A 55,946-nucleotide genomic window follows, 5' to 3' on the forward strand; every position below is an offset into this window, starting at 1 on the left:
TGGTTTCAGCCGGCTGGCCATGGATCGGCTCGCCGATGGCGCGAATGGCCTGCGCGAAAGCCGCGACATTGTGCTGGCGCGGCACGTAGCCGGCCTCGAAATGCACCTCGGCGACGCGCAGATAGTCGCGCGTGATGAAGCCGTAGAGGATTTCGGCGAGGAACCGGCGCTCCTTCTTGCCGAGCCGTCCGGCAATGCCGAGATCGACGGCGACGATATTGCCATTGGCCTCGACGAACAGATTGCCTGGATGCATGTCGGCATGGAAGAAGCCGTCCCGCAGCGTGTGACGCAGGAACGACTGGATCAGGTTGGTGGCGATCGCCTTCAGATCGTGCCCCGCCGCAGCGAGCCCGGCGATGTCGTTCATCTTGACGCCGTCGACCCATTCCATGGTCAGCACATCGCGCCCGGTGCGCTCCCAGTCGACCGACGGCACGCGGAAGCCCGGATCGTCCTTGGTGTTTTCGCCCAGTTCCGAAAGTGCGGCCGCCTCGAGGCGAAGATCCATCTCGATCTTGGTGGTCTGCGCCAGCGTCTCGGTCACCTCGACCGGCCGCAGCCGGCGCGACGACGGGATGTATTTCTCCTGCAGCCGGGCGGCGAGGAAATAGCTTTCGAGATCCTGGAAGAAGCGGCGGCGCACGCCAGGCCGGATCACCTTCACCGCCACCTTGGTATCGACACCGTCATGCATGGCCTGCGCGGGATGGACCTGGGCGATGGAGGCCGCCGCGACCGGCCCGCCGAACTGCGTATAGAGTTCGCCGATCTTGCGCCCGAGCGAGCCCTCGATCGCCGCCACCGCTTCCGCCTGCGAAAAAGTGTGCATCTTGTCCTGCAGCATGGCGAGGTCGAGCGCCATGTCGTTGCCGACGACATCAGGCCGCGTCGCCAGGAACTGGCCGAGCTTGACGTAGGAGGGTCCGAGCCGGACCACCGCCTTGGCCAGCCGGTCGCTGCGCTCATAAGCGAGTGCGCGGCGGCGGGTGAAGAGCCGGGCCATGCGCCAGCCGAATTTCGGCAGGCCGCCGAGTTCGTCGCCCGGCAGTGCTGCGATCACGCCCTCGCGGACCAGCACCCAGCCGGCCCGCGCGAGCCGAAAGGCGGCGCCGACGCTGCTCATCGCCTACCCTGCTGCTGCAAACTGTGGTGCCTCAAAGCTTCCAGCCCGAATGCAGGGCGGCAATGCCGCCGGAATAGTTGCGGAACGACACGCGCTCGAAGCCCGCGCGGGTGATCATTGCAGCAAAGTTCTGCTGATTGGGAAATTTGCGGATCGATTCGACCAGGTAGGAATAGGGTTCGCCCTCGCCCGTCACCATCTTGCCGATCTGCGGAATGGCGTTGAACGACCAGGCTTCGTAGACCTTGTCCAGCAGCGGCATCTCGACCTCGGAAAACTCCAGGCACAGGAACCGTCCGCCGGGCTTCAGCACGCGAAAGGCTTCCGTCAGCGCGACATCGATGCGCGGCACGTTGCGGATGCCGAATGCGATGGTGTAGGCGTCAAAGGTGCTATCGGTGAAAGGCAGTTCCTCGGCATTGGCCTCGACGAAATCGGTGTTGCCGGACAGGCCCTTTTTCTCCGCGCGGTCACGGCCGACGCTGAGCATCGAGCCGTTGATGTCGAGCACCGTGGCATGCGCGTTGCCTTGGCTGGCGTCTACAATGCGGAAGGCGATGTCGCCGGTGCCGCCCGCCACGTCAAGCACTTTCCAGCCCGGACGTTTCGGCGGATTGAGCCATGTCACCATGGCATCCTTCCACAGCCGGTGCAGCCCGGCCGACATCAGGTCGTTCATCAGGTCGTAGCGGTTCGCCACCTTGTGGAAAACATCGTTGACCAGAGGCTGCTTGTCGCCTGGCCCTACCTTCTTGAAACCATAGGAGGTTTCCATGCCGCCCGCGGCCGTGGTTCTCTCAACTGACATTATTTTGATCCGTCATAAAACCGGCGGGACCATAGCCGATCGATGGTGCGGGCGCTATTGTTTAAGGCGCGGTGTTCGGCCGCGCTTCCAGGTGGTGGGCTTTACGGCCTGGACTGATGAGACGGGATAACTGCATGCCTTTGAAAGCAGAACTGCACTGCCACATCGAGGGGGCAGCGGCGCCCGAACTCGTCATCCGTCAGGCGCAGAAATACGGCAAGGACACCTCGCTTTATATCCAGAACGGCTCCTTCGTCTGGCATGATTTCACCTCGTTCCTGGCGGCTTATGATTTTTCCGCCGACCTGTTCCGCACCGAGGAGGATTATGCCCGCCTCGCCGACCACTATCTGACCAGCCTTGCCCGCGACGGCGCCATCTATTCCGAGGTCTTCACCTCGCCCGACCATGCCGTCAGGGCCGGCCTGTCGCCCAAGGCCTATACCGATGCGCTCGGCGAAGGCATGCTGCGCGCCAAAGCCAAGACCGGCATCGAGGGCCGCATGATCGTCACCGGCGTACGCCATGTCGGCGTCGAGTCGATCGAGCAGGCGGCGCGCTTTGCGGCGCGCTGCGGAAATCCGCTGGTCACCGGCTTCGGCGTCGCCGGCGACGAGCGCATGGGCGAGATGGAGGATTATGTCAGGGCCTTCGAGATCGCCCGCGAAGCCGGCCTTGGCATCACCATCCATGCCGGCGAGTTGACCGGGTGGGAGACGGTGCAGGCCGCACTCGACCACATCCGCCCCTCGCGCATCGGCCATGGCGTGCGCGCCATCGAAAATCCCGACCTGGTGCGCCGCATCGCCGATGAGGGCATCGTGCTCGAATGCTGCCCCGGCTCCAACATCGCGCTCAAAGTCTACGACAGTTTCGCCGATCACCCTTTGCCTGCCCTGCAGGCGGGCGGCTGCAAGGTGACGCTGAACTCCGACGACCCACCCTATTTCTGGACCTCGCTGAAGCGCGAATACGACATCGCCGCCGAGCATTTCTCCATGAATGAAAAAGCTTTGACCGCCGTCACCAGGACGGCGATCGAAGCGGCTTTCGTCGACAGGAAGACGAAAAGCGCGCTGCTTGCCCGGCTCGATGCGAAGAGGTGACTGGTGATTGGTGATTGGTGATTGGTGATTGGTTTGCCGGCGGTTCGGCCTGTCAACGGCAATGATCGATCCATCGGGACTCGCAAACCTGCTCACTATTCACTATTCACTATTCACCATTCACTGGAGCAACCCATGCAGGGCGTCACCGTCGTCGACCACCCGCTTGTCCAGCACAAGCTGACCATCATGCGCAAGAAGGAGACGTCGACCGCCGGCTTCCGGCGACTGCTCCGCGAGATCTCGCTCCTGCTCGGCTACGAGGTCACCCGCAACCTCGAACTGACGACGACGACCATCGAAACGCCGATGGAAACCATGGAAGCGCCGACGCTGGAGGGCAAGAAGCTGGTCTTCGCCTCGGTGCTGCGCGCCGGCAATGGCCTGCTCGAAGGCCTGCTCGACCTGGTCCCGGCGGCCCGCGTCGCGCATGTCGGCCTCTACCGCGATCACGAAACGCTGGAGGCGGTGGAATATTTCTTCAAGGCGCCGAGCGATCTCGCCGACCGGCTGGTGATCGTCGTCGATCCGATGCTGGCGACCGCGAACTCGGCCATCGCGGCCATCGACAAGCTGAAGGAGCGCGGAGCCACCAACATCCGTTTCCTTTGCCTGCTGGCGGCGCCAGAAGGCATCGAGCGCTTCACCAAGGCGCATCCGGATGTCCCGGTCTTTACCGCTTCCATCGACCGCCAGCTCAACGAGAAGGGCTACATCATGCCCGGCCTCGGCGATGCCGGCGACCGCATGTACGGAACCAAATGACGGCGGCTGGCAAGGCCAGCTGGCATCCAGTCGTTTACCGCCCGTTTACGCAAAGCCGCGGTTTCGGGTTGGCGTTAAAGCGGCACACACCATACGTGGGCAAAAATGGGCCTTCACGAAGGTCCATTCATGCTGCGCAAGCTTCTCATTCTGGGCGTGTTCGCCGGAACGTCGGCATCGATCCCGATCGTCTATCAGTCGAACCCGCAGATTCTCGACAACCTGTTGAAGTCGACCGTCGCCGGCAAGCCGCAACCGCAGCCCGAGCTGAGCCTCGCCTCGGTTCCCGACAAGCCGGCCGCACCGCTGCCCACCGGTCGCAAGGTCCTGGTGGCGGCCGACGAGCGCGGCCATTTCACCTCCGCCTTCAAGCTCAACGGCCGCCAGGTCGACGGCATGATCGACACCGGCGCCACTTTGGTCGCCATCAACACCTCGACGGCGCGCCGCATCGGCATCTCGCTCAACCCGTCGGATTTCAGCCATCAGGTCAACACCGCCAATGGCGCGATCAGGGCCGCTGTGGTCAACATCGACCGCCTGCAGATCGGCAAGATCAGCGTCGACAACATCCAGGCCGTGGTCCTCGACGACAAGGCGCTGCGCACCAACCTGATCGGCATGAGCTTTTTGCAGCGGCTGGCAAAATACCAGGTCGAAAACGGCACACTGTTGCTGGTGCAGTAGCGCCTTCCGCTACCCGCGCGGCAGCACGCGCCGGATGACAGTCTTGTCGGCGGCTGGTTTCGACGCCCCGATCGTATAGGCCGAAAGCACGGCGGCTGCGGCCGCTTCGGCCTCCGCTTGCGTGCGGGCGTGGACGAGCGCCAGCGGCTCGCCGGTCCGCACCTCGGCGCCGAGCGGCAGCAGCCTGGTGATGCCGACCGCATGGTCGATCCTGTCGTCCGGCCGCGTACGCCCGCCACCGAGCCCGACCACGGCAAGGCCGATATCGCGGGTGGCAATGCCGGTGGCAAAGCCGTTGCCTGCCGCCTTGACCGCAAACTCCACCGCCGCTTTCGGCAGGTATTTTTCCGGCTTCTCGACGAAATCGGCGGGACCGCCAAGGGCTGCGACCATACGTGCGAAGGCGGCCGCCGCGCGGCCGCCGGCCAGCGTCTCGGCCGCGCGCCTGAGACCGTCCTGATTGGACGACGCCAGCCCTGCCGATTGCAGCATCTCGGCGGCCAGCGCCAGCGTCACATCCTCCAGTCGCTTGTCGCGGAGCCTCCCGGTGAGGAAATCGACGGCGTTGCGCACCTCGACCGCGTTGCCGGCCGCCGACGCCAGCGGCTCGTTCATGCCGGTGACCAGCGCCGAGGCCTTCAGGCCGGCGCCGTTGGCGATCTCGACCAGGCTGTTGGCAAGTGCTGTCGCGTCGCGCGACTTCTCCATGAAGGCGCCATTGCCGACCTTGACGTCGAGCACCAGCGACTGCAGGCCGGCCGCCAGTTTCTTCGACAGGATAGAGGCAGTGATCAGCGGCACCGATTCCACCGTTCCGGTCACATCGCGGATCGCATAGAGGCGACGGTCGGCGGGCGCGAGATCGGCGGTCTGGCCGATGATGGCACAGCCGGTCTCGAGCACGGTCTTGCGGAAGCGCGCGATATCCGGCTGGCTGATATAGCCTGGGATGGCATCCATTTTGTCCAGCGTGCCGCCGGTATGCCCAAGGCCCCTGCCGGAGATCATCGGCACATAGGCGCCGCAAGCGGCGACGATCGGCGCCAGCATTAGCGAGACATTGTCGCCGACGCCGCCGGTCGAATGTTTGTCGGTGACCGGACCCGGCAGGTCCGACCAGTCGAGCACATCGCCGGAATCGCGCATGGCGAGCGTCAGCGCCACCGCCTCGTCGCGGTTCATGCCGTTGAAGAACACCGCCATGGCAAAGGCGCCGACCTGGCCGTCCGAGACGCTGCCCGAAGTTACGCCCGCGACGAAGGCCGAAATCTCCTGCGGGGACAGTTTCTGGCCGTCGCGCTTGCGGCGGATGATTTCCTGCGGAAGCATCAGGCAGCGCCCTTCGGCTCCGGCAACCCATCCTGGAACACATGCGCAAGGATCGTCGCCAGCCGTGCGCCGCCGATCGGCGCCATGTCCTTGGTCTCCTGGTGCGACAGTTCCGCCCCGGTCATCCCGGCGGCGAGATTGGTGATCACCGAACAGGCGGCTACGCGAAGCCCAAGGAAGCGGGCGAGAATGACCTCCGGCACGGTCGACATCCCTACCGCATTGGCGCCCATGACGCGGGCCATGCGGATTTCAGCAGGGGTTTCGAAACACGGACCGGAAAACCACATATAGACGCCCTTGTGCAGCGCCGTCCCTGTCGCCTTCGCCGCCCGTTCGATCGCCGCGCGCAAGCCGGCATCATAGGCTTCGGTCAGGCCGACGAAGCGGCGGTCGCTCGGCTCGCCGATCAGCGGGTTGGAGCCGGAGAAATTGATGTGATCGGTGATCAGCATCACCGATCCAGGCAGCATGTCGGGATCGACCGAGCCGGCGGCATTGGTAAGGATCAGCTTGGTGATGCCGATGCCGGCAAGCACCTCCAGCGCCGGCCGCATCGCCGCAGCAACGCCGTGCTCGTAATAATGGGCGCGGCCGGACAGCATCAGCACCGGCGTGCCGGCGAAAAGCCCCGCGACCACCTCGCCGGCATGGCCAGTCACCCCGCTGCGGGGGAAACCCGGCAGGTCGGCATAAGAGATGCGCACGGCATTTTCGACCTGGTCGACAAGCCCGCCAAGGCCCGACCCCAGCACCATCGCCGTTGTCGGCGCCAACCCGTCCAGCCTTTCAACGAGGTGGTCCAGAGCTTCCTTCATATCAGCCAACTCTCACTTCAAAATGTCGCCACGAAACCCGTAGGGCAGCATGTCGCCCATGGTCACGGTCTCGACCACGCCGGTGTTGTCGCAAAGATAGAGCTTTGTGTCCGGCCGGCAGAATTCCGCCAGCCTTTGCCGGCAGCCGCCACAGGGCGAGCATTTGGCCATGCGCGAGGCAATGACGGCGACCTCGACGATCTTGCCGCCGCCGCCCATGATGTAATGGCCGAGCGCCGTGGTCTCGGCGCACCAGCCTTCCGGATAGGACGCGACCTCGATGTTGGCGCCGGTGAAGACACGGCCGTCTTCGGTGCGCAACGCCGCACCCACCGGAAACTTCGAATAGGGCGCGTAGGCCTTGGCCATGGCCTCCTGCGCGGCTTCGAACAGATCATGCGACATCTAGACGTTCTCTCCGACGATCGTGGTCAAAACCCGGCGCTTTGCGTTTTCCTGGCGCCTTTCGAGCACCAGCCGCATGTTCGACACAGTGCTCCTGGGCGCGCCCGGATCAACGTTCCTTGACATAAGGCACGCCGCCGGCGCGCGGCGGGATCGCCTTGCCGATGAAGCCGGCAAGCAGGATCACGGTCAGCACATAGGGCAGCGCCTGCATGAACTGCACCGGCACCTTGCCGATCAACGGCAATGGCGAACCCTGCAGGCGGATCGCCGCCGCGTCGAGGAAGCCGAACAGAAGACAGGCGAACATGGCGTTCACCGGTCGCCATTTGGCAAAGATCAGCGCCGCCAGCGCAATGTAGCCCTTGCCGGCGGTCATATCCTTCACGAAGCCGCCATTCTGCACCATCGACAGGTAGGCGCCGGCGATGCCGGTGAGGATACCGGTGCAGATCAGCGCCCGGTAGCGCAGCCAGGCGACCGAGATGCCGGCGGTGTCGACGGCGGCCGGGTTCTCGCCGACGGCGCGCAGCCTGAGGCCAAAGCGGGTGCGAAACAGCACCCACCAGGTGAACGGCACCATGGCGAAAGCGAGATAGACCAGGATCGAATGGCCGGACAAAAGCTCGGAATAGATCGGCCCTATAATCGGCACGTCGTGGATGGCGGCAGCACCTGGCAGAGTGATGGCCTCGAAGCGCTCGCCCGGCTGCAGCGCCGGCGTTCGCCCGCCCTGCTGGAACCAGGCTTGGCCCAGAATGATGGTCGAGCCGGCGGCGACGAAGTTGATGGCCACACCGGAGACGATCTGGTTGCCGCGATGGGTGATCGAGGCGAAGCCGTGCACCAGGGCAAAGGCGACCGACATCAGGATCGCCATGCCGAGACCGAGGAAGGCCGAATGGAAGACCGAAGCGGCGGCCGCACCTGCAAAGGCGCCGACCAGCATCTTGCCTTCCAGCCCGATGTCGAAAACGCCTGCGCGTTCCGAATAGAGGCCGGCAAGGCAAGCGAGCAGCAACGGCACCGACAGGCGTATGGTCGAGTCCAGGATCTGCACGATGGCGATGAAGACGTCCATCTCAGGCGCCCTTCCCTTTGACCGCTTCGATGCCCACCGACCTTGGACTGAACGAGGCGAACAGCGCCTGGACGTAGGGCCGGAACATGTGCTCCAGCGCACCGGCAAACAGGATGACCAAACCCTGGATGATGACGATCATGTCGCGGGAAATCGCCGGCATCTCGAAGGCAAGTTCGGCACCGCCCTGGTAGAGCATGCCAAACAGGATCGCCGCCAGCACGATGCCGACCGGATGCAGACGGCCCATCAGCGCCACGGCGATGCCGACGAAGCCGGCGCCGGAGACGAAATCGATCGCCACATTGTGCTGGTCGCCCATCACCGGGTTCAGCGTCATCATGCCGGCCAGCGCGCCCGAAATCATCATCGCTATAATGATGATGCGGGTCTCCGAAATGCCGGCATAGCGCGCCGCTTTCGGGCTGTGCCCGTAGGTGCGCATCTCGTAGCCGAGCTTGGTGCGCCAGATCAGCAGCCAGACCAGGAATGCCATGAGCAGCGCCAGCAGGAAGCAGATGTTGAACGGCGCCGAGCGTATCTTGGCGCCGAACAGTTCGATGATCCAGTTGAGCTTGGGCAGTTCGGCGCCAGCGAGGAAGTTGCGCGTCTGCGGCGCCTGCGACGCCGCCGGCTTTAATGGCCCGACCAGGAGATAGACCATGATCGAGGCCGCGATGAAGTTGAACATGATGGTGGTGATGACGATGTGCGACCCGCGCTTGGCCTGCAGATAGGCCGGGATCAGCGCCCACAGCGCACCGACGGCGGCTCCGGCGACGATCGCCAGCGGAAAGGTCAGCCACCACGGCAGCACAGTGTCGAAGGCGAGGCAGACCACGCCCACGCCAAGGCCGGCAATATAGGCCTGGCCCTCGGTCCCGATGTTGAACAGGCCGCAATGCGCGGCCACCGCCACCGACAGGCCGGTGAAGATGAAGGTGGTGGCATAGAACAGCGTGAAGGCAATGCCGGTTCCCTTGCCGAAAGCGCCCTCGACCAGGATGACGGCGGCACGAAACGGGTTTTCGCCGACCAGCATGACGACGAAACCGGCAACGATGAAGGCCACCGACAGATTGATCAGCGGGATCAGCCCATAATCGGCCCAGGCCGGCAGCTTGGCGTAAGGCGTGCTCACTCTGCCGCCTCCTGGCGATCGACGCCTGCCATCAGCAGGCCAAGCTCGCCTTCGGTCGCCTCGGGGCCACGTTCGCCGACGATGCGCCCGGCAAACATCACCAGGATGCGGTCGGACAGCGAACGGATCTCGTCGAGCTCGACCGACACCACCAGCACCGCCTTGCCCTGGTCGCGCATGGCAATCAGCCGCTTGTGGATGAATTCTATGGCGCCGACATCGACGCCGCGTGTCGGCTGGCCGACGATCAGAACACCGGGGTCCTGCTCCATTTCTCGCGCCAGCACGATCTTCTGCTGGTTGCCGCCGGAGAAATTCGCCGTTTTCAAACGCGGATTGCCGGGCCGGATGTCATATTTCTCGATCTTGTCCTTGGCATCAGCCATGATGGCGTCGATGTTGAGGAACGGCCCTTTCAGGTAGCGCGGGTCGTCATGGTAGCCGAGGATCGAATTCTCGTTCTCCTCGAAGGCCAGCACCAGGCCGACATGATGGCGGTCCTCCGGCACATGGGCGAGCCCACGGTCGCGCAACTCGCCGGGATCGGCGGCCCCGGTCAGGTCGATCGGCTTGCCATCGAGCATCACCGAGCCGGAAACCGCGCGCCTGATGCCGGAAATCGCCTCGAGCAGTTCGGACTGGCCGTTGCCGGCGACACCGGCAATGCCGACGATCTCGCCGGCGCGGATATCGAAGGAGATGTCGTCGACCATGGTGACGCCGCGCTGGTCTTTCACCGTCAGGTTCTTGACCGCGAGCTTGACCGCGCCGGCCTCCGTCTCGCCCTTTTCGACCCGCAGCAGCACGCGCCGCCCGACCATCAGTTCGGCCAGTTCGCCGACTGTCGTCTTGCTGGTCTCGCGCGTCGCCACCATCGTGCCCTGGCGCATGACCGAGACATTGTCGGTGATGGCCATGATCTCGCGCAGCTTGTGGGTGATCAGCACCACCGTTTTGCCCTGGTCCTTCAATTGCCTGAGGATGCGAAACAGATGGTCGGCCTCGGCCGGCGTCAACACGCCCGTCGGCTCGTCGAGAATCAGGATCTCGGCGCCGCGATAAAGCGCCTTCAGGATTTCGACACGCTGCTGCAGGCCGACCGGCAATTCCTCGATGATGGCGTCGGGATCGACTTCCAGCCCGTATTCGCGCTCGAGCCGCTCCAGTTCGGAGCGCGCCTTGGCGATGCTCTTTTTCAACAGCGCATCGCTTTCGGCGCCGAGGATGATGTTTTCCAGCACGGTGAAATTGTCGACCAGCATGAAGTGCTGGTGCACCATGCCGATGCCGAGCGCGATGGCGTCGTTGGAGGTCTTGATCGACGCCGCCTTGCCGCCGACACGGATCTCGCCGCTGTCGGCCTGGTAGAAGCCGTAGAGGATCGACATCAGCGTCGACTTGCCGGCGCCGTTCTCGCCGACGATGCCGTGGATGGTGCCGCGTGCGATCTCCAGATTGATGTCGCGATTGGCGCGAACGGCGCCAAAACTCTTGTTGATGCCGATCAGTTCGATTGCGGCTTGCGCCATGCAGCCTGTCCCACTCTTATTTTTTTATCGCTTGGTCAAAACGCCTAGCATGATGCCCCACCCGTGCCAATTGGCGGCGCAGTGGCCACTCTCGACAAATCCCGGTGCGCTTGTCAATTTCGAACGTGGCCGCAGACCTTCACATTCACTAATATGCAAGGGTCAACAGTCGCATCATCATGCTGCAACTGCGTGCACCAAGACTAGGGAGTTTCGAATGATCATGCCTGTCGACCGGCTGACGACGCTGGAAATCCGCGCCGCTGAACAGGAAAAGACCATCGAGGAACTGTCGGGCCAGATCGCCGAACAGTGGACGGCGATCGAACGCATGCAGCGCAAGCTCGATGCGCTGACCGGGCGCTTCATGGCGCTGGAGGAACAGTCGGCCCCCGACGTGCCGATAACCAAACCGCCGCACTGGTAGCAAGGAGAAGCCGATGGCCGGTGAAAGCGGTCGCGTTGCGCGGGCGGGCGATTATGTGCTTGGCCTGATGAACGATCGCGACCGCGAGCGTGCCGAGCGCGACCTGGAGATCGATCCCGCCTTCCGCGACACGGTGATGCGGCTGGCCGAGCGCATGCATGTCTCCGACCGCATGGGGCGGCCCTCGGGCGACGGCGATCGCTGGCGGCTGATTTCGCAACGCATCGCCGAACTGCCGCAGATGCGTGTGGTCGGCCACGACGAAGCGAAGCCGGTGATCGGCAGACTGGAGCGGAAGCCCTATGGCGTCGGCGTGCATTCGCTCGGTGGCCGACGCGGCTTCGCTATCGCCATTACGCTGATGGTGGTGTTTGCGCTGGGTTATCTCGTCGGTCTGTTGTCGACAGGAAGTGCGCTTCTGCCCTGACCTACGGCCAACCGCATACGGCGCTCCCCTCTCCGTCTCAGCTTCGCCGAGCCCGCAACGCCGGAACTGCCGATCTCCCCCCTTGCGGGGGAGATGGCCGGCAGGCCAGAGGGGGGTGTGAAGGATCGCCAACCTTAATGGCTTCCGTTGGGAATGAACGGTGAATTGGCTGTTAGGCCGAGGGACAGCACCCCCCTCTGCCTTGCCAGGCATCTCCCCCGCAAGGGGGGAGATCGGACGTCGCCGAGATCTTCGCCAATCTTCAACGTCCTTCCAACCCTCCAAAAACAAAACCGCCGGGCTTTCACCCGGCGGTTCGAAACCTAAAGCAATTTCAGGAAAAGTGTGAAGCGGTTTTCCGTCCGGAATTGCGTCAAAACAAAGAAATAACTTGCCGATCAATACGGGCAGGCGTTGTCGGCGGTGTAGTCGTGCACCTGGATCGTGCCGGCGATGATGTCGGCTTTCGCCTTTTCGACCGCCGCCTTCATCTCGTCGGTGACCAGCGCCTTGTTGTTGTCGTCCATGGCGTAGTCGACTCCGCCTTCCTTGAGGCCGAGATTTTGCAGGCCGCCTTTGAAGGTGCCGTTCTTGCCGTCCATGAAGGCGGTGTAGACGGCCACGTCGACACGCTTCAGCATCGAGGTCAGCACCTTGCCGGGCTGCAGGCCGTTCTGGTTGGAATCGACGCCGATGCCGAGCTTGCCGGCATCCGCCGCCGCCTGCAGCACGCCGACGCCGGTGCCGCCGGCCGCGGCATAGACCACGTCGGAGCCCTGGTCGATCTGTGTCTTGGCGATCTCGCCGCCCTTGGCCGGATCGTTCCACGCCGCGGGCGTGTCGCCGGTCATGTTCTGGATGACGTCGGTCGCACCGGCCGCCTTGGCGCCGCCGACATAGCCGCATTCGAACTTGCGGATCAGCGGAATGTCCATGCCGCCGATGAAGGAGACCTTCTTGGACTTCGAGGCCATCGCCGCCATGATGCCGACGAGATAGGAGCCTTCGTTTTCCTTGAACACAAGCGAACGGACATTGGGCATATCGACGGCATCGTCGATGATGGCGAAGTTGAGATCGGGATATTCCTTCGCGACCACCTTCAGCGCATCCTCCCAGGCAAAGCCGGCCATGACGATCGGGTTGCGGCCGTCCTCGGCGAAGCGGCGCAGCGCCTGCTCGCGTTGCGAGGCGTTCGACACTTCGAACTCGACATAGGCGGTGCCGGTCTCGGTCTTGAACTTTTCGGCGCCGTGATAGGCAGCCTCGTTGAAGGATTTGTCGAACTTGCCGCCGAGATCGTAGAGGATGGCCGGCTGGACATCCGCGGCGAAAGCCGGAAGAACCATTGCGGTTGCGGCCAGGAGGCCGAGAACGATACGTTTCATGTGATCCACACCCTGTCGGTTATTTTTTTCCGTTACGCGCCGCCCGCCTGCCCGGTTCTCCGGCAGGCATGCGGCATCAGCCAGGAGTGTACTCCCCTCCCGCTCAAGGCAATCTGGCACGGCCCGAAACAAAATTCACGCGGAATTTTGACCTTTTGGAAAAGCATGCCCCCCGTTGGAAAAACATGCCCAATGCGGTGACAGCTGTGGACGATTGCCGCGTTGTCGTCGCAAGTCCGCTGGGACAACCCATCAGCCCGGCGCGAATTCTCCGCCGCGCCGCCGGCGCCGGTAGCCGATCGCATAGAGGATGAAGGCAAGCACCGCGAACACGGCAAACCCCGGCTGGGCAAGCACCCAGGCGATGCCGCCATCCCATATCGTCGGATTGACCTTGGCGCGCACGAAGGTCTCGAAGGCCGCGCGGGTGTCGGGCGAAACCGCCAGCCAGCTCGAATTCAGCGGCGTCATGACCAATGTGGAAGCCGCCACCGAGCGCGTCGCGTCGAGCACGGCCATGATGACGGCGACCGAGAGTGCGATCATGGCCGCGAGGCGAAACAAAAAACGCAACATCGAAATCTTCCCCGGTCCTCAAGTTCCTCCCGAGGACCTTCCGGTCAAAGGCGAGGAATAGAATGCGCACGCCCCGCGTGCAATCGCCATACGCGAATTTGAAGCCTATCGCCCGCCTATATGGCCACCTTTCGGCTCCGCCGATGGACGAGCCAGACGCCGAGGACGCCGCCGCCAATGGCCCCGACCACCAGCCCGGCAAGGCCGATGAACACCGCGAAGTAGCCGCAGCCGCCTTCGAAACAGCTGATGTCGGTGGCTTCGGCGATCCCCGCGCCAAGCGCGAAGCCGGCGACGGCGCCGACGACGGCGCCGAGGGTGATGCCGGCCAGCGCGGCGACGATCGAACTAAAGGCTGACGGTGCCTGCGCTTCCGGCCTTGCATAAAAGGCCTTGGCCTCGTCGCCGCGGCGCAGCAGGTAAATGCAAAACAGGCCGATGACGATTTCGGTGGCGGCGATCGCAAGCTCCCTGGCGGAGACGGTGAAATCGGGCACGGTCAGCGCATAGACCTGCTCGGCCAGCCGCCAGGCGATAGTGGTGATCTGCCAGATGGTGAAATGACGCGGAAAGCGCGCGGAACGGCTTAAGGCGAGGCCGAGCAGATAAAGCCCCCACACGATGGTGACGATGTCGAAGGCCAGTCCGCCAAGCACGAAATAGAAGACCCTGTCCGGCAGGCCGGAACTCTCGAACAGCCACCGCGCCGAGACCAGCCAGTAGACCGACCATGCCATGACGAAGAGGAGCCAGACCACGGGCACGAAGGACAGCCCGCTGTCCGGAGGCCCTGCGGGCGTCAGCCCGCCTGGCATGCCTCCGGCCGGCGTTCCGCTGGCCGGCTGTTCATTGCTCGATGTCATGTCTGGACGTTGCCCCCGCAAAGCCTCCGCCGCACTCGACAGGTGGCGAGGGGCGAAGTCAAGCGCGGCCGGCCCTGCCGCCTTGCCCGTGCACACCATTCAGAACCGAAGCGCCTTAGAAGCGGAGCCGTTCAAAGCCCCGCGAAACGATGCATGGCCGGCAAAGCGAATAGACTGCCGTTATGGCTTGGCATTCGGCGCCGGATCGACTAGATGAGCCCCGCGCCTGTTTGATTGACGGGCGCCGGGAAGGGCATCCGCTGGTTGGCGGTGTCCATCAAGCGGGTCTTCCCGCAAATCCCAAAGGGATGCATCTCCCCAACCCGCGTGGCAAAACCGGCCGGGCGCGAATGCAAGGACGGAGAGGTGGCCGAGTGGTTGAAGGCGCACGCCTGGAAAGTGTGTTTACGGGAGACCGTAACGCGGGTTCGAATCCCGCTCTCTCCGCCATTTATCGGAAATAAAGGAATAAAATCAACAATTTAGAAAAAACCGCGGTGGTGACCAACATTTCTACCCACAAAGGAATATATTCTTAGATGTCGCACGGCGCATCAAAGGAGGGCATGCCTTAGACCGGGCGTTTTGGCTTCTTATGCTGCCCTGGTTTCGGAGGGGCTTTCTGAGAATTGCGATCGGGTTGAAGTTGGATGGTCAGGTGATCTCGATCGTCTGGTCCGCGACCTAGCCAAGCATCTGCATCAGCGCTGCGGATTGCCTCAATTGCAGATTGCCAATTGGACCGCGCCGCTGCCCAGTCGTGGATAAGCCCGACAACTGTTTTTGTTTGCTTGTCCAAAGAGGACTTGGTGTAGGTTGTCCCTGAGCCGCGCAAGCCACCTTTTTTTGCTGCCATGCGCATCCAGATTGGTACATCCCCGCTATCCAGCTTAATTGCCATGGGCTGACTGTGTACTATTGGAATGCGGGCTTTGGCGTTGGCCTTGGCTGTCGTGTTGACGAGTTTGTCGAAGCGGGCTTCCCGCGCTTCTGAAATAGGACGTCACACGTCACCATCCTCAGATCGCAGCTCTTCAAAAAGAGCATGCACTAAATCCAATTTAGCGCGCATGGCGAGATTGGCTGTGACGGCCATGCCCGTCCTCAGGCTGGTGCATAATAGGTCGTGGATTGCACTGTCGATCTCCCGCTCAGCGCTCCCCACGCGATAATGAAGCGACCGACAGCTCGCTCCACTTTTACGTCGCGTGCGGGCAAATATGGTTCATCACTCATGTCAGAAAACTCCTAAAGACAAAGACCAGGATAAGGGCGATGAGGTATTGCGCCGCTTGTTTGAAGACGCCGCCTTCACCGCACGATAAGAAGTCCCAGCCCAAAGAGAAAGCTGAATCAAAAGACCGGGAGGTGAAGGTAAGGCCGCCCGGTCATTGACTCCGCACCCACTGGCAACACAGGATGAGGATTGCTTGTGGAGGGGAACGGCAATGCTTCGCGCAATCATATTTGCTACCGTGGCTTCATTTATCTTTTGCTCATTCGCAAAAGCGCAGGAAGATGGGCCGACCATTATCCCTGAACGCCTTCAGAAGATTGCGCTAACCACTCCGCTGGCAGACCGTCTACACGTAAAATGGGGCGCTGCATCACCAGAAAATATTGGTCAATACATGGGCCTCCTGGCGGCTGTGAACCAAGTGGCAATTGTAGTTGCCATGAAGAATGGGCGCGAAACTCCCTCGGATGAGGACTATTTCGCTGGTCTTGCCGCGTGGTGTCTGTTCCCGAATAAACCGCCCATAGCAGAGTCATATTGGCCGAAGGCATACGGCGCTTTCGGGAATGATAAGGTGAGGTCGGAAATTCGCGCGGCTGTTGGACCTTTGGTAAGTCAGTTTCCCGCCTTCATCGCAAAAGGCGAGGCCCAACAGGAAATTGATGCGAACTGGCCAAAGGATCCCAAAATGTATTTCAGCGACGTGTTAGATCTTGGAAGTTTAAGCGATGTCAAGTGACAACTTTCCTATCCCTGACATAGGACTTCTAGCGATTTGGCTACTGTTTTTGAATTGGCATTGGATAGGGTACAAAAATAACGACAGCATAGACACAAAGGATGAGAGGGAACTTGGCGCGACTGTAATTATGGGACAACTCGGCGCGATTATTACCGGCTCTTCAGTTATCTTGGCAGGATTGGGGGCATTCGTCGCGTTGTCCAAATCGCCAATCGAAGATGCCGCTAAGTACCACTTGTTCTATGCAACCCTATGGGCGGTATGGGCACTCGGGATATCAGTTTTTACGCTTGGCGTTCTTCCGGCCAGCACTCCTAAGACAAACTTCGTCCAATTGAAAGGCGTCGCTTTCCTGTCGTCCATGTCGTTGTTTTTCTGTCTCGCGGCAAGCGTGCGCTTTCTTTTGGCAGTTTGGGTAATATTATTTCCTTGATCGCTTGCGCGATCGTTTGAATGCCACCGCCTTCTGCTTAGGCGTGATCGGCTTCACCAATCCGCCGATAGGCATGGCGCTTGCCTTCATCGTTGCAAGCAACCGGTCATGGCGCTCGGGGTAGACACCAACTATGCCGCGCTTGAACCAGATAACATCCCCCAATCGCGTTTGAGGCATTGCCTCGGCACCTTCGGAGCGAAAGCCGGGCTAGCGGTGCATTGGAGAGCAAGCCGTACAGGTCTGGTATGGCTTTAGTGCGCGGCACAAAGCCCATACATCCGACTCCCCGCGCAAGTGCCCCAGGTGAGACTCCGCCTCCGATCGCTACTCACTGGGAGTCCCGGAGGAAAACAGAATCCAAGAATCCAAATAAAAAGGCAGTTCAAAGTATGGCTCCACGTTGCGCGACGTTGTGTCGCAGGGAAAACCTAGGGGACAAAAAAGGACAAACGGCCATTTCCGGGATTTTCCACGCGAAATTGTTTGGTATTATTGCATTGTTCATTGGCGATAGTGCCGGACATAGGAGAAAAAAACATGAGCACTGGAAGTAATACTTTCATCCGCCGCCCAGATGTCGAAAGACTCACTGGGCTAAAGACCAGCTCTCTGTACGAACAGATGAAGGAGGGGAATTTTCCCAAGCCGATCAAGATCGGGGCGAAGGCAGTCGCGTGGCGGCTCGCGGACGTGACCGAATGGCAAGAACGCAAGATTGCCCAGCGCGATGCGGCAGCGGCATAAGGAGGAACGCACATGGCCGACGAAACATCTTTCAGCGCCCTCAAGAGGGGCATCGCCGCGGACCCGAAAGCCCCCGCACCCTCGGCGCCGCGTCGTGGCAAATATTATGAGTCCTTTGTCGACTTCATAGCCGACGAGGATTTTTATAAGGGTGCCCACAAGAACGAGATTCCTTATGGCGCGGAGCCTTGGCGCGGTGAGATGCAGGAAGGCAATAGGCGCGATCTGGACCTCCAGCGCGAAACACAAGCCAAGCAGCAGCGGATTAAAGCCGCTGGCGCACCGCACCTCCTTGTCGCCATGGCGGGGGAAGACGGCGAGGTACGAGACTACCTGATCGGGCTGATCGACGGGAACGGCGATGTCTCTGCCAAAGGTTAGTGAGCCGGAGGCGGAGGTTCGTCGCATTCTCCGCAGCCTTCGCTTCTCCCCTAACGGCCAGCACCATTTCGCCGAGCAGATCATGGCGCATATGCGCCCTGACAACGTCAGCGCCGTGATACGGGTACTCGCACTGCTTTGCGAGTACCTGGATGTCGGGGAGGAGTTCGCACGACAGGTACTGGCACACCCGGACCATGGGCTGCGCGAACTCAAGGCGCAGCCTGAGGTGAGGCAGATAAGACTGGTGCTCGAAACTTCTCGGGCTTCGGGCGTGGAGCCGCCTCTCGATCTAATGGTGTGCGTCCGCGATCTATCGGCTCTGGCCAAGCGAGAACTCCGACGACGTGGCCTCGGATACCTCCTTGAGGAGCTTCATTGAGTCAGGGGGCCGCGAGATTCCCCCGCTCGCGGTGGAAATCGTGCTGGCGAGATGAAAGGAGCCCGAACGATGGCAACGATAATCAACCTCAATGAAGTGCGGGCGGCGCGGCAGCTGCCGCCAGACCTGCCGATCGATGAGGCGTTTGTGGAAGTGTGGCAGCCCATCTTCGAGGCGCTGGAACTCGTGGAAACCATTCAGTTGCCGAGGACGGCGCGAGCGCGGGAACTGCTCCTGCGCGGATTGGCGGTGATGCTTGAGAGGGAACAGAGGAGATTGGGCCAGTGCGCGAAGCCATGAAAACGAAGTATTTCGATTGGGAAGTGGTGGGGCCGCTCACGGAGGAGGATCTGGCGGCGCTGACGGCGGAGACCGAGGCGGAATGGAGGGCGTTTGAACGCGGGCAAGAACAGCCGACGGGGCGCGGCAACGGACCTCTGGTAAAGATGTTCGCGGAGCAACTGACCCGGAAGCAGCAGGCGTCCGCAGTCTCTGCCCCAGCCAAGACGGCGGATGCCACATCGGGACTTAGTCGCGTCCGAAATCCCAGCGGCATTGTGGCTTCACTGGACAATGCGGTGATGGCCATTCGGAAACTTGGAGTAATTTTTCAATTCGATGAGTTCCGACAGAAGGTCATATGCGAGGGCATGGAAGGGCGGGTCGGAGTGACGATGGATGACATCGTGCTGCACGTGCGCCGAGCGGTGATAGAGACGCTTGGTTTCGATCCTGAGCCATCGCACACGCGGGACGCGATCCGCCTTCTGGCACAAGAGAATTCCTTCAATCCGGTGCTCGATAGGATCGAGGCGCTTCCGTGGGACGGGGTGCCGAGGATCGATACTTGGTTGAGCGCGTATTTGGGCGCAGATGACAACGAACTTAATCGGGCCTTCGCGCGAGCGGTCTTGATTGCTGCCGTTCGAAGGGCGCGCCGCCCCGGTTGCAAATTTGACTGCGTGCTGGTGCTGGAAGGCCCGCAGGGGCGCGGTAAGTCGAGTGTTCTGAAGATCCTGGCCGGGGGCGAAGATTTCTTCTCGGACGAAATCGCTATTGGTGTGAGTTACAAGGAGCAACAGGAGCTCCTTCAGGGTAAATGGATTGTCGAACTCCCGGAACTGGCGGGTCTGCGGAATGCCGACATCAGGGGAGTGAAACAGTTCGTTTCGAAGACCCATGATCGGGGGCGGCCAGCGTTCGGGCGCTCTGTGGAGGAGATGCCCCGCCGGTGCATTTTCATCGGCACCACCAATGACTCTCAGTATCTCCACGACGCGACCGGAAACCGGAGGTTCTGGCCAGTGGCGGTGGGCAAGATTGATCTGCAAGGCCTGGCTGAAGACATGCCCCAACTTTGGGCAGAGGCCGCGGAGGCAGAACGTGAGGCGCTCGAGCCAATTTCGATCCCGGAAAGGCTTTGGGCAGCGGCGGCGGAACGACAGGCTGAAAGGGTGTCGGGCGATCCGTGGGAAGATTTGCTGCTGAGCGCCCTTCCCTCCCATGCGAAGCTTGCGGAGGGCGAACTGCGGATTTCAACGCAAACTGTCTTTGAGAAGGTCATGAACATTGATATGCGGCAAGCGCGGATGGCCGACTACCGGCGCCTCGGCAATTGCATGCGCAAGCTTGGCTGGAGTGGCCCAAAGGTCCTCCGGCTCGATGGCTCTAATGTAAAGGGCTACTGGAGAGCGCCCCTGACGTTGAGCGATGCTATGGCTCTTGGGTGTGCGCTACCGGTGTTACCGGTCGCTACCGGTAGCGCCATAGACCTTTCCCCCGGATCATCGTTTCCATTCACAACGGTTTTAGACCGGTAGAACCGGTAGAACCGGTAGAACCCATTCAAAATCAACGGTTTAATCGCTACCGCCCCGCTACCGCATCTACCGCTTTAGCGGGCAAAACGAGGAAGAAAATGGCCGAACCTGAAATTAGCAAAGCGCTTCAGAAACTACTCGACATCATGACTTCGCCAGACGTGGCGGTCGAGCGATCGATTGACGCAGCCAAGGCTATCATTGAATATGAAACGGTGCCGGAGGTCTTTGACCTAACGTACCAGTTCTTGATGGGCGTGGCACATGACCCCAAGACAGATGTTGGGCTCCAACTGGAGGCGCTGAAGCTCATTCGAAAGGTCGAGGCCAGGCGCGTGTCACCCGGAACCACGAAGGGCGCGGACCCGATGGAAGGCCTTGGCCTACGGCTGGAGGCGGCAAGGCTGCGGGCGGAGGCGAAGCGAAAGGCGGTGAACTAATGCCCAGCTAAAAGCAGCCGTAATCGAACTTCCCCAATACATGCTGGAAATGCTACCCCATAAGTGAAAACGGGGCAGCAATATGATTGACGATCCAGAACTGATCCGGCGCCGGGGGATGACCTTTGCACAGGCCGAGGGTGCCGAACCCCTGCCATCGCAGATGAAGCAGAAGGAAATCTCACCGGAACTTCGTTCTCGATTGTGGGCGACGATTATTGCAAGCGTGCCATCGGGGCTGAAGAATGCAGTTCGTCCATCACTAGGCAGAGAAGTTTATGGTGAATGGGAAAACATTTTATTCGACATTCACACTTATGTAGACATGAAGCCTGCCGACGAATTTGACGCCGACTATGAAAAAGTGATGGGAAATCTAAAGTATCTAATTTGGGAGACTAACTATATCAGCGTTTTCGGCTTCTTGCAGGAAGTCATCCGTCATCCGAAATGCCCTAGCGAATTCACCTCATCGGTTGAACGAGAATTACGGACCGCCAGAGCGCCCTATCGTATTGTAGCAAAGACGATCATGCCTTTTGCTTCGGAGCAAGAGGCAGCTGCCGTTGCCACCGCAATCGAGACGACCAAGAACGCCAATTTCGCTGGGGCCTATGAGCACCTTAAACAAGCAGCCGAAGCCTGCACCAAAGGCAACTACCCAGACTCAGTACGGGAGAGCATTCATGCCGTGGAGTCGGTCGCTCGAATGCTCGACAAAGATGCCAAGGAACTCTCTAGTGCATTGGCTGCACTCGAGGCGAAGAGCGGTGTTCACGGCGCACTCAAACAGGGTTTTTTGAAGCTGTATGGATATGCCAGTGATGAAAAGGGTATCCGTCACCCGATGTTGGAAAGCGGCGCTCCGAACGTCGACGAAGTCGATGCTGTATTCATGCTGTCGGCCTGCGCATCGTTCGTGTCATACCTAATTGGCAAAGCGAGGGCATCGGGGCTGATCGCATAGCTAACCGAAAAGCGCGAGCGCCTTAGTCATCCCTCCACACCACCCGCCTCTCCCATCTGATCTCCACCGGCCGCCGAAACCGGATCGAGACCAGTTCCTCCCCGACCGGGTGAAAAATGAGGAACATATTCCTTGACGGTCAAGGGTCTCTTGACTCTTTAGTTCTCATTTTGTTCAGTGTGTGGTGAGCGCATTATGGAGGGAAGAATGGCTGCGCCGGAGGATTGGGAGGTCGAAGGGCATGCGATCTCACTTACTGTCGAGATCAACATCGAGCGACCCCTGATGGAAGAGTGCCTAGCCCAGACCGTGCTCTCACTTAGAGAGGTCGCGGACCGGCTTGAGCGAGGCGAAGAGATGGGCGAGATCGCCGACAAAGACGGAAAGCCAATTGGCAATTTCGATAGTCTGCCGGAGATGAGAGACTAACGTTTCGCCACCGATGCTAGCCCGCAGCGGGTGTAGTGTGACCCGCATTGTGAGTGCGCCGCCACAAACCACCAAGCCATCTTACCCGACTGAATCGAAAGATCCTATTTCGCTCGATCATCACGAAAGCTGCACGTGCGCATAGGCCTACCAGCAGGAAATGCAGAAAGAGGGCGAAAAACGTTAGCCAAGCGAGATAGTCATCGTCGCCGCTAGTCACCACAGGAAAATCACCGGTCAGTATCCCATAGGGAGTGATGGCTCTTCCAAATACGACCAGAGACAGTTGGAAGACCGACGGGTAAAGCGCGTACACAATCGCGGTGCATGCAAAGGGCATCAAGGCCCACGCGTATGCAACAATGACACCTGGAAGGTCCGCCGTATCGATAGGAGTCCACACCTTGCCAAACAGGCTGTGGCCCGCCAACCTTCGCAGCTGCCTCCAAAGGTAGTAGGAAACCGCCACTAACCAGAGCGGGACGGCGCGCAAGAAATCTCGGGAACTCAAATTGATCCCGCCCAAAGATGTCTTCTGGCGATCCTGATCATAAATATTAATAATAGATGCACTCAAATCTTTCGTGGAGTAAAATTTACCATCCATCGATGAAAGAAGATCGGCGGAAAGCAATTCGACGGCCCTGCTATCGATTACAAACAATCCTTTGTCATTCGGAAAGTACTTCCTGATCCTTGGCGGGATCATTCGATCCTGATCTGCTCTATCCATGTTAAGTTTCGGGTCGCTTGACCATGGCTCAATTGAAGGAAAAACAGAGAGATCACTGCCCCGTACGCCAAAACTTACCAGATCCTTACCTCCAGGAAATATCAAAGCGTAGAAACGATCACCTGTTCCGTACTGGCAATCGTTGTCGAAAATAACGTATCTGATAGACCTACTATATATTTCACTCCAGTTTCCAAAATAGAGTGGTGCATACGACCAAACGAAGAAATAGTCATCTGGCTGTATGAGAAGGGCATCACAACGCCTTGTTGCTGAATAAGGCATTGGTATATTTTCTACCACCTCTCCGACGCCCGCTTCCCTAGTGCCGAATCTCCTGTCCATTTCCTCTATAGCTTTATCGCTTCGACCATTATCTTCTGGGGTAAATCTGTAATTTATAATTGCGTTATATAACTCGCTGTACTGCTCTCCCAGCTGAGGCGAAAATTTATGCAAATCTTCGCTCGTTGCCTTTCGCGTTTTATAAACACCCAACCCAATGTCCTTTAAGGCGATCAGCATCGATACCGATGACTTCTTCACTTGGTCCTGGTTTCTGTGGATCTCGCCGATAGAAAGATACAGAAAAGCCGCCGTCGCCAGAACGATAGCTAAGAAGGCATGTCGAGCCGCAGTTACATAGCCATCCATTGTACATCCAAGCTCGGCTGGAAAAATCCAGTCTACGCCGCCTCCCGCAGGATACGAAATACTCCCGCCGCCAATCCCCAACTTTGCTGCTCTGCCATGTGCCTTCAGCCCGCGCCTTGTCAGCTTCCGGCTTGGTGCTTGATCCGCTGCACAGTGCCGACGCTAACGCCATACTTGGCTGCAAGGGCGCGAACGCTTCCTTCATCACGAGCGATTGCCTCCTCCGTCGCCTTGGCCACGCGAGGACGGCCTAGCTTCTTGCCCTTCGCCCGCGCCGAATTCAGCCCTGATTTGACGCGCTCGCTTATCATCGCGCGCTCGAACTCCGCGAACACACCCATCATCTGAAACATGGCCTTGCCTGCAGGCGTGGTCGTGTCGACGCCTTGCTGATGAAGGAAAAGGTCAACGCGAAGCGCGTGGAGGTCGGAGAGGAACGCAACGAGGCCCTGAAGTGAGCGGCCCAACCGGTCAACGCTCCACGCCATCACAACGTCGAAGCGCCGGCGGGCAGCATCTTTGCAGAGCGCGTCGAACGCGGGGCGCTTGGCGCTCGCTCCGCTGACGCCGTGATCGCGGAAGACCTGGACAATTTCCCACCCCGTGCGGGTCGCGACTTCCCGCAATTCGCGCTCTTGTCGGTCGGTGGTTTGCTGGTCGGTGGATACGCGGAGGTAGAGTGCGGCGCGCATGGCGTTCGCCCTTTCCATGATGTGGCATAGCGTTCAACCGGACGGCCCGCTTTCACGAGCCGCCCAGCTGAACATTCGTGATGCGCGGGTTAGATGGTTAGCTCGAACTCGGTCGCAGCCTTGGCGGCAAGCGATGCCTGATGGGCAGTCCTAGCCTGAGCGTCGAGGCGGTCGCGTTTAGCGTTGGGAAGACCCGTGAAAAGCCCCATGAGGAACTTGTTCCGGTCCTTCGCGTCGGTCTGCTCATACCGAGCCTTGCTCTCGGGGCTGAGCGCGTTGCGAACCATCTGGCGGATGAACCGAACGTGCGGCTCTTCCGCAGGACCAGCCGTCCTGCCGATCGCGCCCTCGATCAGCCGCTTGCGCTTGGCGTCGAAGGCGGCGCTGGCCGCCTCCTGACTCTTCGCGCCCGCGTATGCGTCCTGCAGAGATTGGAGCGCGAAGCCCATCAGGTATTCAACCGAGGCGTCAGGAAGGGCTTGGCCGTCCAACGTCCATTTGCCCTTTTCGACGGCCAAAGTGGCCTCGCCTAAATGGCCGAACTCGCGATGTGAAAACGTGCGCGTGACTTGCATAGCTATATCTCCGTTAAATGGTGCGGCTGCGCCGCTTTAAGTGACTGAATTTACTTGTAAAATGTCGCTCTACTATGCCCAGCAGTCAAGCGCGATGTGCGAAAAACAAATGGTTTTTGAACGCAAAAATGACAGGCTCAAAAGCCCGGATTTGCGCCCTTCCGGCGCGAGCGTTTCGGAGGGGTTTTTTGAACACGGATCGCGAGGGCTGCGGATCGGATCGGAGGCGTGGATATGGCGTATCGCGGCGTGTTGGCGATCATGGCGGATGGCGCGCGGGGCGACCGCGAACGCCGTGGCCGTGGGCGGGCCGTGTACGCGCGTTCAACGTCATCGGGCATGTCATGGCCGGGCACGGCCCGGCGCGCGTTGTGGGCCATGTGTGGGGCGCACATCGATATGGCTTTTGAGGACCCCCACCCCCCTCATTCTAAATGGAGTAAGAGGGGCTTTCGCTGATGCCACCCCCCGGCCATCCCCACACCAGGTCCCTCGCAAATTTTATATGGATTTTGCGCAGGCCACCGATTTCAGTTATGAGCCAAACTTGAGATAGGCCAATATCGCGCCGAAGATCGCAACAGCAGTTGAAATTGTCCAAGCTATGATCTTATTCGATGTGAAATCTTTGCGTATCCAATTTCTGTGAGGTCTGGTCACGCGATACACATTATCCATATAGTCTAAAGAATCATACCCTCGGGTTTGGATAGAAACATAGTAGTCCTCCTTGGAGTCACTTTCTAGTAGGTAAGTTTTCTCCAATGCACCAACCGATCTTTCCAATGAGAATTCCTCAGCCAAAATTCTCCAAGTATTAGTTCCGGTCACGGTTTTGGGTAGATTAGCCTTCTCGCTCAAAAATGGCATACACAAGAAAAGCAAAAACTCAGCCCGCTCGCGATTGTCAGAGCGAATATCACGGTATTTCTCGACGAATTTCTGCAGAGCTAGGGCATACTCTAGAAATCGAAATCTACGAATGTGCTCTCGGTTTATATCCCGAGCTAGGTCATCACCACCACTAGGATATACAGTTATTACGCCCTGCTTGCTGATCATTGAAAGCACAGATTTCGCGTATTTTACATCCATTTCCTTGTTTTTTTCGAAAATTTTCTGAATTAAATAATCGCTCGCCCGATCAAAATGCTTATTGTTTATCAAAAGCCCAACCAATTCCTCCTTTGTGTTGTCTCGCCAAACCTCGAAATCGCTCTCTCCTACAGGCGCTGACATTAACATTGCGGGCTTTGCTGAGTAAGAATTAGATGTTGGATAACCAGTCAGTTGACCGGTGCTGATAATTCCAATCAAACAGTCCACCACCAGAGGCACCCAAGGGTGGTTTTCAAGTTGGCGATAGGCGAAAAACTCTTCTGTTGATCCTCCTATGTCATCGACCAAACGTACTTCCACGCACAAAGTGCCGGGTCGGTAAAAGCGTAAATTGAAGTTGTACCGTCTCGGCGATGCGCCAGGGGAAGCTTGTATTGTGAGCTGCTGGCTGCGCCCAACAACCTTCCCGCCCGTTTCCCGGTTTATCTTGCGGCCAATTTCCTGCCAAACCTCGATATAAGGTTTGACCACCCACGGGCGATACGCGCGTTCAGACACAACACCGAGAGGCTTGAGGAAGCCTGGATTTGGCTCAACAGAGACTACGTCGCTCTTGAGCAATCGCTCTTCGAGCTCCGGTCCCACCCAGGCCAAAACTATCCACGAATATTCCATCTGAAGGCTCACAAAGGTGTGGGCGGCGGGGGTTGAACCCGCTGCCGTAGCCCCTACCATCAGGCGCCCACTCGAAGGTTTAGGTTCCTAAAAACGGGGTAGAGCATATTCGATCCACGGGCAAGCCTGCTGCGATTACCGCGCAATGGAAGGTGCGTTGGTGAAGCTAGCCCAAGCAGTCATTACCTTGCGCCGTTTTTCCAGCATGTCGCCACGCTGATACGCCGCTTCCGTTTTATCGGACAGAACGTGCGCCAACGCCGCCTCCGCGAGTTCGCGCGGGAAGTTCGAACGCTCGGCTGCCCAGTCGCGGAAAGTCGAGCGGAAGCCGTGGACCGTCAGGCCCTCCATTCCTTCCATGCCCCGGAGGAGTTCCAGCATCGCCATATTGCTGAGCGGCTTCCCGGTTCGGGCGCCGGGAAACAGGTAGGGGCTGTCCGCCTCGCGTGGAACGCTCTTCAAGATCTGGAGCGCGCGATCCGAAAGCGGGACGCGGTGCGGACGGCTTGCCTTCATGCGCACTGCCGGAATCGTCCAGAGCTTGTTGGCGAAATCAATCTCGCCCTCCATCACGCCGATAGCCTCACCTGTGCGCACAGCGGTCAAAATAGTGAACTCAAGCGCACGAGCCGAGATGCTTCCCATTGAACGGAGCTGAGACATGAATGCGGGCAGGTCTGCATACGGCATTGCCGCGTGGTGCTCGACCTTGGCAACTTTCGACCGTGCCGGAAGCAGCTTGTCGAGATGGCCGCGCCACCGTGCTGGGTTGTCACCGCTTCGGTAGTGTCGGGCCTTCGCCCAATCGAGCACCAATTCTACGCGACCTCTAACGCGGGTGGCTGTTTCGGTTTTCGTCGTCCAGATCGGCTCTAGGATTTGCATCACGTGGGCGCTGTCCACCTTTGCCACCGGCAAGTCCCCGATCACAGGCCACGCATAGGTTGTGAGCGTATTGCGCCACTGCTCCGCATGTTTGGCGTTCTTCCACCCAGCGGAGTGCGCCGCGATGTAGCGCTCCGAAGCCTGCTTAAACGTCACGCGCTTGGCATCCTCTGCCCGAAGAGCGGCCTTCTTCTCCTTCCGAACTTCAATGGGGTCTATGCCGTCTGTGACCTTCTGGCGGGCGTCGCGTGCTCGTTCCCGTGCTTCTTTCAGGGAGAAGGTCTGAACGTCGCCAAGCCCCATGTACCGGGCCTTGCCGGCGAGCATGAAGCGGAAGAGCCAGGACTTGGTGACTTCGCCGTCTTGCGCCCCCTTCGCGGTACTTTTCGCCACTTGCAGATAAAGGCCGCCGCCGTCACCGTAGGTGCCAGGCTTGGTTTTCTTCGCTACCTCGACGGCGCTTAACTTGTTGATCGACCTGGCCATCCGCCCGCCCAACACTATTGTTTTGTGGTGGGCAAAATGTACCTACAATTCAACCCACAAACAAGCATTGGATTTAGCCGGAATTGAGCAGAACTGTTCGGATCGATTTAGGCTGTTTTCCCGATATATTTGTTGGGTTTTCGGCACTCGGCGGAACCTGTCATGAGTGCGGCGGACGGACGCTCTCTCCGCCATCGCCGTTGATTTTATTGTATTTTTTGACTATTTATCGATCTGCCATAACCGAGGAAACTCGACGGTAGCAACTCTCCGGAACCTTGCCCAGCCGGATATCTTGAGTCTCGTGGCGGCGGAGCATTTGTTTGTCCCTCACAGCGATGTCGGGTCTCGTAACCCTAATTCGCCGTCACGCCTCACACAAAGAAAAACCCCGCCGAAGCGGGGTTCTCATTTCGGTCAAAAATCTCAGTAGGGAGAATTGCACTCCCGACGAGGGCCGTAGTTCGGCTGGTAGGTGTTGTCCGAGGCGCGGTAGCTACGGTAATGATCGTAGCACCACTGCACATGCGAATCGCCACCCCGGTAGACGCGATGGTTGTTGTTGAGCGCGCCGGTAATCAGGGCGCCGGCAATGAATGCTCCGGCGGGGAACCAGAAATCGCCGTGGCGGCGATAGCCGTGTCGGTAATGGCGCGAGCCGCGATGGCCGTTCCAGTAGGGGCCGTCATTGTTGTAGCGCGAGGAATTGCGATCGCCGCGATGCTTCATCCACGGCTTGTAGTCCACCGCCTGCACATCGGACGACGCCGAAGGCGCCTGCGGCGTGAACATTTGCGCTGCACCTGCAGGCACAGCGGCGGTGGCCGCGAACGAAACTGACAGCGTGGCCGCCAGCATACCCGATACAATCTTATTCATGATCTTCTATCTTTCCGTTGCCGTCCCTTATGGGCTTTAAACGGTTTAAGAGCGTTCCGGTTCCGCCCGCCTGCCACAACAAAACCCCACACTTGGCGGGGTTCTGTCGTTTGCGATGCGGAGCGGTTAGGCGGAGAGCTTCGCAACCATCTCCGGAGTCAGAATGCAATGCGCCCATGCCTCGTCATCAATCGGCTTTAGGCTGTCCGCCAAGATCTATCCCGATTGGGATCCACGTTCATGAAGGATCGCACGCCGCAAATCCCGCGGACCTTGCTGGTCCTAACCCCTCCCATAACCATAGACGGCAAGATTTGGTCTTTGTGGGTTATCATTGCGCCGAGTTCGAATTTCCACGCTCGCTTAGTGGAGAGCTACGTAGCGCCGAAGCGGAAGACGCGACTTGTCGACAAGGCGTAGATCCCATGGTTGGCGGGGAGCGTTGGGCGTGTCCTTGTGCCGGCGCAGGGATGATGATTTGCTGCGATTCAACAAAGCGGGGGAACGCCATGGCGGACACGGTTATGAAGGCTCCGGTTCTGGATGTAGTTTTAGCATCTGGGATCGACGCCGCCTTAGGCACGGTGTCGGTCACATTTGGATCAATCGACACAAAGAGATTCCAACTCGATTTCTCCGCACAATGTGTTCCTTTGGCAATTGCTGCCCTCTCGGCCGAGATGGGAAAGCTCGTCGCCACTCTTCCTGCCGAAATGACACCAAAACTGCAGGGCATTTCTATAACGAGCACTCAACTGGCCATGAAAGAGGACGGCACTGTAGCCATCTTTCTCCGATTGGAGAGTGGAGCGGAACTGCCGCTTGATTTTCGGTTGGACGACCTCACCCGCCTGCGCCAACAAATAGACGAAGCGCTTACGCTGGCGGATCGAAAGACCCACCACTGATATAAGCTTCGTCCCGCTCTACATCCGCGCCTTGTCATCTCGCTGGTTGCTGCCGGCGTCTGGCGATTCCGGCAGCGCGATATAGTGGGCATGGCTTCCTGCCCCTGCTGGCCGGGCTCGGCACAACCGGGCTTAATGAAACAAACTGCGACATAGCGCGTTGAGGCTCATTCGCGGAGGGAGCTTCAAAAATGGATCCGGTAACGGCTGCTGTGCTAGTTTTGCTTTCTTGCAGCCCCGGCCAGGGAGTCTGCGAACCACTCGGTACATCACCGGCCGTTTTCGGATCCCTTGACACATGCCAGTTGACGCTAGCGAGGAGGCTCGCGGACGCGCCCAACGGAGAGATTGTCGGTCGATGCCGTTTAATCGATCCGATGGCTACAGGTTCCGTTCCCGCGGGATACAGGACCATTGTCGTCACGCGGGGCACAGGGGCGGATTCGGTGAGCCGTCGCTATATCGTCCCGCACAAGGACTGAAGCCCGCGACATCGCCCGCACCTCTTGCGTAGGGGAAAGAGGCGCGGGGCCGACCGGCTGTTTTGCCTTGCGCAAACGCTTTCGGCTGGCAAGTTCATCAACTGGCTACCCGCAGCAGCAGTTCGGGCCGGGGTTAATCTCTACGATGGCCGCGTCTATGGGCCTGGCGGCGAAGGCTTCATCCGCCTGAATGTCGGCTGCCCGCGTCCTCTGTTGCGCCAAGGACTGGAACGCATGTCCAGCGCGCTGGCATCCCTGTGATCGACCGCCAGGGTGCTTCGGATGCGAGCCTGGTACTTGATGCCGGCAGCCGGTAAGGAAACGTCCGAGGGCGACGAGCCGGGTGGCCCGCAAGTCCGGATTCCATAGCCGTGCCGGACACGACCCTCAAGCCAAAGTCGACATGTCCAGCTTGATCGCCGCTACCATTTCACAGCGAACCCGAGCTTGGCGCCCAGGGCGTGGCTATCGCCGAAATCCTTGAGGCTTGTCCGCGCTGTCCCTTCTCCGAAGACGGCGTAGCGACCGTCCGCCCAGCTCAGCGAGCCACCAAGGCCGACACCGCCCCACAGCGCCTGATTTTCGCTGACCAGTTTCGTGCCGGACACATCGACATCATTTCCGTCGAGGAAGTCATAGTAGAGGTTGCCGAGCCCGTAGATGTGGGTGCGGCTGACTTGCCCCGCATCGTCCACCCACTGGTCTTCATAGTCCGCGGAGAGGCCGAGGCGACCGACGAGGCTGTTGCTGCTGCCGGGCGACACGACGGCGCCAAACGGGTCGGTGAACGTGTCGAAGTCGACGGAGGAATAGGCAAGCTGGGCCTGCGGCGTCAGCGACCAGTTGCCGTTGAGGGCGATCTTCTGTCCGGTCTCCACGCTCAGCCCGTAGCCGAAACCGTTGTTGCCGTCCGCAAGCGTGGTGCCCAGCGTGGCCGACCGGATGTCACTGTCGTACCATGTCGCCTCAGCCTGCGCGTCGACGTAGAAGCCACCGCTGCCGAACCAGGTGAGCGTGCTGCCGACGCCGTAGCCGGTGGCAGCGATCGACCCTGCCCCGAAGATCGAGGAGACGTCCGACGACGCGGTTCCGTAGTGGGCCGTAATCCCTCCGATCAAGGTGCCGGCGTCGCTTTCGTGCAGCAGTCCATCGACGCCGGCCTGCAGCTTCCAGGTGGTCACGTCATAGTTCGTGCCGGAGGTCGACGTCTCCGGCTTGATCTCGGCATGGGCAGCCTCGATGCGCGCCCATATCGCCTTGCCGTCGACCGAGCCCTGGCCTGGCAGGTCCGCACCTTGCGGCGTAGCACCCTCGCCCCACGACCGATTGCCAATGCGCTGCTGCATGGTGCCCAGTTCATTGAAGGCCTGCAGCACCCCTTCATAGGCCTCGTACAGCGGCACGCCGGGCGAATAGAGCGGCTGCGGATCGGGATCGCCGTTGATCAGGGCCGAACGCAGATACCAGTCGCCGTCGGCCGGCGTGCTGACGCCGTTCTTGTAGAGCCTGTATGCGTAGGCGCCCGCGACGACCGCTGCATCGCCTTCGAAGGTATAATTGCCGTCGAGCGAGAAGCTGCCGTTCGAGACGCCGCCGACGTCGACGATCTTGATGCCTCCGACCGTTTGGGCGCCCGACCCGCCGAAATTGACGACCTGAAGGGTACCCGTCCCTGACGTGTTGCCGGCGATCACCAGCATGTCTGTCGGCGAACCGTCACCACCGAGCGCAGCGTTGAGAACGACGGCGCCGCTATTGCCGACATAGTCGCCGCTTACGGTAAGTGTGTCGCCTGGGACGCCACCCGCGATGCGCACCGTTCCGGCGTTGCTCAGCCCCGCAATCGTCTGGGACGTGCCGGCAAGATCGAGCGTGGCGCCCGAGGCGACGGAAAACTGCGAGGAGGAACTGAACGCGTTCGCAGCGCCCGCGGCAAGCGTGCCGCCGCTGACCGTAGTGGCGCCGGTAAAGCCTGAGTTGTCCAACGCAAGCAGCAGCGTGCCTTGGCCGTCCTTGATGAACGTACCGGCGCCCGAGAGCACGCCGGCATAGCTGGCGGAGGCGACTTGGTCGAATGTGAAGGAGGCGCCGGCGCCGATCGCGACATCGCCACCTAAGCGCTCGGCTGCCGAGACGAGGCCGCCTTGATTGACGGTCCAGTCCAGCAGCGACGTGCCTGACAGCGTCAGCACGCCGGCGCCATCCTTCATCATTGCGCCGGTGCCGGAGATATCGCCGGCGAAGCTGGCGTCCGCCGCCTGGTCGAACACGACAGTGCCGGAATTGCCGATGTCGCCACGAATCGAGGTTGCATCGCCGACCAGCGTGCCAGCGCTGACCAACGTGTTGCCGCCATAGCTGTTCGTTCCCGTAAGCGTCAGCGTGCCGGCGCCGGTCTTGGCAAGGCTGCCAGCGCCAGAGATCGCACCGGACAAGGTCAGGTCGGCCACAGTGTCGAAGGTGCCGCCGGCCGACGAATGCGTGACGTCGCGCGCCGAGCTGAACGCCGCTGTGTTGCGCAGCGTCCCGCCGGAGAGCGTCAGGCCGCCAGCGGCAACGCCGAGATTGTTGTCGGCTGAAACAGATAGCACGCCGCCCAGGACGGTGGTGCCGCCCGTGTAGGTGTTGGCGCCGGACAGCACCAGCGTGCCCGCATCGGTCTTGGTCAGGCTGCTGGTCCCGGTTAGCACGGAGGCGATGGTGGCGGTGTAACCTGCTCCGGCCACCGTGCCGTCGCCGACCCGGATGATGCTCTCGCCACCGGCGCCGGCGAGCGTGACGGAGTCGCCCTCGATGCCGTAGCCATCGGCAGCGAACTGCATGCCGGTAACCTCCAGCGCGCCGGCGCTGTCGTCGGTGGTGACGGTGCCGCCAAGCGTCTGGAAGATGGCGAAACCGGGTTGCGGCTTCATCGCGCCGGTCACCAGGCCGGTGCTCGTCGTCCACGTCGGGCTTGCCGCAGTCCACGTGCCGTTGCCGCCATCGACCAGCTCGTTGTTGGCATTCCCGGCCGCGTCACCGTCCCAGAACAACAGGTCGTTACCGACACTGCTGATAAGATTGACCTGGTTGGCGACAGAAGTCTGCACCGTCAAATCGGCCGCCGTGACGCCGGCCGGCAGATTGCCGAGTTCGAGACCATTGTCGGTGAGGGCGCCGCCATAATTGATGAGCCGGTAGACGCCAGGGCCAAAGCCGCCTACATCGGTGATGTTGAGGCTGCCGTCCAGCGTCAGCGCTCCGGTCACCTCGATCAGGTCGTTGACACCGCCGCCGACAATTCCTGCCTGGCCGAGCTCGTAGTCGAGCATAGAACCGGAGCTCAGGCTGAGCGATCCGACCGTAAGCGTACCCGGACTGGAGCCGGGGGCCAGCACGCCGCCATCGGCGACGATCACCGCGCCGCCTATCGAGCCGGAGCCGCCCAGCGTGCCGCCGCTGTTGACCGTCGTTTCGGTATTCCCAAGCGAACCTTCGACGACGAGCTTGCCCCCGTCGACCGTGGTACGGCCGGAATAGGTGCTGTCGCCGTTGAGCACCAGGGTGCCGGCGCCCTCCTTGTAGACGCCGCCCACGCCGCTCAGCTCGCCATTCGCGGTCAGCGTCGTACCCGCCGCCGCGCGGAAGTAGCCATAGGCGGAAGTGAGCTTGACATCGCGGCTCATGGCGAAGCTTGCTGTCGTGCCGAGTTCGCCGCCGTCGAGTGTCAGCAGGCCCGTAGCGGCACCCAGATTCTGGTCCGACGCGACCGAGATGCTTTTGCCGGTCCCGACCTTGGTGCCGCCGCTGTGGGTGTTGGCACCGGTCAGCGTCAGCGTGCCGAAGCCTTCGATGTCGACGCTGCCCGAGCCGGAGATATTTCCGCCGAAGGTGTGGGGGCCGAGGTCGAGAAACGAGACAGCGCCGTTGTCCAGGATGTCGCCACGGATCGCCACGGTGTTGCCGGCAAGCGTTCCTGCATTGACGATGTTGCCACCGGTATAGCTGTTGGACAAATTGGTGACGTTGAGGGTGCCGGCGCCGCTCTTGACCAGTGTGCCGGTGCCGGTCACCTGGCCTGACACGTCCAACTGCGTGCCTGCCACCGTGTCGAACCCGCCGGTCGAATTGATCAGGACATTGCGATTGGTGGCGAAGCTGGTGGTCGTGCGCAACGTGCCGCCGTCGAAGGTCAAGCCGCCCGAGAGGGCGCCCAGATTGTTGTCACTCGAAATTTGCAGGGTCCCGCCGGACAAGGTCCAAGGCGTGACGGCAGTTGTCGTCCCCGTTAGGGTCCAGGTGCTGTTTCCGGTTTTCTCGTAGAACCCAAACCCGTCATATTTGGCGCCAGCGCCGATCTGCGACACACCGAAACTGGCGCTGATATCGCCACCCAGCTTGAATGTATCCGCGGCGCTGAAAGCGACCACATTGCCTGTGATGGTGGAGCCGGCCTGAATCTCCAGCGAATTGACGCCGCCGGTGAACTGGATGGCTTTGCCGGCTGCCGGCGTTCCGCCACCGGTGCCGACGGCACCGCCGCTGATCGTACCCGCATTGATGACCGCGATGTTGGCGCCCTTGATCCCTGCGGCGCCATCGCCGCCTGCCAAGGAGCCCTGACCGCCACTGCCGCCAACGATCGTCGCACCTAGCTTGTTGATGACGGTTCCACCTGAAAGCAGCAGAACAGCGGCGCCACCGTCCCCACCGCCGCCGAGAACTGTTCTTCCACCGGCACCCCCGAGCAGATTCCCGCTGTTCTGGATTGTCCCGCCGCCCATCAGGACGATGGCAGCTGCGCCGCCGCCACCACCTGCTTGGACCCCAATGGTGGAAAGACTCGTGCCGCCGGTAACGCTGCCGCCCGCCTCTACAAACACGTTTGCGGACGAGAATATGCCGACGCCGCCACCACCGCTGCCGCTGTTGCCATTGTCCCACCTCGGCCGCCAGTGCCACCACTCACCGATCCTGTGCCAGTGACTGTAACGTCGGCCGTGGCACTGACGCCCACACCGCCACCGCCACCGCCGCCGCTCCTGACGACGCCATTCGTGCCAGGGGAGCCCAAAGCGCCGGCCCCGCCGCTGATGCTGGTTGCAATGGTCCCGTCTGTCGAGATGACCAGACCCGTAGCACCAGTGGCACCGGCAACGCCATTTGGGTTGTTGGCTGTCCCACTTACCGCTCCCGATCCTCCTGGCGCCCCGTCACCCGTCGTGAGGTCAATGCCGCCACCACCGCCACCAGCGGTCGCGCCATTGGCGGCATTCTGACCCGTGGCACTCGCGAGCGCGCCGTCAACGCCACCTTGTCCAGCGCCTGCGCTGCTACCATTGCCGCCATCTGCCCGAGCCGGCGCGGCGCTCAGCGCAAGGGCAACAGTTAGGATCGTCAAGGTGGAAGTGCTGGAGCGAAGCGACACGACTTGCGGCAAGCGCGCGAGATGCAAAACCCAAAACCCATCACGCGCAATCCGCTCCGCCATGCCTAAGCTCCCTGATTCCTGAGTGCGCGAAGGCAGCATGAAAGCTATTCGCCCGCAAGAAGTTTATAGTCATGAGAGCTACCAAGAAGCTAACGGTGATCAGTAAAATGAAGTCTGCGACTTTTGAGCGACAGAAAATAGTCAATATTAGATATAGCTTATTAAACAGAGACCTTACGGAATCGCGAGAACAATCTCGCTGCATCAATTTATGCGGAAACGTTCGGACCTCCTGGGCTCCAGCCGATCCCATCGGGCGGAGGTGAGTTTCGCCTCTACGGGGGCGATGAGGCGCTAGGCTGCCCCTTGAGCGACCCCTCACTATCCTGCAAGAAGTGATTCTGTAATCGACTCCCACTCTGCGTCTAGCTTGCCAGTTGCCACAGGCTGCCCGGCGCGGCGGTACCAGTAGGCTGCATTAGAAAGGTCGCCTTCTTTGCGGTGCAGATAGGCATGAACCCATACAGAGGCCGGATCAGATTCGTTGGCCTGCACACACTCATGCGCCCGCTCCCAATCGCCCTGTCTATCCCACCATAGAGCGTGGAGCGCCATCCCAAGATTCGCCGGGGGCTCTACTCCCTGAAGGGTCGCACGGAACTCGTCGATGTCCATAGTTACCTCGCCTCTGGCTACGCCGGTCCTGTCCCGTTCCGTGCAACGAAATGCGCCCTCTGCCGGTGATTTGCTCTGCCGACTTTAGCAATGGCTCTGGCGATCTTTAGCGGAAACGGGGTTTTCGCTCGGCAAAGGCCGCATCAAGGGCTTCCAATTGACGAATGCTCGTCGCAGGGCTGCTTCGTGCTTCTAAGCTTCATGGACGGCAGAAGCTGCTACGGAAGCCAAAGGCGCTTCCAGGCTCCATGTTATGCCATGCGGACCGTGTTCAAGATTTCCCTGCCCACTAACCGCTGCGGGCGCGACCCGCTTCAGCACCACGGTTCCAAAGCCACCTTGTCCGACAGTCTGAACCTGCGGCCCATCGGTTTCGACCCAGGTGAGGTGAAAGAGCCTCGAAGCACCGGAACCGGTGATGCCCCATGTGACCGAGATCCGGCCCTTGTCCCCTGAGAGAACCCCGTATTTGGCCGAGTTGGTCGCCAGTTCGTGGAAGGCAATCCCGAGATACTGAACTGCGTTGGGACTGAGCACCAATGATGGGCCCGACATTTCGATCAAATCCCCCGCGGGAAAGGCTCGACCTGGGCCGCCAAAAGGTCGCTGATCGTGGCACCCTTCCAATCCGCCGATACAAGCAGGTCGTGAGATCGTGACAACGCCATGATGCGCTCGCGCACCTGGGTTTCAAATTGTTTTGGCGTCTCCGATCGCTTGTTGGTCTCCCGGATCATCGACAGGATGACCGAATACTGGTTTTTCACCCGGTGGTTGACCTCGCGCATCAGCATGCGGATGCGGTATTCATTCTCCTTCGCCGACGTGATGTCTCGCGCTATCTTCGATGCGCCGGTGATCTGCCCGGTTGCGTTACGCACGGGCGATATCGTCAGCGAAACCGGAACCAGGCTGCCATCCTTGCGCAGGCGGGTCGTTTCGAATGGTTCGACGCGCTCGCCGCGGCGAATGCGTTGGAGGATGCGGGGTTCCTCGTCCTGATGGTCTTCGGGGATCAGCATGGTCACCGACCGGCCAATCGCTTCGTCGGCGGTATAGCCGAAAAGCCGTTCGGCGCCGTGGTTCCAGCTTTTTATGATGGTGTTGAGATCCTTGCTGACGATAGCGTCAAATGAGGATTCCACGATCGCTGACAGGTGCTGCCTGGTTTCTTCGGCACGCTGGCGGTCCGTCAGGTCCAGCAGCATGTTGACGGCGCCAATCAGAGCGCCGTGCTCGTCCCGCAGCGGTGTCGGGTAGGGCAGGAACGGAAAAAACGATCCATCGGGACGCTGCGCAACAGCTTGCTGATTGCGGACCGGCCTGTTCTCCTTGAGCGCGATGGCCATCGGGCATTCATCGTGCGGCAATTCCTTGCCGTCGGCACTGAACAGCTTGAACGTCACACACCATTTATCCTTGCCGACCTCAGGCTCCCTGCCTGCCAGATCGGCCGCGGCGCGGTTGTAGTAGGTGATCGTCCCATCCTGATCGGTCGTGTAGATGGCGACGGGTAGGCCGTCGAGTATCTGGTGATAGGTACTGTCATGCTGCCTGAGCTCCGAGCGGGTGTGCACCAAGTCGGTTACATCGACCGTGAAGCACCGGGTGTTGATCAGCTTGCCGTCCCGGAAATGTCCGCTTGAGGTGACTTCGACGTGCTTGATCGATCCATCGCTGGCCCTCAATCGCGCCGGATATCTTACGATCTTCTCGCCATTGGCAAGGCGACCCAAAATGTCCTCTATGACGTCCCGGTCGGGATAGAACTCGGCGATGTGGCAACCGAGGTAGTCCTCTGCGGGATAGCCGAGAAGGTCGAGCTCAGCCTGGTTGGCATGCACGATTACGCCGTCTGCGTTCACCAGATGGAGGGCAACGGCGCCGTTTTCGAAGAAATCCTTGTAATCGAAATCCAGACCGTCATTGCTGGACACCCCCGGGTTTTCGAAGGCGACAACATTCGCCTGTGTTGCTTCATGCATCCCAAACACCTTGTCCAGTCCAACCAAATATAATGCGGCTTGGATCAGTTGGTTCCCATTGCTCGCGGTCTCGACCCGCTGCGTACGGGAACTCGACCCTAAAAGGGTCGTAGCCTCGACTCGTCTTCCATCTACAAACGTGCGATCATCCGCGCATGGGCAAACCCTTGGTCCTTGTCGTCGACGACGAAGCCTTGATAGCACTGGATATGGAGTCCACTCTTTCGGAGGCGGGCTTTGCCGTGGCATTGGCGGCGACATGTTCCCAGGCGAAACGTTTTCTTGCGGACCATACCCCCGCCGCAGCGATCCTGGACGTAAGGCTGTCGGACGGCGAGGCTGTTGACGCGGCAAAAACCTTGGCAGGGCGGGCGGTTCCTTTCATCGTCTATTCCGGCCTGGGGCTCGAGGAAACCCCCGAAGCGTTCTCGTCCGGCGTAAGAGTGATGAAACCCGCCGGACCTGCAGAGGTGGTCCGGGCTCTCAAAGCGATGACCGCCGGGCAGCAGAAGGCGACGGGATAGCCGTGCTCTGAGCACCTTCGGTCTAAACTAGCCAGGCGCTGCCGGAGCAGCTGCCGTGCCTCACGGAGCAGCGAATTGCGGCCGGTGCCGATCAGGCGAACAAGGTCGCGCGCTTGATCCTCGGTGATGCCGGTCTCTTTGGCAGTTGACAGCACCAGTGCTTCATTCCCTTCCACTTTCTTAGGGTTGTGCTCGTCCTTGCCCGTGCTGATCATGCCTTCTCCATCGGCTCAACGCCAGGATCTGAGACTCATTCTTCGACGCACGGTCAACCTCGCTGTGCCGCGTTTGAGCGACAGAGATAGCGGCTCAATTATTGCGTTGCCAGAAACGATCCTGGCAACAGCCAAGTGGCCGGGTCCGTTCGTACGATAAAGCGCCCCGCGCAGGGACGGCGCCAGCATGGGCCAGATCGACCAGACAGATTGACCGGTCCTATGCCTCTCCGAAATCGGTTTCGTTTCTTGACGTCGGTTGCCGCTCGTAGTCAACGGGCGGCGGCAGGAGCATGATTTCGGTCTCCTTGCGGCCGAACTCTCGGCCGATCTGGAACGCCGCGTAGATCGCGCCGAGGCGGATAAGGAATCTAAGCATGGGGGTTCTCCTTCGATGTTAGGAACCGCAAGGCCGCGAGATTGTTCCATGGTTTGCGAGTGGGGACGATCTTGCCGTCGCACCAGGCATTCCAGCGCCGGCGCGGCAATCTGAGACATGGCGGTGCGGCTAGGCTGTTGCGGCCGTTGCCTGGGCCGGGATCCGTTTTCGAGGGGCCGGACGGCGTCGATCGCGGCGTTTCGAAACGACTTTGAGGGGAACGGCCGGCGCTGGAGAAAGTGCGCCAAGCACAGCGTTGACCATGCCGTGCGCTACGAAATCGGCGCTGATGTCGGCGGCCAAAGCTTGCCTTTCTTGCCCGACATCGCCCTGCTCCGCGTCTGACCAGAACACAATCCCAATTCTCAAACCTGCCTTGGCGCGCTTCAGTCTCCGGACCAGAAAGCGGGCATGCTTGAGCGAATCCCGGTTCAGGAAACCGACCACGACGGTGTCGATCGCCTCTAGTTCGAGACGACGAATACCTGCCGGCTCCATATCGACAAAACTGGCCTTCGCCACCGTAGCACCTTGCACCTCCAGCACCTGGGCGAGCATGGCGGCAGCGGCATCGTCGAGTTCGCCGCGACCGCCGGCACAAAGCACCGACATGTCCTTGCCGTCGGGCAGCTCGATCTCTTCCTCTTCGACGCCATCTGTTTCCCTGCTCGCGCTCCCTTCCGCGGTGGTTGCCGGCGCATCTTCCTCGCTTGCCTCTTCCTGTGCATCGTCGGCAAGATTTGCCACAAGAATTTGGGCGCTCGCCGCCACCTGCCTTCGCTGTTGATCGCCCATCACGCCACGCATGCGGTCCTGCTCGCCCAACAGGAGAGCAGGAATGGCGACAGTGTCGTAGAAATCGATCAGGTACTTCTCCTCGAGGATCTCCTCGGCATGGTCAGTGGCCTCGTCGGGATCGCCGGCCAGGAGCCGTTGATAGAGCCGGGCGTGAGATTCAAGGACGGGCTCGTTGCCAAACAGGACGTCGAGAAATTCGAACTGCGGAACATGTCGCCCGAGGACGACGAGGCAAACTGTCAGCGGCGTCGAAAGGACCAGGCCGAGCGGCCCCCACAACCATGTCCAGAAAATTGCCGCAACGATGATTGCCAAAGGAGAAAGTCCCGTGCGCGAGCCATAGAGCCACGGTTCGATGACGTTGCCGGTTACCAATTCCATGACGACAAACAGTGCGGCGGTCCACAGCACCAGCGACCAGCCGGGCGCAACCGCCAAGGCCAGAAACAAGGGCAGCAGCATGCCGATAACAGGGCCGATATAGGGAACGAAGCGCAGCGCCAGTGCCAGCAACCCCCACAGCAGCGCGTTGGGAATGCCGAGCACCCAAAGGCCAATCGCGATTGGTATCGCGTAGACGATGTTGACCACCAATTGCATGATCAGATAACGGCCAACCCGTTTGCCGGCATCCTGCAATGCCTGCGTTGTGCGATGGAGATCGCCATAGCCGACGAGGCGGATAAACCGGTCGCGCAGATCCTCGCGCTCAAGCAACATGAAGATGACGACGATGATGATCAGGCCAGCTGATGCCAGCGGGCTGATCAACGGTCCGATGATGTTCTGCAATACCTCCAGAGGTCTCTCGCGGGCGACGATCTCGACGGGAACAGGCTCGCGCCGGGGCTTGTCGGCCGCAGGCGGCGCCACATCCTGCTTGTCGATCTCCTGACCGACACGCTCGATCACCCCGCTCAGCCTGGCAATTATGCCGCCACCAACGCCCGTCTCCTTGAGGGAACGTACCTTCGTCAGAATGTTTGTCTGGTAGACGGAAATGTTCTGAGCAAGCTCGCTTACCTGGGTCGCAACAATGAAGCTGAACAGGCCCAGGGCCGCGAATGCGCCAATCACGCTCAGAAGCACTGCGGGCAGCCGAGGCAAGCCGACACGCTTCAGTGCGGAGACCATCGGCACCAGCGCAAAGGTCAAAAGCAGCGCGATGGCAATGGGAAGGAACACCTCACGACCGAAATACAGCGCAGCTACTGTCGTGACGATGGTTGCCACGGTAGGCAGAGCTGTGCGCGGATGGGCATTGCCTGCCGCAAGAATCCGTCCTAGCCCCCGCTCGGACGATGAGATGTCGTTTCGACGATTGGCAGCCACCTGATTCCCCCCGTTTCCTAGCGATAGTTAGACCCATTCGCCTGCCGGGCAATGTTTAGCAGGGCCGAATACATACGTTTTGCGGTTTTGCGCCCTGGGCGCTGTGCTCTGACGGTTCAGTCGATATCGTCGGAGCCGCAAATCTGTGGTAAAGCCGCCGCCCAACCAACCAAAGGACGACATCTGTGAGCGAACCGACTGTGGCCGAAGCGACCGAAAGTATCTATGCCTCGCTGCGGGCGGACAATGCCGACATCGACGCCCATATCGCGACGCTCAAGGCTGCGCTGACACGAGAGGGCGCAAAACAGGCGGTGTTCAATCCGGCAAAATTGGCGCAGAACAACCGCTCCGGCCGTAAGTTGATGCAGGCTTATTTTCGCCAGCGCGGCGTGAGCGTGAGGTTTTCGGACCAGTAGCGCGCGGCAGCTTGGGGGAACGGCGTCCCAACGGACGGTCCGTATCTCGCCCGCTCCGCCCTGCGGTGGACTTTCGTCAATCCTAGGCGAATGCCCGCCTTGCCCTGCCCAGGTCGGTGTCGCCCCCTGCCCCTGCAGCTCTTGACGGAAACCGGTGCCTCCTGTTTGAGGGTGACCAGGACGTTTGCTGCATAGGGAGATGGGCAGGGTGGGCAAACAGTGAAGCGCGTTCTTCGGATGCTTGCCGCGGCGATCATCGCGTCCGGGGCGACCGGCTGCACGAGCATTTCCTACTACGCGCAGTCGTTGCAGGGTCACGCGCAGATCATGGCCGCCCGCAAAAATATTGGAAAAATCATCCGTGATCCTTCGACGCCTGAGGCATTGCGCGCCAAATTGACGTCGGCCAGCGCCATAAGACGGTTTGCGACAGATGAACTGGCACTGCCCGAGAACAGCAGCTACCGCAGCTATGTCGACATCCATCGCGACGCCGTGACCTGGGCCGTTTTTGCCGCGCCGCAATTCTCGCTTGCGCCACGAACATGGTGCTTTCCGGTTTTCGGCTGCGTTCCATACCGGGGTTATTTCTCCCGGAAATCCGCGGCTGAAAGCGCTGTCGAGCTTCAAAGACAAGGCCTCGACGTCTATGTCTCGGGCGTCACCGCCTATTCCACGCTTGGCTGGTCGAGTGACCCGCTGCTGAGCACCATGCTGCATCAGGACGACACCTATCTCGCAAGCCTTGTTTTTCATGAGCTGGCGCATCAGCGCCTCTATGTGGATGGCGATTCCGCATTCAATGAGGCGTTCGCCGTAGCCGTCGAAACCAGCGGCGTCAGGAAATGGCTCCGCGCCGCCGGCGATCGGGCCGGATTGCGCCGCTACGAAGCCGATCGCAAGCGCAGCGCCGATTTTCTCGGGCTGGTGGCGAGGACGCGCGACGAGCTAAGGCAGGTCTATGGTAGTCCCCGCACCCCGGAAAAGATGGCGGCCGCCAAGGCAGCAACCATCGACCGGTTGCGGGCGCGCTACCGGCGGATGCGCGACAGGCACTGGGCGGGATACCGTGGATACGACGCCTGGTTCGATGCCCCGATCAACAACGCAAAGCTCGCCGCGACTGCCGTCTACGGTGAACAGGTTCCGGCCTTTCTTCGCTTGTTCGACCTGTGTTCGGGTGACTATCCAAGGTTTTACGCTTCTGTCCGGCGGATCGCGGATTTGCCCAAATCGTCCCGCGCCGAAGCGCTCAAGGCTGCGGACACATGCAATTGACTTGAACAAGCACAGGCTGGTCCTGACGATCACCCCAGCGACAGTTCCTTCGTCTGGTGTCTCAAAACGAGGCCGACCGCGCCCAGCAAGGCATCGTTCTCGGTGTGCTTGCCAACGATGATGCGCGTGCGCAGGGCGGGAGCGACATCCCGGGACTTGATCAGCGTGTGGCGTTCATAGGACGCGATCAGCGGCGTCAACAGAATGTCCCCTGCCAAAGCCATGTGGCCGCCGATGATGATAAGCGGCGGATTGAGCACCGAGCCGATCAGGCCGAGACCCCGGCCGGCGATCTCGGCGGTATCCTCGATCATCCGCAACGCCCTGACGTCGCCCTGCTCGGCCATGGCGATGACATCGTCCATGGTGACTTGCCGCCCAACGACACGCGAAATCTGTTCCAGCGGCCGGGCAAAACTCGCGTAGAGCTCCAGGCATCCGCGATTGCCGCAGCGGCAAAGGTCGCCGCCGGGATCGATGCTGATGTGCCCGAATTCGCCAGCGCCGCCGGCGACGCCCGTCACCAGCCGGCCATGCTGGACTATGGCGCCGCCGACACCCAGATCGATCTTGAACAGGACGAAATCGTCCTGGCCTACGGCCGCGCCCCACATCAGCTCGGCAATGGCCGCGCAGTTGCTCTCGTTGTCGGCGAAGATCGGCTGTTCCAGGACGGGTCCGAACACATCTCGTATGTTGACGCCGGCCCATGTTGGAACCATGCTTGCGCGCAGCACCACTCCATCGCGGCTGACAGGGCCGGAGACGGAGACACCAACCCCCAGGAGCCCCGCCATCGGCAGACCATTTTCCCTGTAGGATTGGGCAATCGCCGATTTGACCGCCTGGGCCGCCTGTTGCGGCTGGTAGTCCAGCGCCATTGGAATATTTTGTTCGGCAATGACGGAATGCGAGACATCGGCGACGATGAGCCGTATCTGCTGAAGAGCCAGGTGAATGCCGACGCAGGTGCCCGCTGTCGGATTGAGCGTCACCGCCGCGGCTGGCCTGCCGATGCCTCTGATGCCGTCGCGGCTGGTCGGGGCTTCGATCACCATTCCAGACTTTTTCAAGCCGTTAAGCGCGGTTGACACCGTCGAGCGCGCCAGACCGGTGGCGCGTGCGATCTGCAACGCGGAGAGTGCGCCGCGCTCGCTCAGGCAGCGCACGATCATGCTCTCCGGCGACGCGGAGGGTCTGTCGATCAGCCAGGTTCTAAGCGAAGGTTTTGTCATGGCTCAACATAAACATCGTTGACTGATAGCTCCAATATGTCATCTTGGAAAGAACTCGAGATTGACGCATCTCGCTGGCGGCGGCTTCAAACCGCGGCCATAAGCGGTCGAGACGAACCGTGCAACACGATATGGGAGTGAAACGATGAAGTCCGTCATGACCGCGCTTGCGGCCGCTGCTGCGTGCACATTTTTCGCCGGAACAGCCTTCGCCGAGCCCAAGACCAACCTTTTGCACCAATGGGCGACCGGATCGGACGCCCAGGCGATCGCCAAGCTCGGCGAGATGTTCACCGCCAAGGGCGGCAAATGGGAACAGACCTCGATCGCCGGCCACACCGCCAATACGCTGGCCAAGCTGCGCGCCGACGTGATCGCCGGCAATGCCCCGCCTGCCGTGCAGCTCAAGGGCCCCGAGATCGCCGAATGGAACGAGACCGGCATGACCGCCGATCTCGACGAGTTGGCGGCCTCGGAAGGGTGGGAGAAAGTGGTGGCGCCGGAATTGCTTCCGGTGATGAAGCCGACCGGCAAATGGGTCGCCGCGCCCATGAACATCCACCGCATCAACTGGCTCTGGGCCTCGCCCAAGGTCATGCAGGCGGCCGGCGTGGCGGAAATGCCGAAGACCTGGGCCGAGTTCAATGCGGCCTGCGACAAGATCGTCGCCACAGGCAAGATCTGCATCTCGCATTCGACCGCCGACTGGACGGATTCGACGGTGTTCGAGGTCGTGCTCTACGGCCAGGACATCGATCTCTACCGCAAGGCCTTCGTCGAAGGCGATGTCGAGTCCATGCGCAGCCCGGGGATGGTCAAGGCCTTCACGCAGATGCGCCTGATGACGAGCAAATACATGGATCCGGGCATGGTCGGCCGCGACTGGGATTCGATGTCGGCGCTGGTCGGCAAGGGCGACGCGGCGTTCCACATCATGGGCGACTGGACGATCGGCCTTTTGACCGCCGCCGGCTTCAAGGAAGGCACCGACTATGTCTGCGCCCAGGCGCCGACCGATTGGGGCAAACCCGGCTTCATCCTCAACTCGGACTCGGTCGTGTTCTTCAAGCAGAAGGACCAGGATTACATCGACGGCCAGAAGCTGCTGGCCAGCCTGATCCTGTCGCCCGACTTCCAGACGGTCTTCAACCAGGCCAAGGGCTCGATCCCCGCACGCCTGGATATCGATCTGTCGAAGGGCTTCAATCCGTGCCAGCAGCTCTCGCAGAAGGATCTGCAGGCTTCGATCAAGGACGGCACGCTGGTCCGCTCGATGGCGCACAACATGACCATCCCGCAGAAGATGCGCGGCGCGATCATGGACTCCATTACCGAGTTCGTGGCGACGCCGGACATGTCGCCCGAGGATGGCGCCAATGCGATGGCCGACGCGGCGGAAGCACAGAAATAGACGGGAATGGCCGGGCGCCATCCGCACCCGGCCGTCCGCCATCCCGGTCCCGCGCTCCGCCAGTCCTGTGCTCTGCCAATCTCCGTGCTCTGAATGTCAAATCACGACCTGATCCTGTCGGTACCGACGCCTGCCCGCCCCTGGCGCGAGCGGCTGGGCTCCGCGATGCCCTTGCTGGTGCTCGGCCCCTCTCTCGTGGCGAGCTTCGTCTACGTCTTCGTGTTCACCGGCTGGACGCTCTATATCTCGCTGTCCAACTCCTCGCTGCTGCCGACCTACGGCTTCGTCGGCCTGGACAACTACGCGTCGCTGTGGGCGAACCGGCGCTGGAACATCGCCTACAACAACCTGTTTTTCTTCAGCGCTTTCTACATCGTCGGCTCGATGGCCGTGGGACTGCTGCTGGCGATCCTGATCGACCAGCGCGTGCGCGGCGAAGCGGCATGGCGCACGATCTTCCTGTATCCGCTGGCCGTCTCCTTCATCGTCACCGGCACGGTCTGGAGCTGGCTCTACAATCCGACCGACGGCATCCAGGCCATGGTGCGCGGTTTCGGCTGGACGAGCTTCAGTTTCGCACTGGCCAGCGACCGGCACTATGCGATCTACGCGGTGATCATCACCGGCGTCTGGCAGGCCTCGGGCTTTGCCATGGCGCTGTTCCTGGCCGGCCTGCGCTCGGTGGATCAGGACCTCGTCAAGGCCGCGCAGATCGACGGCGCATCGACGTTCCGCATCTATCGCAAGGTGCTTCTGCCAACCATTGCGCCGATCTTCCTGGCGGTCGCCGTCATCCAGATCCAGTTCGCCATCAAGACCTTCGACCTCGTGGCGGCCCTGACCAAAGGCGGCCCGGGGATCTCGACCACCTTCCCCGCCATCTACGTCTATGACCTGATGTTCCAACGCGGCCAGATCGGCGAAGGTGCGGCCGCCGCCATCATGATGCTTGCCGCTGTTGCCGTGGTGCTGGTGCCCTATTCATTCTGGGTGGTCTGGCGCCGGCGCAAGGAAGCCGGCCATGGCTGACGTCTCCCTGGACCAGTCGCTCGACCGTCGCGCTGCCGCAGTCGCGTCGCGCCGGCATTTTCTCACCCGCTTCGCCATCTATGGGCTGCTGGTCGTCTTCGCGGCGATCTACCTGGTCCCGTTGCTGGTCGTGGTGCTGAATTCATTCCGCGACCAGCAGGAGATCGCACGCAACGGGTTGATCTCGCTGCCGCGCAGCTTCCGCCTCGATGCCTGGGGCCAGGCCTGGAGCACCTATTGCATCGGCGGCACCTGCGAGGGCATGCAGCGCAACTTCTACAACTCCCTGAAGATGACGATCCCGGCCACGATCATCTCGACGGCGGTCGGCGCGATGAACGGTTACATCCTGTCGAAATGGCGCTTCAGAGGTTCGGAAGCTTTGTTCACCTGCATGCTGCTCGGCGTCTTCATTCCGGGCCAGATTTCATTGATGCCGTGGGCGTTCATCCTCGGCAATCTCGGCCTCAGCAATTCGGTCTACGGGCTCGTCCTCATCCACGTCATCCAGGGCATTTCGTTCACCACTTTGTTTTGCCGCAACTACTACGTCAGCATCCCCGACGACCTGATCAAGGCGGCGCGCATCGACGGCGCCGGCTTCTGGCGCATCTTCCGCAAGATCATTCTGCCTCTCTCCTCACCGATCCTGATCGTCACGGTGATCTGGCAGTTCACCGGCATCTGGAACGAATATCTGTTCGGCGTCGTCTTCACCTCCGGGCAGCAACAGCCGATCACGGCAGCGCTCGTCGCGCTGACGGCAAGCGGCACCAATGTGCGCGCCTACGATGTCATGAGCGCCGCCGTGCTGATCGGCGCGCTGCCGCCGCTGCTGATCTATCTCTTCGGCGGCAAGTATTTTGTGCGCGGCCTGACGCAAGGTGCCATCAAATGAGGCGCGATCAAGTGAAGGGCATTGCATGTCGACATTGACCATCCGATCGCTGCGCAAGAACTACGGTGCGGTCGAGGTGCTGAAGGGCGTCGATCTCGAGGCGCGGAACGGCGAGTTCATCGCGCTGGTCGGACCCTCCGGCTGCGGCAAGTCCACACTGCTGGCGATGATCGCCGGGCTTGAAACCGTTACCTCCGGCGAGATCCGCATCGACGGGCGGCTGGTCAATTCGGTGCCGCCGAAGGACCGCGACATCGCCATGGTGTTCCAGTCCTACGCGCTCTACCCGACGATGACGGTGCGCGAGAACATCACCTTCGGCATGGAAAGCCGCCGCGTCCCGAAGCCGCAGCAGGACGAGGCCGTCAGTCGAGTTGCTGCCTTCCTGCAGATCGAGCCGTTGCTTGGCCGCAAGCCCGGACAGCTCTCGGGCGGCCAGCGCCAGCGCGTCGCCATGGGCCGGGCGCTGGTGCGCGATCCCAAACTGTTCCTGTTCGACGAGCCGCTCTCCAATCTCGATGCCAAGCTGCGCGTCGACATGCGCACCGAAATCAAGAAGCTGCATCACCGCGTCGGCAAGACCACGGTCTACGTCACCCACGACCAGGTCGAGGCGATGACGCTGGCATCGCGCATCGCCGTGATGCACCAGGGCGAGGTCCAGCAATTCGACGATCCCGCCACGATCTACAACCGTCCGGCCAACATGTTCGTCGCCGGCTTCATGGGGTCGCCGGCGATGAATTTTCTGCCAGCCGAACTGAGCCAGGAAGGCGGTCGCGCCACTGTTGTGTTGCAGACCGCCGACGGCAAGACGGCCAGCCTGCCGATCGTCCAGGCGCTCCCATCCGACACGCCGCGACAGCTCGTGCTCGGCATCCGTCCCGAGCATATCTACCGCTTCGATCCCGACCTTGCGCGCCGCAAGCCGGGCATCGCGCAGATCGATGCAGTGGTCGAACTGGTCGAGCCGACAGGCGCGGAGACCATGGCCGTCCTGCGCCTGGGCGGCAAGGAGATCACCGGCCGTTTCGACCCCGACGGCACGCCGCTTATGGGCGAGACGGTGACGCTCGGCATCGACATGGCGCGGGCGTGCCTGTTCGACCCGACGACCCAACGCCTGATCTGACCCGATCTGACCGAAGCTTGATCTGAAAAGAGTTCCGCCTTGTCCTTCGCCACCTATCCGAGCCTGTCCGAGCGTGTCGTGCTGATCACCGGCGGTGCGTCGGGCATCGGCGCCGACACGGTCCGCGCCTTCGCCGCCAATGGCGCACGAGTGGCGTTTCTCGATCTGCAGCAGGAGGCCGGCGAGCAGCTTGCCCGCGACCTCGCCGCCACGGCAGCGCATCCGCCCCTGTTCCTGCGCTGCGACGTGACCGATATCCCTGCCCTGCAGGCCGCGATCGGCACGGTGCGCGACCGCCTAGGGCCTGTCGCGGTGCTGGTCAACAACGCCGCCGATGACAATCGCCTCTCCGTCGCCGACGTGACGCAGGAATATTGGGACCACGCCCAGGATGTGAACCTCAGGCACCACTTCTTTGCCGCTCAGGCCGTGCATCCGCACATGAAGGAAGTGGGCTTTGGTTCGATCGTCAATTTTTCCTCGATCGCCTGGCGTTTCGGCGCGTCAGAGATGGCGCCCTATGCGGCGGCCAAGGCTGCGGTGGTCGGGCTGACCTTCGCGCTGGCGCGGGCGTTTGGCCCCGACAACATCCGCGTCAACGCCATCGAGCCGGGCGCCGTCATCACCGACCGGCAGCGGGAGCTTTGGTACAAGACCCAAGGTTCGGTCGACCAGGTCGTGCAGCGCCAGGTGATCCGCAAGGTTCTGCTCGGCGAGGAGATCGCGCGCACGGTGCTGTTCCTCGCCGCCGACGACAGCCGCATGATCACCAAGCAGTCGATCACCGTGGATGCCGGCCTGAGATGACCACACCTGACTCAAAGGATCGCTTCATGCTCGAGGTCGGCCTGAACCCCTACGGCCTGACCTATCATCTCGGCCTCCAGGGCCGCGGCACGCCACGCGCCAATCCTAGACCTGCGGGGCTCGATGGTTTCATCGCGCTCGCGACCGATCTCGGCGCGCGCGTGCTGGAGATCTGGGTGCCATGGCTGACCGAGCTTTCCGACGACGCGGTGATCGCGCTGCGCGAACGGCTCGCCGGTATTGGCATCGCGCCGGTCGTCAGCGGCGGCCTGCTGGTGGGCGAGCCGCTCGACGATGCGTTTCGGGCCGCGCGCCTGCTCAAAGCCAAAATCATCCGGACGGCGCTGACGCCGGTTCTCTGCGGCGACCGCAACGCCGCCGGCGAAAAATGGAGCGAGTACGTCGGCATCATTCGAGAGCGATTGGTGGAATGGGGTCCCCGCGCGAATGCCGAAGGGTATGTCCTTGCGATCGAAAACCACCAGGACTTTACCAGCCGGGAACTCGTCGATTTCTGCGCCCTCGGTGGTGGCAGTGTGGGCGTCACCTTCGACACCGGCAACACGTTCCCGGTCGGCGAAGCGCCGCTCGATTTTACGAAGGTGATCGCCCCCTATGTCCGCCATGTCCACCTCAAGGATTATCGCGTGCAGTTCACGACCGAAGGTTACCGGCTGATCCGCTGCGCCATCGGCGACGGTGCGGTACCGTTTGCCGAGCTGTTCGCAATTCTTGGCCAGCACCACGATCGCCTGACCGCCGTTCTCGAACCGGGCGCCTTGGAGGCCCGGCATGTCCGCTATCTCAGCGACGACTGGTGGCGCGGCTATCCCCCGAAGACGGCACGCGAATTTGCCGCCTGCCTGGCGGCCGCGCAGCGCAACCGGCTGCCCGACGATGCCGACTACCGCACCCCCTGGGAGCGCGAAGACGACGGCTCCCTGGTTTCCTATGAGCTCGACATGATCCGGCGCAGCGCCGCCAACATGCGCAAGCTGGTTCGATGAAAATGGAGAAGATCTGATGACGGCACGTGAACTCGATGGATTGACCGCCTTCGTCACCGGCTCCGGCCGTGGCCTCGGCCGCGTGATGGCCGAGCGCCTGGCCGAACTCGGCGCCAATGTCGCAATCCACGACATGAACGAGGAAGCGCCGGCCAAATATGGCGAGTTCGCCAATCTCGGCGAAGTGGTCGAGCGCCTGAAGCGGCATGGGACGAAGGTCACGTCGGTGACCGGCAACATTGGCGACCAGAAGGCGGTGGCCGAGATGAAGCGCAGGATCGAGGCCGATCTCGGTGACGTGCATGTGCTGGTCAATTGTGCCGGCGGCGACATCGGCGCCAAGGGCGGCAAGCCAAACCCGAACAACGCCCTGGACATCGAACTGGACGACATCCGCGTGCTCACCGAGAACAATCTGATCGGCACGATGCTGGTCTGCCAGGCCTTCGTGCCGCCGATGAAGCAGCGCGGCGGCGGCTCCGTCATCAACATCGCGTCGGCGGCGGCACATCTCGGCTGCTCGCCCGAGGTCGTCTACTCCACCTTGAAGGCCGCGGTCGTGCATTACACGCGCTGTCTCGCCAAGGAACTGATCGACGACGGCGTGCGCATCAACGCGGTCAGCCCAGGCGCCACCAAGACGGCACGCTTCCAGGCGACCCGCGTGGTCGATCCGGAGCGCATGGATTCCAGCCGCAAATCGCTGAACCGCTATGCGGAACCGGAAGAGATCGCGGAGGCGGTGGCGTTTCTGGCTGGCCCGCGGGCGCGGTTTATCAACGGGCAGGTGCTGCGGGTGGATGGCGGGTTTACGATCTTTCCGGGGTGATGGGGGAGGCCTCGAATTTCAATTTCAGGGCCGAAAGCGGAAGGTCCGTTTTCGGGATTCCTGGGTTAAATTGCCCCCTCACGCCTCGAGCTTTTCGCAGCGTCAAAACGGCTGTGGAGGGATTGGCAGGCTATACCGCTGACGAAGCGCACATGTGACGCACCGAGGATAAGTAACCCCGCTTGGTCACGAGGGCGCTGCCGACCGGTTGGTCGAAACTGGCGCTGGCACTCGCTATTCACGAAATTGCCGATCACCCTGACGAGGCCCACTAAGCAATGGTGAACGTCATTTCTGAAGTCGCAAGCAACTCGGCCGCCCTACTCCATTGAGGTCAGCCATGCCTTCGCGGAGCCGACGCAATCTCTGCTGGAGCCTGCATGCTTCTTCAGGCGCGACCGCTGTGTCTCAGTGCGGCATGAATCCTTTTCTCAGCCAAGCCAATATCTTGCTCCCATTGAGGACCCTGCGGACACGCCCGGCGGCCCAGCCAGCCTGCATGGTGGCGCCGGTGTGGCAACTGCAGACGATCTCATGCAACTGCCAATCGGAGAGTTCGAAGAAGCGTCTGGCTTCCCCGTAGGTATCCGATTGCATGCCCGATGCACGCAGCAGTGGATCGTCAAAGGCGACACTGATCGCCGATCCGACCGCGCGCGCTTCTCCGCGGACAGAGGGATGCAGATGCTCAGTCCCGGTGAGAGCCACAAGGGAGCGCGTCGGATTTCGATAGAGCAGTTCCGCCCACCGCTCTATCCGTTGCGTCCTTGTAGCCAGCAGAGCCGGCGATAGTGGACTGATGTCCGCGACTGACTGGAGTTGATCGAGTGTCTGGTGCTTCATGACTGCCTCCTGTTGGTCGTTCCAATCCCAAGGCCTTTGCTGCAGGATTGGCTCACACGCTAAGCCGCCTCGTAAAGGAGCGGCGGCCGATCAGGTGTTGCCACCAATCGCCCACAGGCACCACGCGGCGGCATCTGCAGCGACCCCAACTGCATTCCTTCGCCAATGTTCCAGCGGGATGAAAAAAACTGTGCGGCCGGCCGACCCGACGGACCCGGCTGGCGCACGCAGGATCCTGAACTGCTGGACGATGATGACGCAGGCCTGGAAAGGCGGCTAGGTTGGACCTTGCTTTTCAGGCTTGACCATGATGTTTCACTACCCGCTCGGTCATCGCGGGAAGGCCAGGAGCAGAGCCGCTGGCAACGGTGAGTTGCGGACGAGGGCGGGCGGTGGAGGACGACGCCCTTGGGCCGCCAGGTCACTGAAGGACCAACCGAAGCGGCGCTTCGGGCGTAAAAGCGATGTCCTTGTAGGTCTGCAATGTCTGCTTATGGAGTAACGGCGGCAAGGCCTCTTTGACCGGCATGGGGCGCATTGCTGACCGGCAGATTTTCGGCCGACAGCAGACCCTCTGCTGCTTGGGTACCCAGCACGCAAGCTGACATGTGAGACCTCGGTGCGAAGGCCGGGACCAGGCCCACTGCGAACGTACGTGTTGGTTCGCATGTTGGCGCTGAAGCGCCTTATCGTTCAGCCTCGCGGCACATAGATCATATGAACCGTATCGTCATCGATCAATGTGCTCGACACCAGTTGCAGCGGAGGCCTTGCCTCGTGGAAGAAAGGCTTGCCCTTGCCGAGCACGAACGGCCTCACGTGCAGGTGATATTCCTCGATCAGGCCCAGCCCGGTCATAAGACCGGCCAGTTCCGGACCGGAAACGCTCAGGATACCCTCCGTGCGGGCCGCGATCTCGCGAATCTGCGTTTCAATATCGCCGGAGATGAGGGTGGCGTTGGGGCCGACCCGTGAAAGTGTGCGCGAAACGACCCATTTGGGCAGCTTGCGCCAGAGTGTCGCGAACTGGCGAAGCGAAGCATCCCATTCCGCGCGATCATCGTCCCAATAGCGCATGACCTCGTACATCCGGCGGCCATACACAGCGCCGGCATGGTTGCGAATCGTCTCGATCCAGTACTCGAAGTGCTTCTGGCTTGGTGCGCCCATGACCAGATTTCCGGCAAGGTCATCGACATAGCCATCGATGGAAACGTTCATTCCCAAGATAAGTTTGGCCATAAGCAGCGCCTTCACATAGTCGGTTCACGGATTAACCGCTTGTAATTTGCAAGCAGTGAGACGCTATAGCAACTGATTGCAAATCGCAAGCAGCATGGAAAGAAGCGTTCGTGCCGCAAACGCGCCCTGCCTTGTCCCATCAACCCTGGACTTGAACAGCTGGGTGATCCGTCCGGCTACCGCCATCTACGCCTGCCTTCCCGAATCAAGCTGCACCCCAAGTCGCTCGTTCCGTCTCCACCGCACCACGGCGCGATAGCTGGTATGATCGACTGGCACGTGAAGCACGAAACGGTCGGGGATTGCGATATCGGCCTTGACCCGCAGCTCCGCGCCGTGGGCGTGCTGGTTGCAAACCAGACAATTGATACTGGCGTCGCCAACGCGGATTGTCGCTTCCTTCAGAACAAGATCACGGATATGCGACCGTCGCTCTATCGGTGGGTCAGCCGGCATTGCCTTATCCCTCTGATTTGACGACCTGAAACTCTTCTGAACCCGGGATGGAAAGCGCACTACCGGCCCAGCGGTTGCCTCGAAAGACTGACGAGCTCGGCTTCGTCGACCACGCCGGCCATATAGTTCGCGATAATCCGGGATGCGATGGCGTCGCGTGCTTCGGGCGACTGACCGTCGCGCTTAAGCTGCTCGAATACACGGCCCAACAGCTCGAGTTCGGATGGCTGCAAAACGCCGGCCTCGGTGGCTTTGCGTCGAATGGGCATTTGTGATCCTCCACTACGGTCAACAACATACGACCGCGGCAGGGAAACTCAACTCACCTGTCGAGGGCGCCACGCAGGCGGCGGCGACCACAAATCCCGTTTCGAACGATCGGCGCCTCAGCCGGCGGCCTCAGCCGCCTTGCGCCGCGCGTCGCTCACCGTCAGCCAGGCTGCCGAGACCAGGAAGTAAAAGGCGCCGAACGCGGCATAGGGCGCGACATCGGTGATGCCGACCGTCGCAGCGCTGCCAGCCATCCTCACAAAAAAGATGCCGGCCAGCGCCGACTGGGCGCCACTCAGCACCATTGCCCACTGCGCGCCGGACTTCCAGCGCCGGACTGCGGTTGCCAACTGAAAAAGGCCCGACAGGACCGCCCAGACGCCGAACACCGCGAGCACCGCATTCATGCTTTTGCCCAGAGCAATGGCGACCGCCGCCGTGGTGATGATGCTGATGACCAAATTCAGCAGCTGCGTCTTGTTGCGGCTTAGCCCGCCGCTGCGCTGGGCGTCGACGAAATTGGCCAGCGCATCCCAGGCGGGATAGGCGACCAACATGATGGCTGCCAGGGACGGCATTGTCCTGGAGGCAGTAAAGGCCAGCAGCACCCAGGCCGCCGCCACGGCAAAGCGTATGAAATAGTAGCTCTTGAGCCACGAGGATTGGTTGGCTTCATTCGTCTTGACAAGCATTTTCGGATTTTCCTTTTTTGTGTTTACCTACTAGAAGGTAGGCACGATGGATGCGTCGAAGAGAATTCGGCGGAGGGGCTCGCCGCCCCTGTCGCGCAAATTCCCTGTTAGTGAACCTTCCGAGACAGACGCTGAACGGTCGGCGTCAGAATGGCGCCGAAGATGGCGGGGTTGCCATAGGCGCGCGCGGACAGCATGGCGCCATGAACGGTCGCCATGAAGGTCTCTGCCTCCAGCTCCGCCGAGCCTGCAAATCCGAGAACCCCCTGCTCGGCGCCGCGCTCCATGACCCTGGTCAACCAGGACGACAGAAACCTGAAGTAAGCCCGCACTTCGACGGCAATTTCAGCCGGGAGCGCCGGGAGTTCGCTGGCAAGCAGCGCGCAGACGCAAAACGGAACGCTCGCATCCTCGATGCATTTTGCCCAGTAGTCGGCATAGGTCTGAAGCAGTGCAAGCGGGTCTGGGAGTTTACTTTCCAGATCTGCCATGCCGGCCTCGGTACGCTCGCGATGGCGCGCCACAAGCGTGCGGACAAGATCGACCTTGCTGGGGAAATGATGGTGGATGCTCGCCTTGCGGATCCCCACCTCGCCGGCGATATCGGCATAGCTGAATCCGTTGTAGCCGCCGGCCACGATGAAGTTTCGCGCGGACGCCAGAATCTGATCGGAGGTCGCCACAAGGTTGCTCATGGCGTTTACCTACCTACTAGTAGGACTAGCCGTCAACGCCGAATTTCCGAGCGGGGAGCTTTTCACTCAAGCGATACTGATCTGGCGTCCAGAAATACAAGGCCCGCCGGCAAAGCCGGCGGGCGCAATAGGTCGTAAGATACCTCGCTAGAACCAGCCTCGGTCGCGTTCCTGGCTTTGCCCGAGCAGCATGCCGATCAACAGCCCGGCAATGCCACCAAGCACGAAAGCGCTGCTGATGGTGCCGGGATTTTGCTGGACGGCTTCGGACACCGTCTGCGCCTGCGATCTCAGCTGCTGCGT

Annotated in this window: 56 protein-coding genes and 1 tRNA gene (2 of these 57 running past the window's edge); 26 read left to right on the forward strand and 31 right to left on the reverse strand. The window is 61.0% G+C overall.

The window, feature by feature from the left end:
- Together ubiB and ubiE are read right to left on the reverse strand one after the other, a co-directional pair.
- A protein-coding gene (gene ubiB / locus NLY37_RS17615) for a 2-polyprenylphenol 6-hydroxylase (RefSeq protein WP_023671132.1) crosses the window boundary here: on the reverse strand, nt 1-1,126 show its 5' portion. It extends 449 nt beyond the left edge of the window; only the first 1,126 of its 1,575 coding nucleotides appear in the window; it begins with the start codon at nt 1,124-1,126; its stop codon lies off the left edge, out of view.
- 31 nt (nt 1,127-1,157) lie between these two features.
- A complete protein-coding gene (ubiE, locus tag NLY37_RS17620) occupies nt 1,158-1,934 on the reverse strand; it encodes a bifunctional demethylmenaquinone methyltransferase/2-methoxy-6-polyprenyl-1,4-benzoquinol methylase UbiE (protein ID WP_023740925.1) in 777 nt (258 codons plus the stop codon).
- 134 nt (nt 1,935-2,068) lie between these two features.
- Here ubiE and NLY37_RS17625 point away from each other — a divergent pair, with 134 nt between their 5' ends.
- The 3 genes from NLY37_RS17625 to NLY37_RS17635 all read left to right on the forward strand — a co-directional run bounded on the left by NLY37_RS17625 (nt 2,069) and on the right by NLY37_RS17635 (nt 4,492).
- Complete coding sequence (locus tag NLY37_RS17625) at nt 2,069-3,040, forward strand: adenosine deaminase (RefSeq protein ID WP_023740924.1); 972 nt, start codon at nt 2,069-2,071, stop codon at nt 3,038-3,040.
- A gap of 135 nt (nt 3,041-3,175) precedes the next feature.
- Entirely contained in the window at nt 3,176-3,805 is a 630-nt protein-coding gene (gene upp / locus NLY37_RS17630; protein ID WP_023671129.1) for a uracil phosphoribosyltransferase, read from the forward strand.
- 129 nt (nt 3,806-3,934) lie between these two features.
- Entirely contained in the window at nt 3,935-4,492 is a 558-nt protein-coding gene (locus NLY37_RS17635; RefSeq protein ID WP_023740923.1) for a TIGR02281 family clan AA aspartic protease, read from the forward strand.
- 9 nt (nt 4,493-4,501) lie between these two features.
- Here NLY37_RS17635 and deoA read toward each other — a convergent pair whose 3' ends face one another.
- The 6 genes from deoA to NLY37_RS17665 all read right to left on the reverse strand — a co-directional run bounded on the left by deoA (nt 4,502) and on the right by NLY37_RS17665 (nt 10,795).
- Complete coding sequence (deoA, locus tag NLY37_RS17640) at nt 4,502-5,821, reverse strand: thymidine phosphorylase (RefSeq protein WP_023740922.1); 1,320 nt, start codon at nt 5,819-5,821, stop codon at nt 4,502-4,504.
- The gene (locus tag NLY37_RS17645; protein ID WP_023686468.1) at nt 5,821-6,639 is read right to left on the reverse strand and encodes a purine-nucleoside phosphorylase; all 819 of its coding nucleotides are present in this window, start codon (nt 6,637-6,639) and stop codon (nt 5,821-5,823) included. Before NLY37_RS17645 ends, deoA begins: the two co-directional genes overlap by 1 nt.
- A gap of 12 nt (nt 6,640-6,651) precedes the next feature.
- Entirely contained in the window at nt 6,652-7,044 is a 393-nt protein-coding gene (cdd, locus tag NLY37_RS17650) for a cytidine deaminase (RefSeq protein WP_023714063.1), read from the reverse strand.
- 109 nt (nt 7,045-7,153) lie between these two features.
- Nucleotides 7,154-8,125 carry an ABC transporter permease gene (locus NLY37_RS17655; RefSeq protein WP_023740921.1) on the reverse strand — a complete coding sequence of 324 codons (972 nt, stop codon included), beginning with the start codon at nt 8,123-8,125 and terminating at the stop codon, nt 7,154-7,156.
- Nucleotide 8,126: 1 nt separating this feature from the next.
- The gene (locus NLY37_RS17660; protein WP_023686470.1) at nt 8,127-9,266 is read right to left on the reverse strand and encodes an ABC transporter permease; all 1,140 of its coding nucleotides are present in this window, start codon (nt 9,264-9,266) and stop codon (nt 8,127-8,129) included.
- On the reverse strand, nt 9,263-10,795 hold the full coding sequence (locus tag NLY37_RS17665) for an ABC transporter ATP-binding protein (protein ID WP_023740920.1): 1,533 nt from the start codon (nt 10,793-10,795) through the stop codon (nt 9,263-9,265). The genes NLY37_RS17660 and NLY37_RS17665 overlap by 4 nt, the downstream gene beginning before the upstream one ends.
- Before the next feature lie 220 nt (nt 10,796-11,015).
- On the opposite strand from NLY37_RS17665, the gene NLY37_RS17670 reads away from it, so the two are divergent.
- Nucleotides 11,016-11,222 (forward strand): SlyX family protein, encoded by a 207-nt coding sequence (locus NLY37_RS17670; protein WP_196813821.1) that lies wholly within the window; start codon nt 11,016-11,018, stop codon nt 11,220-11,222.
- 13 nt (nt 11,223-11,235) lie between these two features.
- Nucleotides 11,236-11,649: a hypothetical protein gene (locus NLY37_RS17675; RefSeq protein ID WP_023740919.1), complete on the forward strand. Its 414-nt coding sequence runs from the start codon at nt 11,236-11,238 to the stop codon at nt 11,647-11,649.
- A gap of 398 nt (nt 11,650-12,047) precedes the next feature.
- Here the strand turns inward: NLY37_RS17675 and NLY37_RS17680 are convergent, their stop codons facing one another.
- The 3 genes from NLY37_RS17680 to NLY37_RS17690 all read right to left on the reverse strand — a co-directional run bounded on the left by NLY37_RS17680 (nt 12,048) and on the right by NLY37_RS17690 (nt 14,476).
- Nucleotides 12,048-13,037, reverse strand: coding sequence for a BMP family lipoprotein (locus tag NLY37_RS17680; RefSeq protein ID WP_023671120.1), 990 nt, complete (start codon nt 13,035-13,037; stop codon nt 12,048-12,050).
- A gap of 252 nt (nt 13,038-13,289) precedes the next feature.
- Complete coding sequence (locus NLY37_RS17685) at nt 13,290-13,613, reverse strand: hypothetical protein (protein ID WP_023671119.1); 324 nt, start codon at nt 13,611-13,613, stop codon at nt 13,290-13,292.
- A gap of 116 nt (nt 13,614-13,729) precedes the next feature.
- Nucleotides 13,730-14,476, reverse strand: coding sequence for a hypothetical protein (locus NLY37_RS17690; RefSeq protein WP_023671118.1), 747 nt, complete (start codon nt 14,474-14,476; stop codon nt 13,730-13,732).
- A 360-nt stretch (nt 14,477-14,836) separates the two neighbouring features.
- On the opposite strand from NLY37_RS17690, the gene NLY37_RS17695 reads away from it, so the two are divergent.
- Nucleotides 14,837-14,926, forward strand: a tRNA-Ser gene (locus NLY37_RS17695).
- A 121-nt stretch (nt 14,927-15,047) separates the two neighbouring features.
- On the opposite strand, the gene NLY37_RS17700 is transcribed toward NLY37_RS17695, so the two are convergent.
- The gene (locus tag NLY37_RS17700; RefSeq protein WP_156933893.1) at nt 15,048-15,377 is read right to left on the reverse strand and encodes a hypothetical protein; all 330 of its coding nucleotides are present in this window, start codon (nt 15,375-15,377) and stop codon (nt 15,048-15,050) included.
- Nucleotides 15,378-15,924: 547 nt separating this feature from the next.
- Between NLY37_RS17700 and NLY37_RS17705 the strand changes: the two genes are divergently transcribed.
- From NLY37_RS17705 to NLY37_RS17745, 9 genes are all read left to right on the forward strand, one after another.
- Nucleotides 15,925-16,452, forward strand: coding sequence for a hypothetical protein (locus NLY37_RS17705; RefSeq protein ID WP_023740917.1), 528 nt, complete (start codon nt 15,925-15,927; stop codon nt 16,450-16,452).
- Nucleotides 16,442-16,888 carry a hypothetical protein gene (locus NLY37_RS17710; protein ID WP_023740916.1) on the forward strand — a complete coding sequence of 149 codons (447 nt, stop codon included), beginning with the start codon at nt 16,442-16,444 and terminating at the stop codon, nt 16,886-16,888. Before NLY37_RS17705 ends, NLY37_RS17710 begins: the two co-directional genes overlap by 11 nt.
- A gap of 540 nt (nt 16,889-17,428) precedes the next feature.
- On the forward strand, nt 17,429-17,635 hold the full coding sequence (locus NLY37_RS17715; protein ID WP_031245942.1) for a helix-turn-helix transcriptional regulator: 207 nt from the start codon (nt 17,429-17,431) through the stop codon (nt 17,633-17,635).
- A gap of 12 nt (nt 17,636-17,647) precedes the next feature.
- Nucleotides 17,648-18,016, forward strand: a complete 369-nt coding sequence (locus NLY37_RS17720; RefSeq protein WP_023740913.1) for a hypothetical protein — start codon at nt 17,648-17,650, stop codon at nt 18,014-18,016.
- A gap of 451 nt (nt 18,017-18,467) precedes the next feature.
- On the forward strand, nt 18,468-18,698 hold the full coding sequence (locus tag NLY37_RS17725) for a hypothetical protein (RefSeq protein ID WP_023740911.1): 231 nt from the start codon (nt 18,468-18,470) through the stop codon (nt 18,696-18,698).
- Entirely contained in the window at nt 18,683-20,218 is a 1,536-nt protein-coding gene (locus tag NLY37_RS17730; RefSeq protein WP_245270774.1) for a virulence-associated E family protein, read from the forward strand. Before NLY37_RS17725 ends, NLY37_RS17730 begins: the two co-directional genes overlap by 16 nt.
- A 98-nt stretch (nt 20,219-20,316) precedes the next feature.
- Nucleotides 20,317-20,658 carry a hypothetical protein gene (locus NLY37_RS17735; protein WP_023740909.1) on the forward strand — a complete coding sequence of 114 codons (342 nt, stop codon included), beginning with the start codon at nt 20,317-20,319 and terminating at the stop codon, nt 20,656-20,658.
- A gap of 82 nt (nt 20,659-20,740) precedes the next feature.
- Nucleotides 20,741-21,625, forward strand: a complete 885-nt coding sequence (locus NLY37_RS17740; protein ID WP_050588389.1) for an AbiJ-NTD4 domain-containing protein — start codon at nt 20,741-20,743, stop codon at nt 21,623-21,625.
- A gap of 207 nt (nt 21,626-21,832) precedes the next feature.
- Nucleotides 21,833-22,054, forward strand: a complete 222-nt coding sequence (locus tag NLY37_RS17745) for a hypothetical protein (RefSeq protein WP_031245938.1) — start codon at nt 21,833-21,835, stop codon at nt 22,052-22,054.
- Between the two features lie 16 nt (nt 22,055-22,070).
- Here the strand turns inward: NLY37_RS17745 and NLY37_RS17750 are convergent, their stop codons facing one another.
- The 6 genes from NLY37_RS17750 to NLY37_RS17775 form a co-directional block, all read right to left on the reverse strand.
- Nucleotides 22,071-23,441, reverse strand: coding sequence for a hypothetical protein (locus NLY37_RS17750; RefSeq protein ID WP_023740905.1), 1,371 nt, complete (start codon nt 23,439-23,441; stop codon nt 22,071-22,073).
- A gap of 119 nt (nt 23,442-23,560) precedes the next feature.
- Nucleotides 23,561-24,133 carry a recombinase family protein gene (locus NLY37_RS17755; protein ID WP_245270772.1) on the reverse strand — a complete coding sequence of 191 codons (573 nt, stop codon included), beginning with the start codon at nt 24,131-24,133 and terminating at the stop codon, nt 23,561-23,563.
- An 89-nt stretch (nt 24,134-24,222) separates the two neighbouring features.
- Complete coding sequence (locus NLY37_RS17760; RefSeq protein ID WP_023740903.1) at nt 24,223-24,708, reverse strand: hypothetical protein; 486 nt, start codon at nt 24,706-24,708, stop codon at nt 24,223-24,225.
- Nucleotides 24,709-25,242: 534 nt separating this feature from the next.
- Entirely contained in the window at nt 25,243-26,502 is a 1,260-nt protein-coding gene (locus NLY37_RS17765) for a hypothetical protein (protein ID WP_156933892.1), read from the reverse strand.
- A 75-nt stretch (nt 26,503-26,577) separates the two neighbouring features.
- Nucleotides 26,578-27,813 carry a tyrosine-type recombinase/integrase gene (locus tag NLY37_RS17770; RefSeq protein WP_023740900.1) on the reverse strand — a complete coding sequence of 412 codons (1,236 nt, stop codon included), beginning with the start codon at nt 27,811-27,813 and terminating at the stop codon, nt 26,578-26,580.
- Between the two features lie 426 nt (nt 27,814-28,239).
- Nucleotides 28,240-28,692, reverse strand: coding sequence for a BA14K family protein (locus NLY37_RS17775; RefSeq protein ID WP_023740899.1), 453 nt, complete (start codon nt 28,690-28,692; stop codon nt 28,240-28,242).
- A 509-nt stretch (nt 28,693-29,201) separates the two neighbouring features.
- On the opposite strand from NLY37_RS17775, the gene NLY37_RS17780 reads away from it, so the two are divergent.
- The gene (locus NLY37_RS17780) at nt 29,202-29,600 is read left to right on the forward strand and encodes a hypothetical protein (RefSeq protein WP_023740898.1); all 399 of its coding nucleotides are present in this window, start codon (nt 29,202-29,204) and stop codon (nt 29,598-29,600) included.
- 904 nt (nt 29,601-30,504) lie between these two features.
- Here the strand turns inward: NLY37_RS17780 and NLY37_RS17785 are convergent.
- The 3 genes from NLY37_RS17785 to NLY37_RS17800 form a co-directional block, all read right to left on the reverse strand.
- The gene (locus tag NLY37_RS17785) at nt 30,505-34,944 is read right to left on the reverse strand and encodes an autotransporter outer membrane beta-barrel domain-containing protein (protein WP_156933891.1); all 4,440 of its coding nucleotides are present in this window, start codon (nt 34,942-34,944) and stop codon (nt 30,505-30,507) included.
- 301 nt (nt 34,945-35,245) lie between these two features.
- Nucleotides 35,246-35,401, reverse strand: coding sequence for a hypothetical protein (locus NLY37_RS17790; protein WP_156033724.1), 156 nt, complete (start codon nt 35,399-35,401; stop codon nt 35,246-35,248).
- A gap of 1,326 nt (nt 35,402-36,727) precedes the next feature.
- Nucleotides 36,728-38,152 carry a PAS domain S-box protein gene (locus tag NLY37_RS17800; RefSeq protein ID WP_286440119.1) on the reverse strand — a complete coding sequence of 475 codons (1,425 nt, stop codon included), beginning with the start codon at nt 38,150-38,152 and terminating at the stop codon, nt 36,728-36,730.
- A 155-nt stretch (nt 38,153-38,307) separates the two neighbouring features.
- On the opposite strand from NLY37_RS17800, the gene NLY37_RS17805 reads away from it, so the two are divergent.
- Nucleotides 38,308-38,676, forward strand: a complete 369-nt coding sequence (locus NLY37_RS17805; protein WP_023671108.1) for a response regulator — start codon at nt 38,308-38,310, stop codon at nt 38,674-38,676.
- A gap of 435 nt (nt 38,677-39,111) precedes the next feature.
- Here NLY37_RS17805 and NLY37_RS17810 read toward each other — a convergent pair whose 3' ends face one another.
- Both NLY37_RS17810 and NLY37_RS17815 read right to left on the reverse strand, forming a co-directional pair.
- The gene (locus tag NLY37_RS17810) at nt 39,112-39,270 is read right to left on the reverse strand and encodes a hypothetical protein (protein WP_023671107.1); all 159 of its coding nucleotides are present in this window, start codon (nt 39,268-39,270) and stop codon (nt 39,112-39,114) included.
- Nucleotides 39,271-39,399: 129 nt separating this feature from the next.
- The gene (locus NLY37_RS17815; protein WP_023686481.1) at nt 39,400-41,400 is read right to left on the reverse strand and encodes an AI-2E family transporter; all 2,001 of its coding nucleotides are present in this window, start codon (nt 41,398-41,400) and stop codon (nt 39,400-39,402) included.
- A gap of 185 nt (nt 41,401-41,585) precedes the next feature.
- Here NLY37_RS17815 and NLY37_RS17820 point away from each other — a divergent pair, with 185 nt between their 5' ends.
- Both NLY37_RS17820 and NLY37_RS17825 read left to right on the forward strand, forming a co-directional pair.
- Nucleotides 41,586-41,819: a hypothetical protein gene (locus tag NLY37_RS17820; protein WP_023740895.1), complete on the forward strand. Its 234-nt coding sequence runs from the start codon at nt 41,586-41,588 to the stop codon at nt 41,817-41,819.
- Nucleotides 41,820-42,056: 237 nt separating this feature from the next.
- Nucleotides 42,057-43,097 (forward strand): aminopeptidase, encoded by a 1,041-nt coding sequence (locus NLY37_RS17825; RefSeq protein ID WP_031245934.1) that lies wholly within the window; start codon nt 42,057-42,059, stop codon nt 43,095-43,097.
- Nucleotides 43,098-43,126: 29 nt separating this feature from the next.
- On the opposite strand, the gene NLY37_RS17830 is transcribed toward NLY37_RS17825, so the two are convergent.
- Entirely contained in the window at nt 43,127-44,332 is a 1,206-nt protein-coding gene (locus NLY37_RS17830) for an ROK family transcriptional regulator (protein WP_023740893.1), read from the reverse strand.
- A gap of 145 nt (nt 44,333-44,477) precedes the next feature.
- On the opposite strand from NLY37_RS17830, the gene NLY37_RS17835 reads away from it, so the two are divergent.
- The 7 genes from NLY37_RS17835 to NLY37_RS17865 all read left to right on the forward strand — a co-directional run bounded on the left by NLY37_RS17835 (nt 44,478) and on the right by NLY37_RS17865 (nt 51,445).
- Nucleotides 44,478-45,743, forward strand: coding sequence for an ABC transporter substrate-binding protein (locus NLY37_RS17835; protein ID WP_023710878.1), 1,266 nt, complete (start codon nt 44,478-44,480; stop codon nt 45,741-45,743).
- 93 nt (nt 45,744-45,836) lie between these two features.
- Nucleotides 45,837-46,772 (forward strand): carbohydrate ABC transporter permease, encoded by a 936-nt coding sequence (locus NLY37_RS17840; RefSeq protein WP_023704068.1) that lies wholly within the window; start codon nt 45,837-45,839, stop codon nt 46,770-46,772.
- Nucleotides 46,765-47,670 (forward strand): carbohydrate ABC transporter permease, encoded by a 906-nt coding sequence (locus NLY37_RS17845; RefSeq protein WP_023671100.1) that lies wholly within the window; start codon nt 46,765-46,767, stop codon nt 47,668-47,670. Before NLY37_RS17840 ends, NLY37_RS17845 begins: the two co-directional genes overlap by 8 nt.
- A 25-nt stretch (nt 47,671-47,695) precedes the next feature.
- Entirely contained in the window at nt 47,696-48,802 is a 1,107-nt protein-coding gene (locus NLY37_RS17850; RefSeq protein WP_023740892.1) for an ABC transporter ATP-binding protein, read from the forward strand.
- Nucleotides 48,803-48,841: 39 nt separating this feature from the next.
- Nucleotides 48,842-49,609 carry an SDR family NAD(P)-dependent oxidoreductase gene (locus NLY37_RS17855; protein ID WP_023740891.1) on the forward strand — a complete coding sequence of 256 codons (768 nt, stop codon included), beginning with the start codon at nt 48,842-48,844 and terminating at the stop codon, nt 49,607-49,609.
- Nucleotides 49,606-50,616, forward strand: a complete 1,011-nt coding sequence (locus NLY37_RS17860) for a sugar phosphate isomerase/epimerase family protein (protein ID WP_023740890.1) — start codon at nt 49,606-49,608, stop codon at nt 50,614-50,616. The genes NLY37_RS17855 and NLY37_RS17860 overlap by 4 nt, the downstream gene beginning before the upstream one ends.
- Before the next feature lie 16 nt (nt 50,617-50,632).
- Nucleotides 50,633-51,445, forward strand: coding sequence for an SDR family NAD(P)-dependent oxidoreductase (locus tag NLY37_RS17865; RefSeq protein ID WP_023726512.1), 813 nt, complete (start codon nt 50,633-50,635; stop codon nt 51,443-51,445).
- A 408-nt stretch (nt 51,446-51,853) separates the two neighbouring features.
- Here the strand turns inward: NLY37_RS17865 and NLY37_RS17870 are convergent, their stop codons facing one another.
- The 7 genes from NLY37_RS17870 to NLY37_RS17900 all read right to left on the reverse strand — a co-directional run.
- Nucleotides 51,854-52,288, reverse strand: a complete 435-nt coding sequence (locus tag NLY37_RS17870) for a hypothetical protein (protein ID WP_023671095.1) — start codon at nt 52,286-52,288, stop codon at nt 51,854-51,856.
- Nucleotides 52,289-52,981: 693 nt separating this feature from the next.
- Entirely contained in the window at nt 52,982-53,530 is a 549-nt protein-coding gene (locus NLY37_RS17875; protein ID WP_023698777.1) for a dihydrofolate reductase family protein, read from the reverse strand.
- A 186-nt stretch (nt 53,531-53,716) separates the two neighbouring features.
- Nucleotides 53,717-53,986, reverse strand: coding sequence for a PilZ domain-containing protein (locus NLY37_RS17880; protein WP_023726509.1), 270 nt, complete (start codon nt 53,984-53,986; stop codon nt 53,717-53,719).
- A gap of 59 nt (nt 53,987-54,045) precedes the next feature.
- Nucleotides 54,046-54,255, reverse strand: a complete 210-nt coding sequence (locus tag NLY37_RS17885) for a hypothetical protein (RefSeq protein WP_023671091.1) — start codon at nt 54,253-54,255, stop codon at nt 54,046-54,048.
- A 117-nt stretch (nt 54,256-54,372) separates the two neighbouring features.
- Nucleotides 54,373-54,948, reverse strand: a complete 576-nt coding sequence (locus tag NLY37_RS17890; RefSeq protein ID WP_023704144.1) for a DUF308 domain-containing protein — start codon at nt 54,946-54,948, stop codon at nt 54,373-54,375.
- 107 nt (nt 54,949-55,055) lie between these two features.
- Complete coding sequence (locus NLY37_RS17895; protein ID WP_023704145.1) at nt 55,056-55,643, reverse strand: TetR/AcrR family transcriptional regulator; 588 nt, start codon at nt 55,641-55,643, stop codon at nt 55,056-55,058.
- 147 nt (nt 55,644-55,790) lie between these two features.
- On the reverse strand, nt 55,791-55,946 hold the final stretch of the coding sequence (locus NLY37_RS17900) for a hypothetical protein (RefSeq protein WP_023740888.1). Its footprint extends 195 nt past the window's final position; 156 of the gene's 351 nt are visible here — the last part of the coding sequence; its start codon lies off the right edge, out of view — the gene reads right to left on this strand; it ends in the stop codon at nt 55,791-55,793.

The organism is Mesorhizobium sp. C395A (assembly GCF_030323205.1).
In the GTDB taxonomy this organism is placed as follows: Bacteria; Pseudomonadota; Alphaproteobacteria; order Rhizobiales; family Rhizobiaceae; genus Mesorhizobium.

Bases quoted from the DNA above. Each gene is read 5' to 3' on its own strand.
- NLY37_RS17700 (WP_156933893.1), bottom strand. From the start codon at position 15,377: ATGGCAATTAAGCTGGATAGCGGGGATGTACCAATCTGGATGCGCATG.
- NLY37_RS17850 (WP_023740892.1), top strand. From the start codon at position 47,696: ATGTCGACATTGACCATCCGATCGCTGCGCAAGAACTACGGTGCGGTC.
- NLY37_RS17725 (WP_023740911.1), top strand. From the start codon at position 18,468: ATGGCAACGATAATCAACCTCAATGAAGTGCGGGCGGCGCGGCAGCTG.
- NLY37_RS17800 (WP_286440119.1), bottom strand. From the start codon at position 38,152: ATGCATGAAGCAACACAGGCGAATGTTGTCGCCTTCGAAAACCCGGGG.
- NLY37_RS17860 (WP_023740890.1), top strand. From the start codon at position 49,606: ATGACCACACCTGACTCAAAGGATCGCTTCATGCTCGAGGTCGGCCTG.
- NLY37_RS17885 (WP_023671091.1), bottom strand. From the start codon at position 54,255: ATGCCCATTCGACGCAAAGCCACCGAGGCCGGCGTTTTGCAGCCATCC.
- NLY37_RS17635 (WP_023740923.1), top strand. From the start codon at position 3,935: ATGCTGCGCAAGCTTCTCATTCTGGGCGTGTTCGCCGGAACGTCGGCA.
- NLY37_RS17750 (WP_023740905.1), bottom strand. From the start codon at position 23,441: ATGGATGGCTATGTAACTGCGGCTCGACATGCCTTCTTAGCTATCGTT.
- NLY37_RS17755 (WP_245270772.1), bottom strand. From the start codon at position 24,133: ATGCGCGCCGCACTCTACCTCCGCGTATCCACCGACCAGCAAACCACC.
- NLY37_RS17890 (WP_023704144.1), bottom strand. From the start codon at position 54,948: ATGCTTGTCAAGACGAATGAAGCCAACCAATCCTCGTGGCTCAAGAGC.
- ubiE (WP_023740925.1), bottom strand. From the start codon at position 1,934: ATGTCAGTTGAGAGAACCACGGCCGCGGGCGGCATGGAAACCTCCTAT.
- NLY37_RS17735 (WP_023740909.1), top strand. From the start codon at position 20,317: ATGGCCGAACCTGAAATTAGCAAAGCGCTTCAGAAACTACTCGACATC.
- NLY37_RS17705 (WP_023740917.1), top strand. From the start codon at position 15,925: ATGCTTCGCGCAATCATATTTGCTACCGTGGCTTCATTTATCTTTTGC.
- NLY37_RS17880 (WP_023726509.1), bottom strand. From the start codon at position 53,986: ATGCCGGCTGACCCACCGATAGAGCGACGGTCGCATATCCGTGATCTT.
- NLY37_RS17790 (WP_156033724.1), bottom strand. From the start codon at position 35,401: ATGGTAGCAGCGCAGGCGCTGGACAAGGTGGCGTTGACGGCGCGCTCG.
- cdd (WP_023714063.1), bottom strand. From the start codon at position 7,044: ATGTCGCATGATCTGTTCGAAGCCGCGCAGGAGGCCATGGCCAAGGCC.
- NLY37_RS17760 (WP_023740903.1), bottom strand. From the start codon at position 24,708: ATGCAAGTCACGCGCACGTTTTCACATCGCGAGTTCGGCCATTTAGGC.
- NLY37_RS17625 (WP_023740924.1), top strand. From the start codon at position 2,069: ATGCCTTTGAAAGCAGAACTGCACTGCCACATCGAGGGGGCAGCGGCG.
- NLY37_RS17645 (WP_023686468.1), bottom strand. From the start codon at position 6,639: ATGAAGGAAGCTCTGGACCACCTCGTTGAAAGGCTGGACGGGTTGGCG.
- NLY37_RS17775 (WP_023740899.1), bottom strand. From the start codon at position 28,692: ATGAATAAGATTGTATCGGGTATGCTGGCGGCCACGCTGTCAGTTTCG.
- NLY37_RS17830 (WP_023740893.1), bottom strand. From the start codon at position 44,332: ATGACAAAACCTTCGCTTAGAACCTGGCTGATCGACAGACCCTCCGCG.
- NLY37_RS17765 (WP_156933892.1), bottom strand. From the start codon at position 26,502: ATGGTAGGGGCTACGGCAGCGGGTTCAACCCCCGCCGCCCACACCTTT.
- NLY37_RS17740 (WP_050588389.1), top strand. From the start codon at position 20,741: ATGATTGACGATCCAGAACTGATCCGGCGCCGGGGGATGACCTTTGCA.
- NLY37_RS17870 (WP_023671095.1), bottom strand. From the start codon at position 52,288: ATGAAGCACCAGACACTCGATCAACTCCAGTCAGTCGCGGACATCAGT.
- NLY37_RS17685 (WP_023671119.1), bottom strand. From the start codon at position 13,613: ATGTTGCGTTTTTTGTTTCGCCTCGCGGCCATGATCGCACTCTCGGTC.
- NLY37_RS17875 (WP_023698777.1), bottom strand. From the start codon at position 53,530: ATGGCCAAACTTATCTTGGGAATGAACGTTTCCATCGATGGCTATGTC.
- NLY37_RS17665 (WP_023740920.1), bottom strand. From the start codon at position 10,795: ATGGCGCAAGCCGCAATCGAACTGATCGGCATCAACAAGAGTTTTGGC.
- NLY37_RS17680 (WP_023671120.1), bottom strand. From the start codon at position 13,037: ATGAAACGTATCGTTCTCGGCCTCCTGGCCGCAACCGCAATGGTTCTT.
- NLY37_RS17720 (WP_023740913.1), top strand. From the start codon at position 17,648: ATGGCCGACGAAACATCTTTCAGCGCCCTCAAGAGGGGCATCGCCGCG.
- NLY37_RS17865 (WP_023726512.1), top strand. From the start codon at position 50,633: ATGACGGCACGTGAACTCGATGGATTGACCGCCTTCGTCACCGGCTCC.
- NLY37_RS17810 (WP_023671107.1), bottom strand. From the start codon at position 39,270: ATGCTTAGATTCCTTATCCGCCTCGGCGCGATCTACGCGGCGTTCCAG.
- NLY37_RS17805 (WP_023671108.1), top strand. From the start codon at position 38,308: ATGGGCAAACCCTTGGTCCTTGTCGTCGACGACGAAGCCTTGATAGCA.
- NLY37_RS17690 (WP_023671118.1), bottom strand. From the start codon at position 14,476: ATGACATCGAGCAATGAACAGCCGGCCAGCGGAACGCCGGCCGGAGGC.
- upp (WP_023671129.1), top strand. From the start codon at position 3,176: ATGCAGGGCGTCACCGTCGTCGACCACCCGCTTGTCCAGCACAAGCTG.
- NLY37_RS17675 (WP_023740919.1), top strand. From the start codon at position 11,236: ATGGCCGGTGAAAGCGGTCGCGTTGCGCGGGCGGGCGATTATGTGCTT.
- NLY37_RS17780 (WP_023740898.1), top strand. From the start codon at position 29,202: ATGGCGGACACGGTTATGAAGGCTCCGGTTCTGGATGTAGTTTTAGCA.
- NLY37_RS17825 (WP_031245934.1), top strand. From the start codon at position 42,057: ATGCTTGCCGCGGCGATCATCGCGTCCGGGGCGACCGGCTGCACGAGC.
- NLY37_RS17655 (WP_023740921.1), bottom strand. From the start codon at position 8,125: ATGGACGTCTTCATCGCCATCGTGCAGATCCTGGACTCGACCATACGC.
- NLY37_RS17710 (WP_023740916.1), top strand. From the start codon at position 16,442: ATGTCAAGTGACAACTTTCCTATCCCTGACATAGGACTTCTAGCGATT.
- NLY37_RS17715 (WP_031245942.1), top strand. From the start codon at position 17,429: ATGAGCACTGGAAGTAATACTTTCATCCGCCGCCCAGATGTCGAAAGA.
- NLY37_RS17895 (WP_023704145.1), bottom strand. From the start codon at position 55,643: ATGAGCAACCTTGTGGCGACCTCCGATCAGATTCTGGCGTCCGCGCGA.
- NLY37_RS17835 (WP_023710878.1), top strand. From the start codon at position 44,478: ATGAAGTCCGTCATGACCGCGCTTGCGGCCGCTGCTGCGTGCACATTT.
- deoA (WP_023740922.1), bottom strand. From the start codon at position 5,821: ATGCTTCCGCAGGAAATCATCCGCCGCAAGCGCGACGGCCAGAAACTG.
- NLY37_RS17845 (WP_023671100.1), top strand. From the start codon at position 46,765: ATGGCTGACGTCTCCCTGGACCAGTCGCTCGACCGTCGCGCTGCCGCA.
- NLY37_RS17840 (WP_023704068.1), top strand. From the start codon at position 45,837: ATGTCAAATCACGACCTGATCCTGTCGGTACCGACGCCTGCCCGCCCC.
- NLY37_RS17745 (WP_031245938.1), top strand. From the start codon at position 21,833: ATGGCTGCGCCGGAGGATTGGGAGGTCGAAGGGCATGCGATCTCACTT.
- NLY37_RS17770 (WP_023740900.1), bottom strand. From the start codon at position 27,813: ATGGCCAGGTCGATCAACAAGTTAAGCGCCGTCGAGGTAGCGAAGAAA.